Annotated in this window: 54 protein-coding genes (1 of these 54 only partly in view); 26 read left to right on the top strand and 28 right to left on the bottom strand. The window is 62.6% G+C overall.

Annotated features, from left to right (window positions below; translation table 11 throughout):
* The 6 genes from QYE47_RS16235 to mreB all read right to left on the bottom strand — a co-directional run.
* Positions 1-1,369: the 5' end (the start) of a YhdP family protein gene (locus tag QYE47_RS16235; protein WP_070383497.1), read on the bottom strand. It extends 2,453 nt beyond the left edge of the window; only the first 1,369 of its 3,822 coding nucleotides appear in the window; its start codon is at positions 1,367-1,369; its stop codon lies off the left edge, out of view.
* A gap of 82 nt (positions 1,370-1,451) precedes the next feature.
* Complete coding sequence (rng, locus tag QYE47_RS16230; protein WP_014589816.1) at positions 1,452-2,909, bottom strand: ribonuclease G; 1,458 nt, start codon at positions 2,907-2,909, stop codon at positions 1,452-1,454.
* 53 nt (positions 2,910-2,962) lie between these two features.
* Positions 2,963-3,574, bottom strand: coding sequence for a nucleoside triphosphate pyrophosphatase (locus tag QYE47_RS16225; protein WP_014589815.1), 612 nt, complete (start codon positions 3,572-3,574; stop codon positions 2,963-2,965).
* A 32-nt stretch (positions 3,575-3,606) separates the two neighbouring features.
* Complete coding sequence (gene mreD, locus QYE47_RS16220) at positions 3,607-4,095, bottom strand: rod shape-determining protein MreD (protein ID WP_003255161.1); 489 nt, start codon at positions 4,093-4,095, stop codon at positions 3,607-3,609.
* A complete protein-coding gene (gene mreC, locus QYE47_RS16215) occupies positions 4,095-5,165 on the bottom strand; it encodes a rod shape-determining protein MreC (protein WP_081343574.1) in 1,071 nt (356 codons plus the stop codon). The genes mreD and mreC overlap by 1 nt, the downstream gene beginning before the upstream one ends.
* Before the next feature lie 166 nt (positions 5,166-5,331).
* A complete protein-coding gene (gene mreB / locus QYE47_RS16210; RefSeq protein ID WP_003255163.1) occupies positions 5,332-6,369 on the bottom strand; it encodes a rod shape-determining protein MreB in 1,038 nt (345 codons plus the stop codon).
* A gap of 205 nt (positions 6,370-6,574) precedes the next feature.
* On the opposite strand from mreB, the gene gatC reads away from it, so the two are divergent.
* The 5 genes from gatC to QYE47_RS16185 all read left to right on the top strand — a co-directional run bounded on the left by gatC (position 6,575) and on the right by QYE47_RS16185 (position 11,391).
* Positions 6,575-6,862 (top strand): Asp-tRNA(Asn)/Glu-tRNA(Gln) amidotransferase subunit GatC, encoded by a 288-nt coding sequence (gatC, locus tag QYE47_RS16205; protein ID WP_003255165.1) that lies wholly within the window; start codon positions 6,575-6,577, stop codon positions 6,860-6,862.
* Between the two features lie 15 nt (positions 6,863-6,877).
* On the top strand, positions 6,878-8,329 hold the full coding sequence (gatA, locus tag QYE47_RS16200) for an Asp-tRNA(Asn)/Glu-tRNA(Gln) amidotransferase subunit GatA (protein WP_014589812.1): 1,452 nt from the start codon (positions 6,878-6,880) through the stop codon (positions 8,327-8,329).
* Between the two features lie 11 nt (positions 8,330-8,340).
* Positions 8,341-9,786 carry an Asp-tRNA(Asn)/Glu-tRNA(Gln) amidotransferase subunit GatB gene (gatB, locus tag QYE47_RS16195; RefSeq protein WP_010952130.1) on the top strand — a complete coding sequence of 482 codons (1,446 nt, stop codon included), beginning with the start codon at positions 8,341-8,343 and terminating at the stop codon, positions 9,784-9,786.
* Between the two features lie 126 nt (positions 9,787-9,912).
* Positions 9,913-10,287 (top strand): septal ring lytic transglycosylase RlpA family protein, encoded by a 375-nt coding sequence (locus QYE47_RS16190; RefSeq protein ID WP_003255170.1) that lies wholly within the window; start codon positions 9,913-9,915, stop codon positions 10,285-10,287.
* Between the two features lie 60 nt (positions 10,288-10,347).
* Positions 10,348-11,391: a calcium/sodium antiporter gene (locus QYE47_RS16185; RefSeq protein WP_064492408.1), complete on the top strand. Its 1,044-nt coding sequence runs from the start codon at positions 10,348-10,350 to the stop codon at positions 11,389-11,391.
* A 102-nt stretch (positions 11,392-11,493) separates the two neighbouring features.
* Here the strand turns inward: QYE47_RS16185 and QYE47_RS16180 are convergent, their stop codons facing one another.
* From QYE47_RS16180 to QYE47_RS16170, 3 genes are all read right to left on the bottom strand, one after another.
* Complete coding sequence (locus QYE47_RS16180; protein WP_014589809.1) at positions 11,494-12,855, bottom strand: amino acid permease; 1,362 nt, start codon at positions 12,853-12,855, stop codon at positions 11,494-11,496.
* 56 nt (positions 12,856-12,911) lie between these two features.
* Positions 12,912-13,853 (bottom strand): AEC family transporter, encoded by a 942-nt coding sequence (locus QYE47_RS16175; protein ID WP_014589808.1) that lies wholly within the window; start codon positions 13,851-13,853, stop codon positions 12,912-12,914.
* Positions 13,854-14,048: 195 nt separating this feature from the next.
* Positions 14,049-14,936 carry a hypothetical protein gene (locus QYE47_RS16170; RefSeq protein WP_014589807.1) on the bottom strand — a complete coding sequence of 296 codons (888 nt, stop codon included), beginning with the start codon at positions 14,934-14,936 and terminating at the stop codon, positions 14,049-14,051.
* Between the two features lie 160 nt (positions 14,937-15,096).
* Between QYE47_RS16170 and olsB the strand changes: the two genes are divergently transcribed.
* On the top strand, positions 15,097-15,852 hold the full coding sequence (gene olsB / locus QYE47_RS16165; RefSeq protein WP_003255175.1) for an L-ornithine N(alpha)-acyltransferase: 756 nt from the start codon (positions 15,097-15,099) through the stop codon (positions 15,850-15,852).
* A complete protein-coding gene (locus QYE47_RS16160; protein ID WP_019436963.1) occupies positions 15,852-16,640 on the top strand; it encodes a lysophospholipid acyltransferase family protein in 789 nt (262 codons plus the stop codon). Before olsB ends, QYE47_RS16160 begins: the two co-directional genes overlap by 1 nt.
* Before the next feature lie 112 nt (positions 16,641-16,752).
* On the opposite strand, the gene QYE47_RS16155 is transcribed toward QYE47_RS16160, so the two are convergent.
* Positions 16,753-17,337 (bottom strand): ACP phosphodiesterase, encoded by a 585-nt coding sequence (locus tag QYE47_RS16155; protein WP_070383495.1) that lies wholly within the window; start codon positions 17,335-17,337, stop codon positions 16,753-16,755.
* A gap of 150 nt (positions 17,338-17,487) precedes the next feature.
* Between QYE47_RS16155 and QYE47_RS16150 the strand changes: the two genes are divergently transcribed.
* Positions 17,488-17,790, top strand: a complete 303-nt coding sequence (locus QYE47_RS16150) for a helix-turn-helix transcriptional regulator (protein ID WP_003255178.1) — start codon at positions 17,488-17,490, stop codon at positions 17,788-17,790.
* A gap of 17 nt (positions 17,791-17,807) precedes the next feature.
* Positions 17,808-18,857 (top strand): alkene reductase, encoded by a 1,050-nt coding sequence (locus QYE47_RS16145; protein ID WP_070383494.1) that lies wholly within the window; start codon positions 17,808-17,810, stop codon positions 18,855-18,857.
* A 109-nt stretch (positions 18,858-18,966) separates the two neighbouring features.
* Here the strand turns inward: QYE47_RS16145 and QYE47_RS16140 are convergent, their stop codons facing one another.
* From QYE47_RS16140 to QYE47_RS16130, 3 genes are all read right to left on the bottom strand, one after another.
* A complete protein-coding gene (locus QYE47_RS16140; protein WP_070383493.1) occupies positions 18,967-19,836 on the bottom strand; it encodes an ATPase in 870 nt (289 codons plus the stop codon).
* Positions 19,837-19,909: 73 nt separating this feature from the next.
* The gene (locus tag QYE47_RS16135) at positions 19,910-20,902 is read right to left on the bottom strand and encodes an NAD(P)-dependent oxidoreductase (protein WP_064492402.1); all 993 of its coding nucleotides are present in this window, start codon (positions 20,900-20,902) and stop codon (positions 19,910-19,912) included.
* Between the two features lie 49 nt (positions 20,903-20,951).
* Positions 20,952-21,842 carry a LysR family transcriptional regulator ArgP gene (locus tag QYE47_RS16130; RefSeq protein ID WP_019439053.1) on the bottom strand — a complete coding sequence of 297 codons (891 nt, stop codon included), beginning with the start codon at positions 21,840-21,842 and terminating at the stop codon, positions 20,952-20,954.
* A gap of 101 nt (positions 21,843-21,943) precedes the next feature.
* On the opposite strand from QYE47_RS16130, the gene QYE47_RS16125 reads away from it, so the two are divergent.
* From QYE47_RS16125 to QYE47_RS16075, 11 genes are all read left to right on the top strand, one after another.
* Positions 21,944-22,543 carry a LysE/ArgO family amino acid transporter gene (locus QYE47_RS16125; RefSeq protein WP_003255185.1) on the top strand — a complete coding sequence of 200 codons (600 nt, stop codon included), beginning with the start codon at positions 21,944-21,946 and terminating at the stop codon, positions 22,541-22,543.
* Between the two features lie 266 nt (positions 22,544-22,809).
* The gene (locus QYE47_RS16120; protein WP_012312902.1) at positions 22,810-23,406 is read left to right on the top strand and encodes a superoxide dismutase; all 597 of its coding nucleotides are present in this window, start codon (positions 22,810-22,812) and stop codon (positions 23,404-23,406) included.
* A gap of 250 nt (positions 23,407-23,656) precedes the next feature.
* Positions 23,657-25,708 carry a bifunctional diguanylate cyclase/phosphodiesterase gene (locus QYE47_RS16115; RefSeq protein WP_014589800.1) on the top strand — a complete coding sequence of 684 codons (2,052 nt, stop codon included), beginning with the start codon at positions 23,657-23,659 and terminating at the stop codon, positions 25,706-25,708.
* 158 nt (positions 25,709-25,866) lie between these two features.
* Positions 25,867-27,201, top strand: a complete 1,335-nt coding sequence (locus tag QYE47_RS16110) for an imelysin family protein (RefSeq protein ID WP_014589799.1) — start codon at positions 25,867-25,869, stop codon at positions 27,199-27,201.
* Positions 27,202-27,342: 141 nt separating this feature from the next.
* Positions 27,343-27,825, top strand: a complete 483-nt coding sequence (locus QYE47_RS16105; protein ID WP_014589798.1) for a hypothetical protein — start codon at positions 27,343-27,345, stop codon at positions 27,823-27,825.
* 13 nt (positions 27,826-27,838) lie between these two features.
* Complete coding sequence (locus tag QYE47_RS16100; protein ID WP_014589797.1) at positions 27,839-28,225, top strand: hypothetical protein; 387 nt, start codon at positions 27,839-27,841, stop codon at positions 28,223-28,225.
* Positions 28,226-28,334: 109 nt separating this feature from the next.
* Entirely contained in the window at positions 28,335-29,762 is a 1,428-nt protein-coding gene (locus QYE47_RS16095; RefSeq protein ID WP_019439054.1) for a di-heme oxidoredictase family protein, read from the top strand.
* Between the two features lie 19 nt (positions 29,763-29,781).
* Positions 29,782-30,846, top strand: a complete 1,065-nt coding sequence (locus QYE47_RS16090) for an imelysin family protein (protein WP_070383492.1) — start codon at positions 29,782-29,784, stop codon at positions 30,844-30,846.
* 2 nt (positions 30,847-30,848) lie between these two features.
* Complete coding sequence (locus tag QYE47_RS16085; RefSeq protein ID WP_010952112.1) at positions 30,849-31,946, top strand: DUF1513 domain-containing protein; 1,098 nt, start codon at positions 30,849-30,851, stop codon at positions 31,944-31,946.
* A 218-nt stretch (positions 31,947-32,164) separates the two neighbouring features.
* Positions 32,165-33,313, top strand: a complete 1,149-nt coding sequence (locus QYE47_RS16080) for an efflux RND transporter periplasmic adaptor subunit (protein WP_014589794.1) — start codon at positions 32,165-32,167, stop codon at positions 33,311-33,313.
* A 12-nt stretch (positions 33,314-33,325) separates the two neighbouring features.
* A complete protein-coding gene (locus QYE47_RS16075) occupies positions 33,326-36,370 on the top strand; it encodes a multidrug efflux RND transporter permease subunit (RefSeq protein WP_070383491.1) in 3,045 nt (1,014 codons plus the stop codon).
* A 106-nt stretch (positions 36,371-36,476) separates the two neighbouring features.
* On the opposite strand, the gene QYE47_RS16070 is transcribed toward QYE47_RS16075, so the two are convergent.
* The 5 genes from QYE47_RS16070 to colR form a co-directional block, all read right to left on the bottom strand.
* Positions 36,477-36,710 carry a hypothetical protein gene (locus QYE47_RS16070; RefSeq protein WP_014589792.1) on the bottom strand — a complete coding sequence of 78 codons (234 nt, stop codon included), beginning with the start codon at positions 36,708-36,710 and terminating at the stop codon, positions 36,477-36,479.
* Positions 36,710-37,408, bottom strand: a complete 699-nt coding sequence (locus QYE47_RS16065) for a lipopolysaccharide kinase InaA family protein (RefSeq protein ID WP_014589791.1) — start codon at positions 37,406-37,408, stop codon at positions 36,710-36,712. Before QYE47_RS16065 ends, QYE47_RS16070 begins: the two co-directional genes overlap by 1 nt.
* Positions 37,409-37,414: 6 nt before the next feature.
* Positions 37,415-38,095, bottom strand: a complete 681-nt coding sequence (locus tag QYE47_RS16060) for a class I SAM-dependent methyltransferase (RefSeq protein WP_010952107.1) — start codon at positions 38,093-38,095, stop codon at positions 37,415-37,417.
* Positions 38,096-38,202: 107 nt separating this feature from the next.
* A complete protein-coding gene (locus tag QYE47_RS16055) occupies positions 38,203-39,513 on the bottom strand; it encodes a HAMP domain-containing sensor histidine kinase (protein WP_014589790.1) in 1,311 nt (436 codons plus the stop codon).
* Entirely contained in the window at positions 39,503-40,186 is a 684-nt protein-coding gene (gene colR, locus QYE47_RS16050) for a two-component system response regulator ColR (RefSeq protein WP_003255215.1), read from the bottom strand. The genes QYE47_RS16055 and colR overlap by 11 nt, the downstream gene beginning before the upstream one ends.
* A gap of 183 nt (positions 40,187-40,369) precedes the next feature.
* Between colR and QYE47_RS16045 the strand changes: the two genes are divergently transcribed.
* Positions 40,370-41,098: a phosphatase PAP2 family protein gene (locus QYE47_RS16045; RefSeq protein ID WP_014589789.1), complete on the top strand. Its 729-nt coding sequence runs from the start codon at positions 40,370-40,372 to the stop codon at positions 41,096-41,098.
* Between the two features lie 41 nt (positions 41,099-41,139).
* On the opposite strand, the gene QYE47_RS16040 is transcribed toward QYE47_RS16045, so the two are convergent.
* Positions 41,140-42,060 carry an iron-sulfur-binding ferredoxin reductase gene (locus QYE47_RS16040; RefSeq protein WP_070383490.1) on the bottom strand — a complete coding sequence of 307 codons (921 nt, stop codon included), beginning with the start codon at positions 42,058-42,060 and terminating at the stop codon, positions 41,140-41,142.
* Positions 42,061-42,309: 249 nt separating this feature from the next.
* Here QYE47_RS16040 and QYE47_RS16035 point away from each other — a divergent pair, with 249 nt between their 5' ends.
* Positions 42,310-43,833, top strand: a complete 1,524-nt coding sequence (locus tag QYE47_RS16035; RefSeq protein ID WP_003255232.1) for a fumarate hydratase — start codon at positions 42,310-42,312, stop codon at positions 43,831-43,833.
* A 119-nt stretch (positions 43,834-43,952) separates the two neighbouring features.
* On the opposite strand, the gene QYE47_RS16030 is transcribed toward QYE47_RS16035, so the two are convergent.
* The gene (locus tag QYE47_RS16030) at positions 43,953-44,825 is read right to left on the bottom strand and encodes a carbon-nitrogen hydrolase family protein (protein ID WP_014589786.1); all 873 of its coding nucleotides are present in this window, start codon (positions 44,823-44,825) and stop codon (positions 43,953-43,955) included.
* Complete coding sequence (locus tag QYE47_RS16025; protein WP_003255235.1) at positions 44,822-45,412, bottom strand: GNAT family N-acetyltransferase; 591 nt, start codon at positions 45,410-45,412, stop codon at positions 44,822-44,824. The genes QYE47_RS16030 and QYE47_RS16025 overlap by 4 nt, the downstream gene beginning before the upstream one ends.
* Before the next feature lie 115 nt (positions 45,413-45,527).
* Between QYE47_RS16025 and QYE47_RS16020 the strand changes: the two genes are divergently transcribed.
* The gene (locus QYE47_RS16020; protein ID WP_010952100.1) at positions 45,528-45,926 is read left to right on the top strand and encodes a nuclear transport factor 2 family protein; all 399 of its coding nucleotides are present in this window, start codon (positions 45,528-45,530) and stop codon (positions 45,924-45,926) included.
* A gap of 30 nt (positions 45,927-45,956) precedes the next feature.
* Here the strand turns inward: QYE47_RS16020 and QYE47_RS16015 are convergent, their stop codons facing one another.
* From QYE47_RS16015 to QYE47_RS15985, 7 genes are all read right to left on the bottom strand, one after another.
* Positions 45,957-46,535: a DJ-1/PfpI family protein gene (locus tag QYE47_RS16015; protein ID WP_014589785.1), complete on the bottom strand. Its 579-nt coding sequence runs from the start codon at positions 46,533-46,535 to the stop codon at positions 45,957-45,959.
* Between the two features lie 51 nt (positions 46,536-46,586).
* The gene (locus QYE47_RS16010; RefSeq protein WP_014589784.1) at positions 46,587-47,744 is read right to left on the bottom strand and encodes a phosphatidylserine/phosphatidylglycerophosphate/cardiolipin synthase family protein; all 1,158 of its coding nucleotides are present in this window, start codon (positions 47,742-47,744) and stop codon (positions 46,587-46,589) included.
* 1 nt (position 47,745) lies between these two features.
* Positions 47,746-48,327: a YceI family protein gene (locus QYE47_RS16005; RefSeq protein WP_003255241.1), complete on the bottom strand. Its 582-nt coding sequence runs from the start codon at positions 48,325-48,327 to the stop codon at positions 47,746-47,748.
* A gap of 44 nt (positions 48,328-48,371) precedes the next feature.
* A complete protein-coding gene (locus tag QYE47_RS16000; protein WP_014589783.1) occupies positions 48,372-48,668 on the bottom strand; it encodes a hypothetical protein in 297 nt (98 codons plus the stop codon).
* Positions 48,665-49,744, bottom strand: a complete 1,080-nt coding sequence (locus QYE47_RS15995) for a serine hydrolase (RefSeq protein WP_070383489.1) — start codon at positions 49,742-49,744, stop codon at positions 48,665-48,667. Before QYE47_RS15995 ends, QYE47_RS16000 begins: the two co-directional genes overlap by 4 nt.
* 108 nt (positions 49,745-49,852) lie before the next feature.
* Positions 49,853-50,413, bottom strand: coding sequence for a response regulator transcription factor (locus QYE47_RS15990; RefSeq protein WP_003255244.1), 561 nt, complete (start codon positions 50,411-50,413; stop codon positions 49,853-49,855).
* Positions 50,413-51,669, bottom strand: coding sequence for an ATP-binding protein (locus tag QYE47_RS15985; protein ID WP_014589781.1), 1,257 nt, complete (start codon positions 51,667-51,669; stop codon positions 50,413-50,415). The genes QYE47_RS15990 and QYE47_RS15985 overlap by 1 nt, the downstream gene beginning before the upstream one ends.
* 202 nt (positions 51,670-51,871) lie before the next feature.
* On the opposite strand from QYE47_RS15985, the gene QYE47_RS15980 reads away from it, so the two are divergent.
* The 3 genes from QYE47_RS15980 (at position 51,872) to QYE47_RS15970 (ending at position 56,335) form a co-directional block, all read left to right on the top strand.
* A complete protein-coding gene (locus QYE47_RS15980; RefSeq protein ID WP_003255248.1) occupies positions 51,872-52,588 on the top strand; it encodes an SIMPL domain-containing protein in 717 nt (238 codons plus the stop codon).
* A gap of 381 nt (positions 52,589-52,969) precedes the next feature.
* Positions 52,970-54,595, top strand: a complete 1,626-nt coding sequence (locus QYE47_RS15975) for an ABC transporter substrate-binding protein (protein ID WP_019439056.1) — start codon at positions 52,970-52,972, stop codon at positions 54,593-54,595.
* 147 nt (positions 54,596-54,742) lie between these two features.
* A complete protein-coding gene (locus tag QYE47_RS15970; protein ID WP_014589780.1) occupies positions 54,743-56,335 on the top strand; it encodes an ABC transporter substrate-binding protein in 1,593 nt (530 codons plus the stop codon).
* Positions 56,336-56,415 lie beyond the last annotated feature (80 nt).

The following is a 56,415-nucleotide window of genomic DNA, read 5'->3' as shown; positions in this document are numbered from 1 at the left end:
AATGCCAGGGCTTGGCGAAGATCGGGTACAGATGCAGCATGAACGCATCGGTATCCAGGCGCAGCTCGCCGTGGCCCAGGTCACCACTGATGCTGCCACTGACGTTACCGGCCGCCGGGGCGTTGTGATAAGCATCGAAGCCTACCTTCTCCAGGTTGGCTGCGAACTGCAGGCGCTGGTCACCCTCGGCCTTGGGCCTGGCCTCGAGGCGCACATTGCGCAGCGCACCGGTCACCTTCAAGCCATCGACCACATCCTTGACCTTGTCCGGCAGGGGGGCCAGGGCATCGATCAGCGGAGTCAGCGGGGTGAGGTCGAGGCGGTCGGCCTGTAACTGCCAGCTTTCATCGGCTGCGCTCTGGCCAGGGCGCTGCTGCAACTGCAGGTGAGACTCCCAGCGGGCCTTGCCGAGGTCCATGGCCAACGAGTCGACGACCACATCGAAGCCTTGCTCCCGGCGCTGGAACCAGGCGCCCAAAGCGAGGTTATTCAGGTTGGCAGCCTTGCGCCCGGCATAGGCCCCCTCCAGCCTGGGTGCATTGAGCCTTACGACGGCCCGTTGCAACTGCCCCTTGCCCCAGCCGATCCAGAACTCACCGCCCGCCCGCAGGGTGTCAGCATGCCACTGCCCCAACACCCTGGGCGGCAACCAATGTGCCCAGTCACTTTGCGGCAGGCTCACATAGGCTTCTACCTCGCCATCACGCCAGGCCTCGGCCGACATTCGGCTGTTCAGGCTCAACGCCAGGGGCTGGCCGTCAGGCAGGGTCGCACGCAAATCCAGGGCCTGGCGTTTAGCACCGGCCTGCAGGCCGGCACTCACATATGTCAGGGTCAGCGGGTCGCGCTGCCAAGGGTGCAGGGTGACCAGACTGTCGAACACATCGATGCGCCCCAGCTGGCGCAGGCGCTGCAGCAAGTCGGCAGGGTCCAGCGGCGCGTCGTCCTTCTTCGGCAGGCCTTCCAGGCTCCAGGCGCCCTGCTCGTTCTCGCGAAGGATCAGTTGCAGCCCGCCCAGCTGAATGCGCGCCAGGCGCACTTCGCGGGCGGTGAGGCTGGCCCAGATGTCGGGCACCACCATGACGTCATCCAGCCGGAGCGCCTTGGTGCCTTCGCCCAGTTGCAGGTCGCGCACCCGCAGCACAGGGGCCAGTCCGCTCCAGTGCCCTTCCAGGGCACCGACATGCACGGGCAGGCCAAGCGCCTGCTCGGCCTTGCTTTCTACGTCGGCACGGTACTCGGCTACCAGCGGCACCAGTTCACGACCAAGGCTGACATACAGCGCCACCAATACGGCCAGCAGGGCACATATGCCCAACCCCCAGCGGGTCAGAGCAACAAGAACGCGGTTCAGACGTCCCATGGCCATGGCCCTCCAAGTCGTTTATCCATGATGGCCCGTCGTGCCGGTTTTGCCAGCGCGACGATGCAGTGGCGTGTTTCAGAAGGCCTCAGAGCAGCACCACGTCGTATTGTTCCTGCGAATACATCGACTCGACCTGGAAGCGAATGGTTCGACCGATGAAGGCTTCCAGTTCCGCCACGTTGCCTGACTCTTCATCGAGCAGGCGGTCGACCACCTTCTGGTTGGCCAGCACACGGTAGCCTTCAGCCTGATAGGCACGGGCCTCACGCAGGATCTCGCGGAATATTTCGTAACAGATGGTCTCGGGCGTTTTCAGCTTGCCGCGGCCCTGACAGGCCAGACACGGCTCGCAAAGCACCTGTTCCAGGCTTTCCCGCGTGCGCTTGCGGGTCATCTGCACCAGGCCGAGCTCGGTGATGCCGATGATGTTGGTCTTGGCGTGATCGCGCTCCAGTTGTTTTTCCAGGGTACGCAGAACCTGGCGCTGGTGATCTTCGTCTTCCATGTCGATGAAGTCGATGATGATGATGCCGCCAATGTTGCGCAGACGCAGTTGTCGGGCGATGGCGGTAGCGGCCTCGAGGTTGGTCTTGAAGATGGTTTCTTCGAGGTTGCGATGGCCGACGAAAGCCCCGGTGTTGACGTCGATGGTGGTCATCGCTTCGGCCGGGTCGACCACCAGGTAACCGCCGGACTTCAACGGCACCTTGCGCTCCAGAGCCCGCTGAATCTCGTCTTCGACACCGTACAGGTCAAAGATTGGGCGCTCACCTGGGTAATGTTCGAGGCGGTCGGCAATTTCCGGCATCAACTCGCCGACAAACTGCGTGGTCTTCTGGAAGGTTTCCCGCGAGTCGATGCGGATCTTCTCGATCTTCGGATTGACCAGGTCGCGCAGGGTACGCAGGGCCAGGCCAAGGTCCTCGTAAATGACCGTGGGCGCGCCGCAGGTCTTGATCTGGGTGCCGATCTGCTCCCACAGGCGGCGCAGGTAACGGATGTCCTGCACGATCTCCTCGGCACGCGCGCCTTCGGCGGCGGTGCGCAAGATGAAGCCACCGGCATCCTTGATGTTTTCGCCATCCATGCAGTCGCTGACCACTTGCTTGAGGCGATCACGCTCGGCTTCGTCCTCGATTTTCAGCGAAATACCGACATGGCTGCTGCGTGGCATGTACACCAGGTAACGCGACGGAATCGATAGCTGGGTGGTCAGGCGCGCACCCTTGGTGCCGATAGGGTCCTTGGTCACCTGCACCACCAGGGCCTGGCCTTCATGTACCAGTGCGGTGATGTTCTCTACCGCCGAGCCTTCGCGCTGGGAGATTTCCGAGGCATGGATAAACGCTGCGCGTTCGAGGCCGATGTCGACGAAGGCCGCCTGCATGCCCGGCAGCACACGCACCACTTTGCCCTTGTAGATATTGCCGACGATGCCACGGCGCTGGGTGCGCTCGACATGCACTTCCTGCAGCACCCCGTTTTCCACCACCGCCACACGTGACTCCATCGGGGTGATGTTGATCAGGATCTCTTCACTCATGGCAGGCTCTCGTCAAAGTTTCTTCTAATGATGAATGGCGTATGCACTGCTGGCTACTGCGGGTTTGTTACCTCTGGCGTATGCGCGAGCGACTGCCAGCAGGCGATGCCGAACTGGCCAAGCAAATCGGCCGTTTCACAGAGTGGCAAGCCGACCACCGCCGAATAGCTGCCGGAAAGGCCGCTGACGAAGACCGCGCCCAGCCCCTGGATGGCATAGCCGCCAGCCTTGTCAGATGGCTCGCCGCTGGCCCAATAGCGTTGCGCTTCATCGGTGCTGATGGCGCGAAAGCGCACTGTGCTGGTCACGCAAAAACTGTGCACTCGCTGGCCATCGTCCAGGGCGACAGCGGTCAGCACCTGATGCTCGCGGCCTGACAGGTCAGCCAGCATGGCCAAGGCATCTTCACGGTTTTCCGGTTTGCCGAGAATACGACCATCGAGCACCACGGCAGTGTCTGCGCCGAGCACTACCGCCGGGCCGTCGACACGGGCCAGGCCGGCGGCGGCCTTTGCCCGGGCCAGGCGTTCGACGTAGGCAGGGGCGCTTTCGCTGGGTAGCGGAGATTCATCGATGGGGGCACTGATGACAATGAACGGCACGCCGATCTGCGTCAGCAGTTCACGACGCCGGGGCGAGCCTGAAGCCAGGTATAGCGGGGTCATGCAGACATCTCCCTGTCAGTGGCGCGTTGCCGTCAGTTGATGTGCAAGCGTCGACGCAGGTCGCGCAAGGCAAAGCTGATCCACGGCCAGAGCAAGGCGCTGATCACCGCCGACCAGACCAGCGCCAGGGTGGGCAGGCGGTTGCCGGTCAGTGCACTGAGCCACAGCTGGATCAACTGGGCGATACCAAAGATCACCAGAATGACCAGGCTTTGCTGCCACATGGGGAACATGCGCAGACGCTGCTGCAGGGACAGCACCAAGAAGGTGATGAGGGTTAGGACCAGCGCATTCTGCCCCAGCAGCGTGCCATACAGCACGTCCTCGGCAAGGCCCAGCACGAATGCCGTGGTCATGCCGACCTTGTTCGGCACGGCAAGGGTCCAGAACGACACCAGCAAGGCCAGCCACATGGGCCGGAACACTTCCATGAACTGCGGCATGGGGGAAACGCTGAGCAGCAGGCCGATGGCGAACGTAAGCCAGATGACCCAGCCGTTATTGCGGCGTGATGCAGCCATCATTGCCTCCGGGGTTGAGCGGGTGCGGCCGGCGTGGCAGGTGCAGCAGACGGGGCTGCTGGCTGCGCGACCGGAGTGGCCGGTGCTGCCGGTGCCGCCGGTGCTGCCGGCGTGACCGACGCGGCAGGCGTGCCAGCGGCGGGTGCGACCTGATCACGGGTAGCGGCCGGCTGGCCGGCAGGTGCAGCGCCCTTGCGGTCAGCCTCTTCCTGGGCAATGGCGGCATCGGTGGCGCGCTGCTCCGGGCTACGCCGGTCACTGAACACCAGCAACATATAGCGGCTGCGGTTGAGCGCGGCGGTGGGGATGGCACGGACGATGGCAAAGGGCTGGCCGGAATCGTGGATCACTTCGTTGACCGTGGCCACCGGATAGCCGGCAGGAAAGCGCTGCCCCATGCCGGAACTGACCAGCAGGTCGCCTTCCTTGATGTCGGCAGTGTCGGCCACATGGCGCAACTCCAGGCGCTCCGGGTTGCCAGTGCCGCTGGCGATGGCACGCAGACCGTTGCGGTTGACCTGCACCGGAATGCTGTGGGTGGTATCGGTCAGCAACAGCACCCGCGCGGTGTAGGGCATCAACTCTACGACCTGGCCCATCAGGCCGCGGGCATCGAGCACCGGCTGGCCCAGGAACACACCATCACGCTCACCCTTGTTGATCAGAATGCGGTGGGTAAACGGGTTGGGGTCGACACCGATCAGCTCGGCCACTTCAACCTTTTCGTTGACCAGCGCCGAAGAGTTGAGCAACTCGCGCAGCCGCACGTTCTGCTCGGTCAGGGCCGCCAGCTTCTGCAGGCGCCCCTGCAGCAGCAGGGCTTCGGTCTTGAGCTTCTCGTTTTCGGCAATCAGCTCGGTGCGGCTACCGAACTGGCCGGCCACACCTTGCCAGGCACGCTGTGGCAAATCGGTGATCCAGTACGACTCCATCAGCACCAGGCCCATCTGGCTGCGCACGGGTTTGAGCACATCGAAGCGCGCGTCGACAACCATCAACGCGACCGACATCACCACCAGAACGAGCAGGCGAACGCCCAGCGAAGGGCCCTTGGAGAAAAGCGGTTTAATGGGCCGTTCCTCGTGGACGACTCAGGAGGTCATTGGACATGGAACAACGCACCAGCCTGGTTGCAAGTTGACGGATACGGCGCCCTAAACGGGCGCCAGCCCAGCGCATACAGGTAGCACTGTACGTACTACCTGTAAACCGGGCGCTCGTGAACAGCGAGCGGGATCACTCGCTGGAGAGCAGGTCCATCGCGTGCTTGTCCATCATCTCCAGGGCGCGACCGCCGCCACGGGCGACGCAGGTCAGCGGGTCCTCGGCGACGATCACCGGCAGGCCGGTTTCCTGGGCCAGCAGTTTGTCGAGGTCACGCAGCAGCGCACCACCACCGGTCAGCACCAGGCCGCGCTCGGCGATGTCCGAGGCGAGTTCCGGCGGCGATTGCTCGAGGGCGCTCTTGACCGCCTGGACGATGGTCGCCAGCGATTCCTGCAGCGCTTCGAGCACTTCGTTGGAGTTCAGGGTGAAGGCACGCGGTACGCCTTCGGCCAGGTTACGACCACGCACGTCGACTTCACGTACTTCGCCACCTGGGTAGGCAGTACCGATTTCCTGCTTGATACGTTCGGCGGTGGATTCGCCGATCAAGCTGCCGTAGTTGCGGCGTACGTAGGTTACGATGGCTTCGTCGAAGCGGTCACCGCCAACGCGAACGGACTCGGCATAGACCACACCGTTCAGCGAGATCAGGGCGATTTCAGTGGTACCGCCACCGATATCGACGACCATCGAACCGCGGGCCTCTTCAACCGGCAGGCCGGCACCGATGGCAGCGGCCATTGGCTCTTCGATCAGGAACACTTCACGGGCACCCGCACCGAGGGCCGACTCGCGGATGGCGCGGCGCTCGACCTGGGTCGACTTGCACGGCACGCAGATCAGCACGCGCGGGCTCGGCTGCAGGAAGCTGTTCTCGTGAACCTTGTTGATAAAATATTGCAACATTTTTTCGCAGACGCTGAAGTCGGCAATGACGCCGTCCTTCATCGGACGAATGGCTGCAATGTTGCCAGGCGTACGGCCCAGCATGCGTTTGGCTTCGGTACCGACGGCGACGACGCTTTTCTGGTTGCCATGGGTACGGATGGCAACAACCGAGGGCTCATTCAGGACGATACCGCGCTCACGCACGTAAATAAGGGTGTTGGCAGTACCCAGGTCGATAGAAAGATCGCTGGAAAACATGCCACGCAGTTTCTTGAACATGGGAAAGTGACCCTGGGGAAAGCGTGGGTAAAAAAGTGCGGCAAACTCTAACAATGGCAGGGATTTTGGGCAAGGAGCCAATATGTTAAATTGGCTGTTTTTCCGAGCACGCCAGCAGAATTTCGCGGCCGTTAGACCGCCAGAAAGCTGACATGTTCCTCACCGCGGACCCAAATTCCGTTCTTTGTTTCCCTTGGAGATCCTCATGGCGCTTGAACGCTGCGACGTGGAAAAGATCGCCCATCTGGCCCGCCTGGGCCTGAATGATGGCGAACTGCCACGCATTACCGACGCCCTGAACAGCATTCTGGGCCTGGTCGACCAGATGCAAGCGGTCGATACCACTGGCATCGAGCCCCTGGCCCACCCGCTGGAGGCCAGCCAGCGCCTGCGTCCTGACCAAGTCACCGAAAGCAACCAGCGCGATGCCTACCAGGCCATCGCACCGTCGACCGAAAGCGGTCTGTACCTGGTTCCCAAAGTCATCGAGTAAGGGATAGAGCCTGCCATGCATCAATTGACCCTGGCCGAGATCGCCCGCGGACTCGCCGACAAATCGTTTTCTTCCGAAGAGCTGACCGGCACGCTGCTGGCGCGCATCAAGCAGCTCGACCCACAGATCAACAGCTTCATCAGCGTCACCGAAGACCTGGCCCTGGGCCAGGCGCGTGCCGCCGATGCCCGTCGCGCCGCTGGCGAAACCGGCGCGCTGCTGGGTGCACCGATAGCCCACAAAGACCTGTTCTGCACCAACGGCGTACGCACCAGTTGCGGCTCGAAGATGCTCGACAACTTCAAGGCGCCCTATGACGCCACCGTGGTCGCCAAGCTGGCCGAAGCCGGCATGGTTACCCTGGGCAAGACCAACATGGACGAATTCGCCATGGGTTCGGCCAACGAATCCAGCCATTACGGCTCGGTGAAGAACCCGTGGAACCTCGAGCACGTTCCGGGCGGATCGTCCGGTGGTTCGGCCGCTGCCGTGGCCGCGCGTCTGCTGCCCGCCACCACGGGCACCGACACCGGCGGCTCGATCCGCCAGCCAGCGGCACTGACCAACCTCACCGGCCTCAAGCCGACGTACGGTCGTGTGTCGCGCTGGGGCATGATCGCCTACGCCTCCAGCCTCGACCAGGGCGGCCCGCTGGCCCGCACCGCCGAGGACTGCGCGCTGCTGCTGCAAGGTATGGCCGGTTTCGACGCCAAGGACTCCACCAGTATCGAAGAACCGGTGCCGGACTACAGCGCCAGCCTGAACGCTTCGCTGCAGGGCCTGCGCATCGGCCTGCCGAAGGAGTATTTCGGTGCAGGCCTCGACCCACGCATCGCTGACCTGGTCCAGGCCAGCGTCAAAGAGCTGGAAAAGCTCGGTGCAGTGGTCAAGGAAATCAGCCTGCCGAACATGCAGCATGCCATTCCGGCCTACTACGTGATCGCTCCGGCTGAAGCCTCTTCCAACCTGTCGCGTTTCGACGGCGTACGCTTCGGCTACCGCTGTGAAGAGCCGAAAGACCTCACCGACCTGTACAAGCGCTCACGCGGCGAAGGGTTCGGCGTTGAAGTACAGCGCCGCATCATGGTCGGTACCTACGCCCTGTCGGCCGGCTACTACGACGCCTATTACGTGAAGGCGCAGCAAATCCGCCGCCTGATCAAGAACGACTTCATGGCCGCCTTCAACGATGTCGACCTGATTCTCGGCCCGACCACGCCAAACCCGGCCTGGAAGCTTGGCGCCAAGAGCAGCGACCCGGTTGCCGCCTATCTCGAAGACGTCTACACCATCACCGCCAACCTGGCGGGCCTGCCTGGCCTGTCGATGCCTGCGGGCTTCGTCGACGGCCTGCCGGTCGGCGTGCAACTGCTGGCGCCGTACTTCCAGGAAGGCCGCCTGCTCAACGTCGCGCACCGCTACCAACAGGTGACCGACTGGCATACCCGCGCCCCCAACGGCTTCTGAGGAATTCACACATGCAATGGGAAGTTGTGATCGGGCTGGAAATCCACACTCAGCTCGCCACCCAGTCGAAGATCTTCTCCGGCAGCGCTACCACCTTTGGCTCCGAGCCGAATACTCAGGCCAGCCTGGTTGACCTGGGCATGCCCGGTGTACTGCCGGTGCTGAACGAGCAAGCCGTGCGCATGGCGTGCATGTTCGGCCTGGCCATCGATGCCGAAATCGGCAAGCGCAACGTGTTCGCACGCAAGAACTACTTCTACCCCGACCTGCCCAAGGGCTACCAGATCAGCCAGATGGACCTGCCGATCGTCGGCAAGGGCCACCTGGACATCGCGCTGGAAGACGGCACCATCAAGCGCATCGGCGTAACCCGCGCGCACCTGGAAGAAGACGCCGGCAAGAGCCTGCACGAAGACTTCAGCGGTTCCACCGGCATCGACCTGAACCGTGCCGGCACTCCGCTGCTGGAAATCGTCTCCGAGCCTGACATGCGCAGTGCCAAGGAAGCCGTAGCTTACGTCAAGGCGATCCACGCGCTGGTGCGCTACCTGGGCATCTGCGACGGCAACATGGCCGAAGGTTCGCTGCGCTGCGACTGCAACGTATCGATCCGCCCGAAAGGCCAGACCGAGTTCGGCACTCGCTGCGAAATCAAGAACGTCAACTCGTTCCGTTTCATCGAGCGTGCGATCAACAGCGAAATCCAGCGCCAGATCGACCTGATCGAAGACGGTGGCAAAGTGGTGCAGGAAACCCGCCTGTACGACCCGAACAAGGACGAAACCCGCTCCATGCGCAGCAAAGAGGAAGCTAACGACTACCGTTACTTCCCCGACCCCGACCTGCTGCCGGTAGTCATCGAGGACAGCTTCCTCGAAACCATTCGCGCCGGCCTGCCGGAGCTGCCACCACAGAAGGTCGAGCGCTTCCAGACTCAGTACGGTCTGTCGGCCTACGACGCCAACGTGTTGGCTTCCAGCCGCGAACAGGCTGACTACTTCGAAGAAGTGGTGAAGATCGGTGGTGATGCCAAGCTGGCGGCCAACTGGGTCATGGTCGAACTGGGTAGCCTGCTGAACAAGCTGGGTGTCGAAATCGATCAGGCGCCGGTCAGCGCCGCGCAACTGGGCGGCATGCTGCTGCGCATTCGTGACAACACCATCAGCGGCAAGATTGCCAAAACCGTGTTCGAGGCCATGGCCGCCGGTGAAGGCGATGCCGACAGCATCATCGAGAGCAAGGGCCTGAAACAGGTTACCGACACGGGTGCGATCGACAAGATGCTCGACGAAATGCTGGCAGCCAATGCCGAGCAGGTCGAACAGTATCGCGCAGCCGATGAGGCCAAGCGCGGCAAGATGTTCGGCTTCTTCGTCGGCCAGGCCATGAAAGCCTCCAAAGGCAAGGCCAACCCGGGGCAGGTGAACCAATTGCTCAAAGCCAAGCTCGAAGGGTGATGGTTTTACCCCTGTAATGCTGCGAGGGCGTCGCCCTCGTTCGCGGCTGAAGCCGCTCCTACACAAGCCAGCGGTCCCTGTAGGAGCGGATTTACCCGCGAATGGTCGCACCGGAGAGCACCTGACTTGCTAAAACGTTCCCTCGGCACCCTCGCCCTGTTTTCTTTCCTGGCCGGCTGCGCCAGCCATGACATCGACCCGCGCGGCTACGACCAGACGGGCACCGCTTCCTACTACGGCTCGCGCCACCATGGCAAACGCACCGCCAGTGGCGAACCGTTCAACCAGCACGGCCTTACCGCCGCCCACCGCAGCCTGCCCTTCGGCACACGTGTACGGGTGACCAACATGGCCAACCAGCGCAGTGTGGTGGTACGCATCAACGACCGTGGCCCGCACACCCGCGGCCGCCTGATCGACCTGTCTCGCGCAGCAGCGGAAAAAATCGGCATGCTCCGTAGCGGAACAGCGCGCGTGCGAGTACAAGGGCTTAGCGACTGACGCGACAGGAGTCCGACCATTTTCGACCTGGCCACCCTTCCCACTTTTAGCCTGCTGCAAATGGGCGTTGCCCTGCTGTTGCTGGTCGGCGGCGCCGAGTTACTGGTGCGCTCCGCCTTGCGCCTGGCGCAGCGCCTGCACGTGCGCCCGCTGATCATAGGCCTGAGCCTGGTGGCCTTCGGCAGTACCGCGCCACAATTGACCGTAAGCCTGCAGGCCGCCTACCAGGGTGCGCCGGATGTGGCAGTAGGCAGCGTGATCGGCAGCAACATCTTCAACGTACTGGTCATTCTCGGCCTGGCCGCGCTGATCATCCCGCTGCGGGTGTCACGCCAGCTGGTGCGCCTGGACATTCCCTTGATGATCCTTGCCAGCGGGCTGGTGTATGCACTGTCCGCCAATGCCCACCTGGGCAGGGTTGAAGGGGCACTGCTATTGCTGGGGCTGGCCGGTTACCTGGCAATGCTCTGGCATCAGTCGCGCCATTACGCACGCACCTACCCTGCCCCGGACGCCGCCAGGTCCGGGGCCGGGCGCTTCTGGTCAGGTACGCTGCTGCAGATACTGGTCGGCCTTGGCCTGCTGAGCCTGGCGGGCCACTTGCTACTGGAAGCTGCCATCGAGGTGGCCACCGACCTGGGCCTGTCCGAGCGTATTATCGGCCTGACGGTCGTCGCCATCTGCACCTCCCTGCCGGAACTGGCCGCTGCGCTGATCGCCGCCTTGCGTGGCGAACGGGAGATCGCGGTGGGCACGGTGATCGGCAGCAACCTGTTCAACCTGCTGGCCGTACTGGGCCTGACCGCACTGATCACCCCGGAACCCCTGTCGATCTCGCCTAACGCGCTGTCTTTCGATCTGCCTGTAATGCTCGGCGTTGCCGTACTGAGCCTGCCAGTGTTCTATTCCGGTTACCGCATCACTCGCGCCGAAGGCCTGGTGTTTCTTTGCCTGTACCTGGCCTACGGCCTTCATGTGGCGGCTTTTACCATGGGTATGCCGCTGGCTGGCCGCCTGGAGCGATTGATGCTGTTCTATGTACTGCCGGTGCTCGCTACAGTGTTGCTGTACACCACCGTGCGTGCCTGGCGGAGGCAGCATTGAGGGGCATGCGTCAGGGCCGCCAGACGCATGCCTTTAGGCTTTCGTCGCCTGTGAGATCGAGCGCCGAAAACCTAACGGCATACCCCTTACGAACAAACCCGATCAGCCCTTGGCCTGGCGAGCCTTCTTCAACTTGAAGGCCACCCACAGCACAGCGATCCATACCGGGATCAGCATTACCGAGATGCGAATCGGCGGCGTCAGGTACATCACCACCAGGATCAGCACGATGAACGCCAGGCACAGGTAGTTGGTCAGTGGGTGACCCAGGCTTTTGTAGAAGGGGGTGATCCCGGCGGCCAGCTTGGCCTTGCGGAATTTCAGGTGGGTAATGCTGATGCTCGCCCAGTTGATCACCAACGCGGACACTGCCAACGCCATCAGCAAGCCAAAGGCCCCACCCGGCATCAGGTAGTTGATCAGCACGCACAGGCCGGTCGCAAAGGCCGACACGCCCAGCGCGGTCAGCGGCACGCCGCTACGGCTTACCTTCAGCAACTGACGCGGCGCATCGCCCTGGCTGGCGAGGCCGAACAGCATACGGCTATTGGCGTACACACAGCTGTTGTACACCGAGAGCGCAGCCGTCAGCACCACGATATTGAGGATGGTCGCCACCAGGTCGCTGTCCAGTTCGTGGAAGATCATCACGAACGGGCTGCCGCCTTGCACCACCTTCTGCCAAGGGTACAGCGACAACAGCACTGCCAAGGCACCGATGTAGAAAATCAGAATACGGTACACCACCTGGTTGGTGGCCTTGGGGATGCTCTGGCGCGGGTTGTCAGCCTCGGCAGCCGTGATGCCGACCAACTCCAGGCCACCGAACGAGAACATGATCACCGCCAGGGCCATTACCAGACCCGTGACGCCGTTAGGGAAGAAGCCGCCGTACTGCCACAGGTTGGCCACGCTGGCATCCGGGCCACCATGACCGCTGCCCAGCAACCAGGCACCAAAGCCGATCATGCTGACGATGGCTACTACCTTGACCAGGGCGAACCAGAACTCCATCTCGCCATAGACCTTTACCTGGGTCAGGTTGATCAGGTTGATCACCACGAAGAAGATCGCTGCCGTGGCCCAGGTGGGGAAGTCCGGCCACCAGTACTGCACGTAGATACCGACCGCCGTCAGCTCGGCCATGCCGACCAGCACGTACACCACCCAGTAATTCCAGCCTGAAACAAAACCGGCGAACTCGCTCCAGTATTGGTGGGCGAAGTGGCTGAAGCTGCCGGCGACCGGCTCTTCCACCACCATTTCGCCCAGCTGGCGCATGATCAGGAAGGCCATCAGGCCGGCGATGGCGTAGCCCAGCAACACGGAGGGGCCGGCCAACTGGATGGTCTGGGCAATGCCCAGGAACAACCCGGTACCGATGGCCCCGCCCAGCGCGATCAGCTGGATATGGCGATTCTTCAGCCCGCGCTGTAACCGCTCGGGCGTGCTCTGGTCTTGCATGAAGTGTCCTTTAGCTCAGTGAGGCAGTGTTGTTGCTGTTATTTGCAGTCAAGGATCTAGATCCATCCGCCCCACTGCAAGATGAAAATACCAATGTTGGTGGTGATCGCCGCCATTAGCGTGGTAATCACGATGATCGACGCGGCCAGTTCATGATTGCCGTTGGCCGCCCGCGCCATCACGTAGCTGGCCGCAGCGGTCGGGCTGCCTATGTACAGGAACAGGATGCCCAGCTCCGCCCCGCGAAACCCACACAACCAGGCCCCAAGGGTGCCGAGCAGCGGCAGCCAGAGCATTTTCACGAGGCTGGCATCGATGGCCAGCCGGCCACAGTTACGCAGCGCTGCCAGCGACAGCGTGCCACCGATACAGATCAGCGCCAGCGGCAGGGTCATCTGTGCCAGGTAGTCGCCCGAGGTCAGTAGCCAGTTGGGCAACGGCACTTGGCCGTAAGCCATCGGCGCGGCCACCAGCACGCTGATGATCAGCGGGTTGCTGAAAATGCTCTTGCAGATGCTCCACGGGTCGGACTTGAGGTCCGGGCTGTACACCGCCAGTACCACCGCTGACAGCGAGTTGTACATGAGGATGACCAGGCCTGCGAGTACCGCCCCCAGGGAAATGCCGTAGTCACCGTACAGGCTGGCGGCCAGGGCCAGGCCGATCACACCGTTGTTGCCGCGAAAGGCGCCCTGGGTATAGATGCCCCGGTCGGCCATCGGGCTACGCCAGATGGCCATGCCCCAGGCAATGGCGAAACCGGCCAGGGTGGCGACGATGAAATACAGGATGACACCGGGCTTGACCGCTGCGGCCAGGTCGGCGTGATAGATACCGAGGAAGAGCAGCGCCGGCATGCAGACGTTGAACACCAGCTGCGAGGCGACGCGGTTGAAGTTATCGTCGATCAAGTGAATGCGTTTGAGCAGGACGCCCATGAACAGCATGGCGAAAACCGGTGCCGTGATGTTCAGGGTCTGGATAAGAAGGGCGAGCATGCGCAAGCGATCCTGGAGGGGTTGCCGTCAGGCGGCCAATGATACGTCAACGGCTGGGATTTGCGGGGATCAAGCGCGATAAAAGGAAATGTCTTTCAGGTTTTCTGCTGCCAGTACCGGCCGCTTTGCACGTAACCCCGCCCTCCCACAGGTACCACGCCGCGACTCATCGGTTCACACAAACCTGTCAGCCATTCATGAAAAGCCCGCAGCAACCCACGCCTTGTTCAGCCGCTTCTCCCGCGCCGACGCCGCCAGCGCCATCACCCCTTGGTCACGCTGCCAGATTTGCGCCCACTGCACCGGCCCTGTCGCCAACGCCGCATCGATCTCCGCCCGCAACGACTGGAACTGCGCAAACAACCCGCCCAGCAACAAGTGACAACCCATGCTATCGGCACACTGCCGGCTACCCTCGGCACAGCCGGCCAACAGCCCAAGCAACTGCAGGCGCAGCCCCTGCGGCCAGGCGCACTCCTGCCCCACGCCATACAACCAGGCGGTCAGCGCCGCGAGCACATACAAATCCTCCAGCGAACGGAACGGCTTCACGTAGGCATCCCAGCCGTCACCGGCCAGCAACTCGCACGATGCCTGCTCCAGCAGCAGTCGGCCGTGCCCGACGTCCGGCATCAGCGGCAGGGTCGGCAATGGCTCCAGTGTCACCCCCGGCTCCCCGGGGTAGACCACCGCCAGGCTCAGTTGCGGCGCCGCGCCAGCCGCTTCGCTACGCGCCGCCACCAGCAACCACTCCGCCTCCAGGCCTGCGGTAACGAAGTCTTTGCAGCCCGACAGCCGCAGAGCGTCCAGCCGCGTGTGCATGTCTGCAGGCCGCACGCTGCGCCGCTCGGTGGCACACAAGGCGCCAAGGCTGTGCGGCGCACTGGGCCACAGCACGCGAAGGGCGGCCTGGTAACCCATCAGGAAGGCCAGGCCCGGGGTGGCCATTGCACGCCCACCCAGTACCGCCAGTTCGAAGGGGGTAACCGGGCCGAGGCGCTCAAGCAGCGCGGCGTAGGTTTCGCCCAGGGAGCCTGTCGGCGCGAGGCGAAGCGGATCGTTGAGTCGTTGCAACCAGGCCATGGAACAGCTCCTTGCTGGAGGGCTTTCAGTTAAGGCTCAGGGTGTGTCACGCAAGCATCACCAAACATTCACAGGGGTGACACCGGGTCTACCTAGGCTGACTTTGCACAACAAAGCCGACCGGCCGCAACCTTTCTTGGCTGGCTTATGGAGACTCGTAATGACTCGGATCGCTACCGCTGGCGACTACAGCACCGAACGCCGTCTGCAAGCCGAACGCCTGGTTGGCGCCGCGGCGCTGCAAGAAGCCCAGGCTCTGCGCTACACCGTATTCAGCGCAGAATTCAAGGCCAAGCTCAAAGGTGCCGAGCAGGGCCTGGACATGGACGACTACGACGTTCACTGCCGCCATATTGGTGTACGCGACCTGAGCACCGGCGAACTGGTTGCCACCACCCGCCTGCTCGATCACCAGGCTGCCAGCAGCCTGGGCCGTTTCTACAGCGAAGAAGAATTCAGCCTGCACGGCCTGTTGCAGTTGCAAGGCCCGATCCTCGAACTGGGCCGTACCTGCGTCGCCCCCGACTACCGCAACGGCGGTACCATCGCCGTGCTCTGGGGCGAACTGGCCGAGGTGCTCAACGAGGGCCGCTACAGCTATCTGATGGGCTGCGCCAGTATCCCCATGCAGGACGGCGGCGTGCAGGCCCATGCAGTGATGCAGCGCCTGCGTGAACGTTACCTGTGCACCGAACACCTGCGTGCCGAGCCGAAGAACCCACTGCCGAAACTGGCCCTGCCCAACAACGTCATTGCCGAAATGCCACCGCTGCTCAAGGCCTATATGCGCCTGGGCGCGAAGATTTGCGGCGAGCCATGCTGGGACGAAGACTTCCAGGTGGCAGACGTGTTCATCCTGCTCAAACGCGACGAGCTGTGCCCACGCTACGCCCGCCACTTCAAGGCGGCGGTCTGATGCCGAATTTGCGGGTACTGGCCCGCCTCATCCGACTGCTGCTGGTACTGGCGCAGGGCATGCTGATGGCCAGCATTATCGCCTTGGGCGAGCGCTTGGGCTTCAAGGCGCCGATCGAACGGCGCCAGCGCTGGACCTGCCTGTTCATGAAGCGCCTGGTCGCCGCCCTGCCCTTCGACGTCAAGGTAGTTGGCGAACTTCCACAGCGGCCGATGCTGTGGGTCAGCAACCATGTTTCCTGGACCGACATCCCCCTGCTTGGCATGCTCACGCCGCTGTCTTTCCTGTCCAAGGCCGAAGTGCGCCACTGGCCGGTGGCCGGCTGGCTGGCGGAAAAGGCCGGCACGCTGTTCATTCGCCGCGGTGGTGGCGACAGCCAGCGCCTGCGCGAACAGATCGCCGGGCAACTGGGGCTGGCCCGCCCGCTGCTGATCTTCCCCGAAGGCACCACTACCAGCGGCCGTACGTTGCGCACCTTTCATGGGCGCCTGCTGGCAGGTGCCATCGACCGTGGCGTGGCAGTGCAGCCAGTCGCTATCCAGTACCTGCGTGATGGCCAGATCGACCCGGTAGCACCGTTCATTGGTGAAGACGACCTGGTGTCGCACCTGATGCGCCTGTTTGCCCAGCCGCGGGGCGAGGTGTGCATCCACCTGCTGCAGCCAATAGGTAGCGTGGGCAAGGAACGTGCGGTGCTGGCGTTGCAGGCGCAACAGGCGATTCACCTGGCGCTGTTCGGGGTTGAAGACGTGGAGATGGCGCCACGTCGGCAGGCGCGGGCTGCCTGAATGCTTGCACTGCCTGTTCTGGCCCTTTCGCGGGTGAACCCGCTCCTACACCGAGCGCATTACCCGTAGGAGCGGGTTCACCCGCGAAGAGGCCAGTATCACTCACACACCTCTAACTGTCATACATCCGCCCTACCGCCGCAAACGCCTGCAGTTGCGGGTAGAACTCGCGAAAATCCGCCAGCAGCGGCTCATACAGCCGCTCCAGTTCCACCATCACCCCGGCCATCCCCTCAGGCCGCGACAAGCGCCGGGCAATGCCGTTGAACACCTGTTCCAGCGTGTCGAAGTCGCCATACGCCCCTAGCCAGTCATCCGCTGCCATGAACGGCGCAATCCGCGCCAGCCGCCCAGGCAGCTCGGGCTCTGCCAGCAAAACCCGATAGAACGCGCCAGTGAACTGCTCCAGCGGCTGATCGGCGTAGTTGCCCCAGTGCCGTGCCAGGCAATGGTCAAAAAACACATCCAGAACGATGCCGGCAAAACGCCGCCGCTCGCGCGGAAAACGTGCCAGAGCCGCCAGCACCACTGGGTGCCGGTCAGTGTAACTGTCGATTTGCCGGTGCAGCCGGATGGCCGCCTCCAGCGCAGGCGGAAAGCGCCCTTCCAAAGAGCCTTTGACAAAGTCGCCATACAGGCTGCCAAGCAGTTGTTGCGGCGCCGGGCCGCCCAGGTGCAAGTGTGCGAGGTAGTTCATGAGCGCAGTCTAGCATCGCCACCGAGCATATCGTTATAACGCGATATATCGATTCGTGCTCAGCTCAGAACGCCTTCGTATTTGTATATCGGAATTCAGCGAATTATATTTCGCCCTATCGCGATATACCGCTACAACGAGCCTCAAACCATGCCACTCGATCTCGACGAAATCATAAAAGCACTGGCCCACCCGGTCAGGCGAGAAATTCTCAGCTGGCTGAAAGACCCGGCAACCCAGTTTCCGGACCAGTACCACAGCACCGAAAACGGTGTGTGTGCGGGGCAAATCGACCAACGCTGCGGCCTGTCGCAGTCGACCGTCTCTGCCCACCTGGCCACGTTGCAGCGCGCCGGGCTTATCAGCAGCCAGAAGATCGGCCAATGGCACTTCTTCAAACGCGACGAAGCCACCATCCAGGCGTTCCTCGAACAACTGCGCCAAGCACTTTGACAAGACAGGTAACGACTATGACCACGCTTTTCGATCCGATCAAACTGGGCGACCTGCAATTGCCCAACCGTATCATCATGGCCCCGCTCACCCGCTGCCGCGCCGATGAAGGTCGCGTGCCCAATGCGCTGATGGCCGAATACTACGTACAACGTGCCAGCGCCGGGCTGATCCTCAGCGAGGCGACTTCGGTCAGTCCCATGGGCGTCGGCTACCCAGATACCCCCGGCATCTGGAACGATGAACAGGTACGTGGCTGGAACAACGTGACAAAGGCCGTGCATGCCGCAGGCGGTCGCATCTTCCTGCAGCTGTGGCACGTGGGCCGTATCTCCCACCCCAGCTATCTGAATGGCGAACTGCCTGTGGCCCCCAGCGCGATCCAGCCCAAGGGTCATGTGAGCCTGGTGCGCCCACTGAGTGACTACCCTACCCCACGGGCGCTGGAAACCGAAGAAATCAACGACATTGTCGAGGCCTACCGCAGTGGTGCCGAAAATGCCAAGGCTGCCGGTTTCGATGGTGTTGAGATCCATGGCGCCAACGGTTACCTGCTCGACCAGTTCCTGCAGAGCAGCACCAACCAGCGCACCGACTGTTATGGTGGCTCGCTGGAAAACCGCGCACGCCTGCTGCTGGAGGTGACCGATGCGGCCATTGAAGTGTGGGGCGCGAAGCGCGTAGGTGTGCACCTGGCACCGCGTGCCGACGCCCATGACATGGGCGACGCCGACCGCGCCGAGACCTTCACCTATGTGGCCCGAGAGCTGGGCAAGCGCGGCATCGCCTTCATCTGCTCACGGGAGCGGGAAGCCGACGACAGCATCGGGCCGCTGATCAAAGAGGCATTCGGTGGCCCGTACATCGTCAACGAGCGGTTCGACAAGGCCAGTGCCAATGCGGCCCTGGCCAGTGGCAAAGCGGATGCCGTGGCGTTTGGAGTGCCGTTCATCGCCAACCCCGACCTGCCGGCACGGCTGGCAGCGGATGCGCCGTTGAACGAGGCACATCCCGAAACCTTCTATGGCAAGGGGCCGGTGGGTTACATCGATTATCCGCGGTTGTGATCGAGGGCCATTCGCGGGCATGCCCGCTCCCACCGGTATAGCGACAGGCTTGAAAGCTGTGCTCGATCCTGTGGAAGCGGGCGTGCCCGCGAACAAGGCTCAGCTGATGTTACGGACGGGCGTTGATCTGTTGCTGCAGGTTCTGAATCTGGCTCTGCAGCGTATTCAGGTTACGCGTCATCTGCGCACGGAAGGCATCGAACTCCTGCACCGAAGCACTACCGGATGACGCCGCAGCCGGGCGGTTGTCGACCTGGCTCTTCAACACCAGCATGTCCTGCTGCAGGCTCTGAATGTCAGCGCTCGGGTTGCCCTGTTTCTTCAAGGCCGCCACCTCGCTACCCAAACTCTTGAGCTGGCCGTCCAACTGGCCGCCATCCACCTGTGAGGCTTTCAGCGCGGCAACCTGCTCGCTCAGGCTCTTCAACTGGGCATCCAGCTTGCCACCATCGACCTGGCCCGAACGCAGCGCCGCCAGCTCGCCATTCACCAGCTTCAGTTGCGCCTGCAACTGGCTTTGCAGCTCGGTCACAGCCTTCTGCTGTTCTCGGGTATCGGCCAGCACCTGCTCCAGACGTTTGCCCAGGTCGCCGGTCTGCCCGGCAACACCCTGCTGCAACTGGCGCAGCTGTAGCTTCAATGCCTCACTGCTGGTAGTGGCGCCAGACTCACTGGCCGCCACCTTGCCACTGATCGCCTGAAGGCGGCCAGCCGCCTCTTCACTGATGCGGGCAAAGCTTTCCTGGGTCGCCACCAGTTGCTGCTCCATCAGCGAGATCTGCTGAAAGCTCCACCAACCCAGGCCCGCCAACGCGATGAACGCGGCACCGATCAGCGCCCACAACGGCGCCGTGCTAGCCCCGCGGGCGGCTTTCTGGCGGCTGCGCATCACATGCGCCGGCATCAGTTCGTCATCATCAACGGTGCCCGCCCGCAAGGCAGGCACGTCATCAAAGTCATCGTGAGCATGGTTACGCATGGATACATTCAACCGCGGTAGTCACAAAGAGGCACGAGTATAAACCGCCAGCGCGGCGCATTGATGACCATTGTCAGCCGGGCGGCAAATGCTTCCACCAGCCGCAGAATTCATCCACCGCCGTCCACAGGCTGACCTTGGGCTGGTAGTCCAGGTACTGCCGGGCACGGCTGATATCCAGGGTGAAATCCCGGCTCATCACCTGCATTCCCAGGCGCGACAATGTCGGTTGCGGGCGCCCTGGCCATAACATGCAGGCCGCCTCGTTCAGCGCGGCCAGGCTGTAGGCAAGGCCATAGGAACGGTAGCGGGTCACCTGGGGAAGCTGCATCTGGCGCATCACGTAGTTGACCACGTCCCACAGCGGCAGTGGCTGGCCGTTGCTTATGTTGTAAGCCTGGCCCAGCGCCCGGTCATCAGCGAACAATGCACTCAGCAGCGCCTCGTTGAGGTTGTGCACACTGGTGAAATCGACCTTGTTCAGGCCGTTGCCGATGATCGCCACACGCCCTTTGCGTTGCATCTGCATCAGCCGCGGGAAGATACTGGCATCGCCCGCGCCGGTGACGAAGCGCGGGCGCAGCGCCAGCACTTCCAGGCCGAACTCCTGGGCGCCGAACACTTTCTGCTCGGCCAGGTACTTGGTTTGCCCATAGTGATCGTGGAAGCGACGCGGTACCTGGTCTTCACGGACGTCCAGACGCGAACGGCCATTGAAGTAGATCGACGGAGAAGACAGGTGCACCAGGCGCCGTACGTGCTCTTTCAGGCAGCCCTCGACCACGTTCTCGGTCACCACCACGTTGCCTTGGTAGAAATCCTGATAGCGCCCCCAGTTACCCACTGCGCCAGCGCAGTGCACCACGGCTTCGACACCCTGGCACAAACGCCGGGCCAGCTCGGCGTCACCCAGGTCGCCCGGGATGAACTGTGCGCCACGCTTGACCAGATGCTCGACCCCTTCGGCACGGCGGCCGCTGACGCGCACGTCCAGGCCTTGCTCCAGGGCGAAACGCGCAAAGCGCCCGCCAATGAAGCCACTCGCGCCGGTGACCAGAATTCGCATGTAACACTCCGTCTTGCCAGATTTCAGATGCAACTGACGTCAGCCATGGCTACAAGGGCACCAGCCAATGCTGTGCGGTGTGCCGCAGGTGGTCGGTCAGTTGCGCGAGCAATTGCCCGCCATTGCGCCAATGATGCCAGTACAGCGGCACATCGATAGGGGTATCGCGGCAGATTTCCACCAATTGCCCACTGCCCAGTTGCTCCCGGGCCTGCAGTTCGGGCACCAGGCCCCACCCCAACCCGGCCTCGGTCATGCGCAGGAAGCCTTCGGATGAAGGGCACAGGTGGTGCAGGAAACCACCCTCAATGCCCAGCGATGCCAGGTAGCGATGCTGCAGGAAATCGTCCGGGCCGTACACGATCGCTGGAGTACGGGCCAAACGGCTGGCGACAAAACCTTGGGGGAAGTGCCGCGCCATGAACACGGGACTGGCCAATGCCCGGTAGCGCATGGCCCCCAGTGGCAAACTGCGTGCGCCGGCGACCGGCCGCTCACTCCCACACAGGCAGGCCGCCACTTCGCCGGCACGCATGCGTTTCAGGCCCACTTCCTGGTCCTCAACCACCAGGTCGGTCAGCACGTTCTGTTGTGCGCAGAAGTTGCCCACCGCGCCGGCCCACCAGGTGGCCAGGCTATCGGCGTTGAGAGCGATGCGCAGGCGCTCCGGCATGCCCTCTTCGTCCAGCGCCGGTACCTGGCGCTGCAGGTCGCGTTCAAGCAGGCGCACCTGCTGCACGTGGTTGAGTAGCTGCCGGCCGACTTCGGTCGTGCCAGGCGGCGAGGCACGTACCAGCACGGGCTGACCGACCCGCGCCTCGAGCAACTTGATGCGCTGGGAAATGGCCGATTGCGACAAGCCCAGCACCTGCGCCGCACGCTCGAAACCGCCTTGTTCGATCACGGCCGCGAGGGCAGCCAGCAGTTTGTAGTCGAACATCGATTTTCCTAATGGGTTATGAGCTTTATTTGTTTTTCTTATACAGCGCCGAACATCACAATGGCCAGCATCTTTCGTGACCCTTTTTGGAGAGCCCTGCCATGTGGCAAAGCTATCTCAATGGCATGCTGGTGGCCTTCGGCCTGATCATGGCCATTGGCGCCCAGAACGCCTTCGTCCTCGCCCAGAGCCTGCGCCGTGAGCATCACCTGCCGGTGGCAGCGCTGTGCATCGTCTGTGACGCCATCCTCGTGGCCGCCGGGGTATTCGGCCTGGCCACCGTGCTGGCACACAACCCGACCTTGCTGGCGATTGCCCGCTGGGGCGGCGCAGTGTTCCTGATCTGGTACGGCGCCAAGGCGCTGCGCAGCGCCTGCTCCAAGCAGAGCCTGCAGCACCAGCAAGGCCAAGGCGTTCGCTCACGTCGCGCCGTACTGCTCAGCGCCTTGGCGGTGACCCTGCTGAACCCGCACGTGTACCTCGACACGGTGTTGCTGATCGGCTCGCTGGGCGCCCAACAGTCCGCCCCTGGCGCCTACGTGGCCGGTGCGGCCAGCGCTTCGCTGCTGTGGTTCTCGACCCTGGCCATTGGCGCGGCGTGGCTGGCACCGTGGCTGGCGCGGCCGGCGACCTGGCGCATGCTCGACCTGATGGTGGCGGTGATGATGTTCGCGGTGGCGGCGCAATTGATCTTCAACTGACCCCGGGGCGCGGCATATTCATCAACGGCAAGATCGAGCGGCACGCGGTCTTGCAGGCAACACCCGCGCAACGCCGAGCCGCCGGTCGGCACAGCCCAACCCCTGCGGAACCTCTATTCCCTATGTTTGTTGCGTGGTTATGCGCCGGGCCCGGTGCTATGATCCAGCCCTTGCGTCGCAAAGAGTACAGACTCGCCGACGCTTATCGGGCCGCCCGTGATCGGCCTTGCGCAAACCGCAAACAGACCTGAATCAGGAGATCCACCATGGCTTTTGAATTGCCGCCGCTGCCGTACGCCCATGATGCTCTGCAGCCGCACATCTCCAAGGAAACCCTGGAGTATCACCACGACAAGCACCACAACACCTATGTCGTGAACCTGAACAACCTGGTCCCAGGCACCGAATTCGAAGGCAAGACCCTGGAAGAGATCGTCAAGAGCTCTTCGGGCGGCATCTTCAACAACGCCGCTCAAGTCTGGAACCACACCTTCTACTGGAACTGCCTGTCGCCAAACGGCGGCGGCCAGCCTACCGGTGCACTGGCTGAAGCCATCAACGCCGCTTTCGGTTCCTTCGACAAGTTCAAGGAAGAGTTCACCAAGACTTCGGTTGGCACCTTCGGTTCCGGCTGGGGCTGGCTGGTGAAGAAAGCTGACGGTTCCCTGGCCCTGGCCAGCACCATCGGCGCCGGCTGCCCACTGACCAGCGGCGACACCCCGCTGCTGACCTGCGACGTCTGGGAACACGCCTACTACATCGACTACCGCAACCTGCGTCCGAAGTATGTCGAAGCGTTCTGGAACCTGGTCAACTGGGCCTTCGTTGCCGAGCAGTTCGAAGGCAAGACCTTCAAGGCCTGAGTCATTCGGCCTTGAACGAGAAACCCGGCCATGTGCCGGGTTTTTTTGTGCCTGTGTTGCCCGCAAAAAGGCTGGCACGGTTTTGCTTGCTCAGCCCGCATAGCGCGCTAACATCAAACCTCTGGAAGATTGATACAGCGCATTCAAGTTGCGGGGTCAGGCAACCGATACACTGCTCATGATCGGCCGGTAGTGTATCGTCATCGTTGATGGCAAAATGATGCCATGCGCATGGATTAAGGAAACCCCATTGAAGCTGGAATTGCGGAACAGCTTGTCGGTCAAGTTGCTCAGGGTCGTGCTGCTGTCGGCGTTGGCGGTTGGCGTCGTGCTCAGCTGTGCGCAAATCATCTATGACACCTACAAGACCCGCCAGGCCGTGGACAACGATGCCCAGCGCATCCTCGACATGTTCCGCGATCCCTCGACCCAGGCGGTTTACAGCCTCGACCGTGAAATGGGCATGCAGGTCATGGAAGGCCTGTTCCAGGACGAATCAGTGCGCATGGCCTCCATTGGCCACCCCAACGAAACCATGCTGGCAGAAAAGTCCCGCCCGCTGCAGGACATGTCCATGCGCTGGCTCACCGACCTCATCCTCGGCCAGGAGCGCACCTACACCACGCAACTGGTCGGCCGTGGCCCTTACAGCGAATACTACGGCGACCTCAGCATTACCCTCGATACCTCCTCCTACGGCAAAGATTTCCTGATCAACGCGGTGATCATCTTCATATCCGGCGTGCTGCGGGCCATGGCCATGGGCCTGGTGCTCTACCTGGTCTACCACTGGCTGCTGACAAAACCGCTGTCGAAGATCATCGAGCACCTCACCCAGATCAACCCTGACCGCCCCAGCCAGCACCAGATACCGCTGCTCAAGGGCCACGAGAAAAACGAACTGGGCCTGTGGGTGAACACCGCCAACCAGTTGCTGGCCTCGATCGAGCGCAACACCCATCTGCGTCACGAGGCGGAAAACAGCCTGCAGCGCATGGCCCAGTACGACTTCCTCACCGGCCTGCCCAACCGCCAGCAACTGCAGCAGCAACTGGACAAGATCCTCGTCGACGGCGGCCGCCTGCAGCACCGTGTGGCAGTGCTGTGCGTTGGCCTGGACGACTTCAAGGGTATCAACGAACAATTCAGCTACCAGGTCGGTGACCAGTTGCTGCTGGCCCTGGCCGATCGACTACGCGCCCACAGCGGCCGCCTGGGCGCTCTGGCGCGGCTGGGCGGCGACCAGTTCGCCCTGGTACAGGCCAATATCGAACAGCCCTACGAGGCTGCCGAACTGGCGCAAAGCATCCTTGATGACCTGGAAGTACCGTTCGACCTCGACCACGAGCAAATCCGCCTGCGTGCGACCATCGGCATCACCCTGTTCCCCGAAGACGGTGACAGCACCGAAAAACTGCTGCAGAAAGCCGAACAGACCATGACCCTGGCCAAGGCCCGCTCGCGAAACCGCTACCAGTTCTATATCGCCAGCGTCGACAGCGAGATGCGTCGCCGTCGCGAACTGGAAAAGGACCTGCGTGAAGCCCTGCCTCGCAACCAGCTGTACCTGGTGTATCAGCCACAGATCAGCTACCGCGACCACCGAGTGGTTGGCGTAGAGGCCCTGCTGCGCTGGCAGCACCCGGAACTGGGCATGGTGCCACCCGACCAGTTCATCCCCTTGGCCGAGCAGAATGGCAGCATCATCAGCATCGGCGAATGGGTGCTTGACCAGGCCTGCCGGCAACTGCGCGAATGGCACGACCAAGGCTTCAGCGACCTGCGCATGGCGGTCAACCTGTCTACCGTGCAACTGCACCACAGCGAGTTGCCACGGGTGGTCAACAACCTGCTGCAAGCCTATCGCCTACCACCGCGCAGCCTGGAACTGGAAGTCACCGAAACCGGCCTGATGGAAGACATCAGCACCGCCGCCCAGCACCTGTTGAGCCTGCGCCGCTCCGGGGCGCTGATTGCCATCGACGACTTCGGCACCGGCTACTCGTCACTCAGCTATCTGAAGTCGCTGCCACTGGACAAGATCAAGATCGACAAGAGTTTCGTGCAGGACCTGCTCGACGACGATGACGACGCCACCATCGTTCGCGCCATCATCCAGCTGGGCAAGAGCCTGGGGATGCAGGTGATCGCCGAGGGCGTGGAAACGGCCGAGCAGGAAACCTACATCGTGGCCCAGGGTTGCCACGAGGGCCAGGGCTACCACTACAGCAAGCCCCTTTCGGCCCGTGAACTGACCCATTTCCTCAAACAAGCGCAACGCAACCGGGTTTCGGTGTCCTGAGGCACCTGCCCGGTTACAGGCCGAGCCCCTGATTTTCATGAATTGCGCGCCCGCCCCTTTACAGCAAATGCAAATCTTTCGCATGATGTTGTAGTTTTGCGTGCCACGGCGCACGGTCCACCCCTTTGGTCCAACCACACGATGCAGGAAAACCAATAATGATTCGAATGCCTCTGGCCTCCGCCAGTCTGCTGGCCATTGCCATCGCCCTCGCCGGTTGCGGTGAAGGCAAGGACGAAAAAGCCGCCGCGCCGCAAGCACAGGCACCTGCTGCCGCCACCACCGCTGTTGCGTCAGGGGCTGTCGACGAAGCAGCCGGCAAAGCCGTGGTCAAGCATTACACCGACATGGTCTACGCCGTGTACAGCGACTCGCTGAGCACTGCCAAGACGCTGCAGACCGCAGTCGACGCGTTCCTGGCCAAGCCCAACGACGAAACCCTGAAAGCCGCCAAGGAAGCCTGGTTCGCCGCGCGCGTACCGTACCTGCAGAGCGAAACCTTCCGCTTTGGCAACACCATCATCGACGACTGGGAAGGCCAGGTGAACGCCTGGCCCTTGGACGAAGGCCTGATCGACTACGTCGACAAGAGCTACGAGCACGCCTTGGGCAACCCGGGGGCCAGCGCCAACATCATCGCCAACACCGAGATCCAGGTGGGCGAAGAGAAGGTCGACGTCAAGGACATTACCCCCGAAAAACTGGCTAGCCTGAACGAGCTGGCTGGCTCCGAGGCCAACGTCGCCACGGGCTATCACGCCATCGAATTCCTGCTCTGGGGCCAGGACCTGAACGGCACCGGCCCTGGCGCTGGCAACCGCCCGGCATCCGACTACCTGGAAGGCCAGGGCGCTACCGGCGGCCACAATGACCGCCGCCGCGCCTACCTGAAAGCGGTTACCGACCTGCTGGTCACCGACCTCGAAGAGATGGTCGGCAACTGGGCACCGAACGTCGCCGACAACTACCGCGCCAAGCTGGAAGCCGAGCCTGTCAACGACGGCCTGCGCAAGATGCTGTTCGGCATGGGCAGCCTGTCGCTGGGCGAACTGGCTGGCGAGCGCATGAAAGTTTCGCTGGAAGCCAACTCGCCGGAAGACGAGCAAGACTGCTTCAGCGACAACACCCACTACTCGCACTTCTACGACGCCAAGGGCATCCGCAACGTCTACCTGGGCGAGTACACCCGCCCGGACGGCACCAAGTTGACCGGCCCTAGCCTGTCGTCGCTGGTCGCCAAGGTTGACCCGGCCGCCGATGCAACCCTCAAGGCCGATCTGGAAGCCACCGAGGCCAAGCTTCAGGTGATCGTCGACCATGCCCTCAAAGGCGAGCACTACGACCAACTGATCGCCGCCGACAACGCTGCCGGCAACCAGGTTGTACGGGACGCCATCGCCGCCCTGGTCAAGCAGACCGGGTCGATCGAGCAGGCCGCGGGCAAGCTGGGCATTGCCAACCTGAACCCGGACACTGCGGATCACGAGTTCTGATCCTGCTGTAGCGCTTCATCGCGAACGCCCGGCCTTGTGCCGGGCGTTTTCGTTTGCTGCCGGGTAAAACGCTTCCCGCTGCCTGGCGTGCGCGCAGATGCTCATCCTGTAGGCCTTCGATCAAACCTAACAGGAGGCACAGTGCTGCAGATTCTTGATGTCTGGGGCGAAGGCCGAATCGTCCAGCGCATGAATGGGGAAGACCTCATCACCGGATTCAACGATGCGTACAACCTGAACAAGGCTGGCCAGCTCATCTCCAACGGGCCGTTCGCTGGCGGGCACATTCCCAACCTCATCGTCGTATGGGAATACGATGCTCCGGATTTTCCCCTCGACGACCATGCAGTCCCTCACGTGACGCTGATGGGCGCTCCGATCACCCGGCATGTGGCCGAGGAAATGTGCCGGGTAGTTGCCCGCCACGGCAAGATCTACCTGTACGACCCCAACGAAACTGACCGCCGTATGTTCGAGGCAGTCGCCATCGACCAAGGGATGCAGCTGCTCGGACGCTTTCATCCAGCCGAGCTCGACCCTCCGTTCAACGAAATCACCTTGCTCGCGGCCTATGTCTATCGCGCCCCGACCAGCCCGTTACCACGCCCGAAAACTGAACATTGAAAGGAACCACTACATGGCCAACGTCACCTACTTGCGCTCCATCGCCAATAACACGCCTTATACCCTGACCCTGATCGACGGTGAAAACCGCAGCAACAGCCTGGCAGTCGGCGCCCAGCACGTCTGGAATGGCTCGCTGGCCATCCCGTGGATCGGCAGATCCACTGAGAACCACAAGGCCTTGCGCCTGATCCTCGGCCCGTCTGCCGACACCAGCATCTGGATATTCCAGGATTACTGGCAACCTGCGCACATGGACGCAATCAAGTGCATTACCGCCTCCTCCATGGAATACACCAGCGAAGAAGTGATCGAAGTCACCGGCGATAATCGCGGTGGCGGCAACAAGAACCTGATCGTCAACCTGGTCAACCGACACTTCATGCTCTATTTGGCCTGACCAACCGCGCTCGCAGCGATTTCATCAAGCAAACGCAAATTGCTCTTATTCAATGATCCTGGGCCTGCTAAGCTGCACGCCGGTTTTTCGCTCACGCCCAGGATTCTAGATGTCCTTGTCGCTGTCCCGACTCCCCCCCCTGCTGCTGACCCTGGCCTTGGCCGCCTGTGACGACGCCCCGCGTTTTACCCACGCCGAGCCCGGCGAAGCGTTGTCGGGTGGCCAGGCGACCGTGCAGCGCAGCGACCGCAATGCCTATTCCCTGCCCTCGGCCAACCTCTCGCCAGAGCAGCGCCTGGACTTCGCCGTGGGTAACAGCTTCTTTCGCAACCCCTGGGTGATCGCACCGTCAACCACCACCGCGCGTGATGGTCTGGGCCCGTTGTTCAATACCAACGCCTGTCAGAACTGCCACGTGCGCGACGGCCGTGGCCACCCGCCAGAGCCGGGCGACAGCAACGCCGTGGGTATGCTGGTGCGCCTGTCGCTCCCCGACCAACCCTACCTGGCCAAAGTGATCGAGCGCCTTGGCGTGGTGCCAGAGCCCGTCTACGGCACCCAGTTACAGGACATGGCCGTCCCCGGCGTGGCGCCCGAAGGCAAGGTGCGGGTGAGCTACGCCCGCGAAACCGTGTCATTCAAGGACGGCCACCAGGTCGAGCTGCGCAAGCCGGCCCTGCAAATCACCCAGCTCGGCTATGGAGTGATGCACCCCGACACGCGCTTTTCTGCGCGGGTGGCACCACCGATGATCGGCCTGGGCCTGCTTGAAGCGATCCCCGAAGCCGACCTGCTGGCCAACGAAGACCCGGACGACCGTAACCGCGATGGTATCCGCGGGCGGGCCAACCGTGTGTGGGACGACGCCCAGGGCAAAACAGTGATCGGCCGCTTCGGCTGGAAAGCCGGGCAGCCCAACGTCAACCAGCAGAACGTGCACGCCTTTGCCGGCGACATGGGCCTGACCAGCACCCTGCTGCCCAACGACGATTGCACCCCGGCACAAACCGGCTGCCTGGCTGCGCCCAACGGCGACGGTGCCGATGGCGAGAAAGAAGTCAGCGACAACATCCTGCGCCTGGTCACGTTCTACACCCGCAACCTGGCTGTGCCGGCCCGCCGCGACGTCGGCTCGCCACAGGTACTGGCGGGCAAGAACCTGTTCTACCAGGCGGGTTGCCAAGGTTGCCACACACCGCAGTTCACCACCGCCGCCGACGCCACCGAACCCGCGTTGGCCAACCAGGTCATCCGCCCCTACAGCGACCTGCTGCTGCATGACATGGGCCCGGGGCTGGCCGACGAGCGCACCGAATTCGCCGCCAACGGCCAGGACTGGCGTACGCCGCCACTGTGGGGCATCGGCCTGAGCGAAACGGTCAGTGGCCATAGCCAGTTCCTGCATGACGGCCGCGCCCGCAACCTGCTTGAGGCCGTGCTGTGGCACGGTGGCGAAGCCGAGGCGGCACGCAATTTCGTACTCACTTTCGATGCCGAGCAGCGCGCTGCGTTGCTCGCGTTCCTGAACTCACTTTAAACGCGCAAAGGAGCCGGGCATGTTCCGACCCAAACTGTTGTTCACCAGCCTCGCCGCACTCGCCCTCGGTGCCTGCTCGCCACAAGACCCGCAAGCAGTGACCTCCGCCGCCATCGCCAACCAGGTGATCCTCCCTACCTACAGCCGCTGGGTCGAAGCCGACCGTACGCTGGCTGCCAGCGCCCTGGCCTACTGCGAAGGCAAGGAAAGCCTGGAAAAAGCCCGCGCCGACTTCCTCAACGCACAAAAAGCCTGGGCCGAGCTGCAACCGCTGCTGGTCGGTCCGTTGGCCGAAGGCAACCGCGCCTGGCAGGTACAATTCTGGCCCGACAAGAAAAACCTGGTCGGCCGTCAGGTCGAGCAACTGGTCAACGGCGACAAGCCAGTTGATGCTGAGGTTTTGGGCAAGTCCAGCGTAGTGGTGCGTGGCTTGTCGGCCTATGAGTACATCCTGTTCGACAGCAAGCCGGACATCGCCACTGCCGAACAGAAAGCCCGCTACTGCCCGCTGCTGGTGGCCATCGGCGCACACCAGAAAGCCCTGGCAGAGGAGATTCTCAAAGGCTGGAACAGCACCGATGGCATGCTTTCGCAGATGACCAAGTTCCCCAACCAGCGCTATGCCGACTCCCACGAGGCTATCGCCGATCTGCTGCGCGCCCAGGTTACCGCCCTGGACACCCTGAAGAAGAAGCTCGGCGCACCGATGGGCCGTCAGAGCAAGGGCATCCCGCAGCCGCTGCAGGCCGAGGCCTGGCGCAGCCACAACTCGATGAACAGCCTGCAGGCCAGCCTCAAGGCCGCCGAAGCCGTCTGGGTCGGGGTAGACAACCAAGGCCTGCGCGGCTTGTTGCCCAGCGATCAGAAAGCGCTGGCGGACAAGATCGACGCCGCCTACGCTACCTCGCTCAAGTTACTGGCCGACAACCAGAAAACGCTCGGTGAGCTGCTGGCCGACGACGCCGGCCAGCAAACCCTCAACCAGATCTACGACAGCTTGAACGTCGTCCACCGCCTGCACGAAGGCGATCTGGCCAAGGCGCTGAACATCCAGCTGGGCTTCAATGCCAACGACGGTGACTGATCATGCTGCGACGCCAGGCACTCAAACTCGGTAGCGTATTGCTCAGTGCCCTCACCTTGGGCGGCTGGAGCCTGTTCCGCAGCAAAGGCAGCGAACCCCTGCTGCTCTCGGCGCGTGACAACGGCGACGGCCAGCACTATGCCGTAGGTTTTCGCCTGGACGGTACACAGGTGTTCAGCACACAGGTCGCTCAGCGTTGCCATGCCATCATCCACCACCCCGAGCAACCAATCGCCCTGTTCGTCGCCCGCCGCCCAGGTACCGAAAGCTACCTGATCGACCTGCGTGACGGGCGCCTGCTGCAAACGGTAGCCTCGCAACCGAACCGGCACTTCTATGGCCACGCCGTCGTGCACAAAGGCGGCGAATGGCTGTATGCCACCGAGAACGACACCACCGACCCAGGCCGCGGCGTGCTTGGCGTGTACCGTTTCGAAGGCGAACGCCTGGTGCACACCGGTGAGATCCCGACCCACGGTATCGGCCCGCACGAGGTTGCCTGGCTGCCTGACGGCGAAACGCTGGTCGTGGCCAACGGCGGTATCCGTACCGAAGCCGAAAGCCGTGTCGAGATGAACCTCGACGCCATGCAACCGAGCCTGGTGCTGATGCAGCGCGACGGCACCCTGTTGAGCAAGGAAACCCTGGCCCAGCAGATGAACAGCGTGCGACACCTGGCAGTGGCCAGCGATGGCACCATCGCCGCCTGCCAGCAGTTCATGGGCGATGCCGATGAAACTGCCGAGCTGCTGGCGATCAAGCGCCCGGGCGAGCCCTTCAAGGCCTTCCCGGTGCCGGAGCGGCAACTGCAAGCCATGGCCCAATACACCGCGAGCGTTGCCATCCACAGCGAGCTGCGGCTGGTGGCGCTGACTGCACCGCGGGCCAACCGCCTGTTCGTCTGGGACCTGGACAGCGGCGCGGTGCGGCTGGATGCCCCGATGCCCGACTGCGCAGGCGTTGGCGCGGTGAAGGACGGCTTTGTCGTCACCTCCGGGCAGGGCCGCTGCCGGTTCTACGATTGCCGCAAGGCCGAACTGGTCGGGCAACCGATGAACCTGCCGTCCGGCTTCTGGGACAACCACCTGCATCTCGTCTGATTTTTCTGTTGCACTCACTGGCCTTCTCGCAGCTAAAGCCGATCCCACAGGGTTCTACACGGTCCCTGTAGGAGCGGCTTTAGCCGCGAAAAGGCCGGCACAGGCATTTCACACCCCTCCTCCCGAAAAACAGTCAATACTTCCCCCATTCACACGTGGGCAGGATCGCCCGTTGTCGTGTAGAAGCGAATAACAACTGCATCCAAGGAACCGGACCTATGCTGCGCCGCCGCATGCTCATCATGTTGGCCGTGGTTCTGCTGATCGTGCTGGCCCTGGGGGGTTACAAAGCCTTCTCGATCTACCAGCAGATCCAGATGTTCACTGCCCCCAAGCCACCCATCACCGTGGCAGCTGCCATGGCCGAACAGCGCCCGTGGCAAGAGCGCCTGCCCGCTGTCGGCAGCCTCAAGGCGCTGCAGGGCGTGGATCTGAGCCTGGAGGTGGAAGGCATCGTCAAATCCCTGCACTTCGACTCAGGCCAGCAGGTCAAGGCCGGGCAACTGCTCTTGCAGCTCAACGACGATCAGGAAACAGCCCTGCTCGGTACCGCCCTGGCCGACCTGGGCCTGGCCAAGGTCGACTTCGGCCGTGGCAGCCAGCTGGTGGGCGATTCGGCCATCTCCCGCGGCGAGTTCGACCGCCTTTCCTCCCAGTACCGGCGCAACCAGGCAGTGGTCGAGCAGCTTAAGGCGCAGAAGATCAAGAAACGCATCAATGCACCTTTCAGCGGCACCATCGGCATCCGCCAGGTGGACATCGGCCAGTACCTGGCCGCCGGCACTGTGATCGCAACCCTGCAAGACACGTCCAGCCTGTACGTAGACTTCAACGTGCCGGAACAGGCGCTGCCACAACTAAGCCTGGGCCAGCAGGTGCTGGTGCAAGTGGCCGCCTACCCGGGTCAGCGCTTCCCCGGCAGCCTCAGCGCCATCAACCCCAAGGTCGAGGAAACCACGCGCAACCTGCTGATACGCGCCACCATGGCCAACCCCGACGGCAAACTGCTGCCAGGCATGTTCGCCAGCCTGTTGATCCTGCTGCCCAACCCGCAACCGCAAGTGGTGGTGCCGGAAAGCGCCATTACCTACACCCTGTATGGCAACTCGGTGTATGTCGCCTCACCGAAAAAGGACAAGGACGGCAAACCGGAATACGACGACAAGGGCCAACCCCAACTGATCGCCGAACAGCGCACGGTAAAAACTGGCGAGCGCCGAGACGGCGTGGTTGTGATCCGCGAAGGGCTGCAGGCCGGGGAACAGGTGGTCACCGCCGGGCAGCTGAAACTCACACCCGGTGCCGCGATACGCATTGGCCAGGACAACGCCCTCATGCCCGAACCGGGCGCAGCGGCCAAGGACTGACAGGAGGCTGACATGGCGTTCACCGACCCGTTCATCCGCCGCCCGGTGCTGGCCAGCGTGGTCAGCCTGCTGATTCTGCTGCTCGGCTTCCAGGCCTGGAACAAGCTGCAGATCCGCCAGTACCCGCAAATGGAAAACGCCCTGATTACGGTCACCACCGCCTACCCCGGGGCCAACGCCGAAACCATTCAGGGCTATATCACCCAGCCATTGCAGCAAAGCCTGGCCAGCGCCGAAGGCATTGACTACATGACCTCGGTGAGCCGGCAGAACTTCTCGATCATTTCCATTTACGCGCGCATTGGCGCCGACAGCGACCGGCTGTTCACCGAGCTGCTGGCCAAGGCCAATGAGGTGCGTAACAAGCTTCCCCAGGACTCCGAAGACCCGGTACTGAGCAAGGAAGCTGCCGACGCCTCGGCGCTGATGTACGTCAGCTTCTACAGCAAGGAAATGAGCAACCCGCAGATCACCGACTACCTGTCACGGGTTATCCAGCCCAAGCTGGCCACTTTGCCGGGCATGGCCGAGGCGGAGATCCTCGGCAACCAGGTGTTCGCGATGCGCCTTTGGCTGAACCCGGTGAAGCTGGCCGGTTTCGGCCTTTCGGCTACCGACGTGACCAATGCCGTACGCCGCTATAACTTCCTTTCCGCTGCTGGCGAGGTGAAAGGCGAATACGTGGTCACCAGCGTCAACGCCAGCACCGAGCTGAAGTCGGCCGAGGCGTTCGCCGCCCTGCCGCTCAAGACCAGCGGTGACAGCCGCGTGCTGCTGGGCGATGTGGCGCGGGTCGAGATGGGCGCAGAAAACTACGACACGGTCAGCTCGTTCGACGGCACCCCGTCGGTCTATATCGGCATCAAAGCCACCCCGGCCGCCAACCCACTGGATGTCATCAAGGAAGTGCGGCGCATCATGCCTGAGCTGGAAAGCCAGCTGCCCTCGGCACTGAAAGTGTCGATTGCCTACGACGCCACGCGGTTCATCCAGGCCTCGATCGACGAAGTGATCAAGACCCTGGGCGAAGCGGTGCTGATCGTCATCGTGGTGGTGTTCCTGTTCCTCGGTGCCCTGCGCTCGGTACTGATTCCGGTGGTGACCATACCGCTGTCGATGATCGGTGTACTGTTCTTCATGCAGATGATGGGCTACTCGCTCAACCTGCTGACCCTGCTCGCCATGGTGCTGGCCATCGGCCTGGTGGTGGACGATGCCATTGTGGTGGTGGAGAACATTCACCGGCACATGGAAGAAGGCAAGTCGCCGTTCGACGCAGCCCTGGAAGGCGCGCGCGAAATTGCCATGCCAGTGGTGTCCATGACCATCACCCTTGCCGCCGTGTATGCACCGATCGGCTTCCTCACCGGGCTCACCGGCGCGCTGTTCAAGGAGTTTGCCCTGACGCTGGCCGGGGCGGTGATCATTTCCGGTATCGTTGCCCTGACCCTGTCACCGATGATGTGCGCCCTGCTGCTGCGCCGGGAGCAGAACCCGAGCGGCCTGGCCCACCGCCTCGACCAGCTGTTCGAACGCCTGAAAGGGCGCTACCAGCGTGTGCTGCACGCCACCCTCGACAGCCGGCCGGTGGTGCTGGTGTTTGCCGTGATCATCCTGTGCCTGATCCCGGTGCTGCTCAAATTCACCCAGAACGAACTGGCGCCCAACGAGGACCAGGGGGTGATTTTCATGATGAGCAGCTCGCCTCAACCGGCCAACCTCGACTACCTCAACGCCTACACCGACCAGTTCACACCGCTGTTCAAGGCCTTCCCCGAGTATTACTCGTCGTTTCAGATCAACGGCTTCAACGGCGTGCAGACCGGTATCGGTGGTTTTTTGCTCAAGCCTTGGAACGAGCGCGAACGCACACAGATGGAGCTACTGCCGCTGGTGCAGGCCAAACTCGAGGAAATCAGCGGGCTGCAGATCTTCGGCTTCAACCTGCCGTCGTTGCCCGGCACTGGCGAGGGCTTGCCATTCCAGTTTGTAATCAATACCGCTGGCGACTACCCGGCACTGCTGGACGTGGCCCAGCGCATCAAGACGCGCGCTCAGGAATCGGGCAAGTTCGCCTTCCTCGATATCGATCTTGCCTTCGACAAGCCCGAAGTGGTGGTGGACATCGACCGGGCAAAGGCGGCGCAGATGGGGGTATCGATGGACACCCTCGGCGGCACCCTGGCGACCCTGCTGGGCGAGGCGGAAATCAACCGTTTCACCCTTGAAGGCCGCAGTTACAAGGTGATCGCCCAGGTTGAACGGTCTTACCGCGACAACCCCGGCTGGCTGAACAACTACTACGTGAAGAACGACCAGGGCCAGTTGCTGCCGCTGTCCACCCTGATCACCCTCACCGACCGCGCTCGCCCACGCCAGCTCAACCAGTTCCAGCAACTGAACGCTGCGATCATCCAGGGCGTGCCCATGGTCAGCCTGGGCGAGGCGCTGAAGACCGTGCAGGACATCGCTCGCGAAGAGGCCCCGGAAGGCTTTGCCTTCGACTACGCCGGCGCGGCCCGCCAGTATGTACAGGAAGGCAGCGCATTGTGGGTCACCTTCGGCCTGGCGCTGGCGATCATTTTCCTCGTGCTGGCTGCACAGTTCGAAAGCTTCCGCGACCCGTTGGTGATTCTGGTGACAGTGCCGTTGTCCATCTGTGGCGCGCTTTTGCCGCTGTTCCTGGGTGTGTCGAGCATGAACATCTACACCCAGGTCGGGCTGGTGACATTGATCGGGCTTATCAGCAAGCACGGTATCCTGATCGTCGAGTTCGCCAATCAGCTACGCGATGAGCGCGGCCTGAGTGTGCGCGAAGCGATCGAGGAAGCTGCGGCCATTCGCCTGCGGCCGGTGCTGATGACCACTGCGGCTATGGTGTTCGGCATGGTGCCGCTGATTCTGGCAAGCGGGGCGGGAGCGGTCAGCCGGTTCGACATCGGTATGGTGATTGCCACCGGGATGTCGATTGGCACGCTGTTTACCTTGTTTGTGTTGCCGTGCATCTACACCCTGCTGGCGCACAAGGCGAGCGCCAAGGCACCTGCAATCGCTTGAACCGACCTTGGGGCGGGCTTGCCCGCGAAGAGGCCGGCAAGGCAGACGCAAAAAACCAAAGGCTCCGCAATCGCGAGGCCTCTGGCTTTTCCAGCTAACGCAGGGTTCATCCCTGTGACCGCAACCCTTGACGCAGGCCAAACAGGAACAGCAAAAGGTCCTGGTCCGGCTCGCTCCGGGCCTGCTGCTGCGGTTTTGCATCCCGCGGCAACGCGCACTGCTCTGCCATCTCAGCCTTGCTGAACACGGTTGGCCTCGGCTCTTCCCAGGCAGCCACCGCCACGGTGGTCACCGCCAGGCCAGCTACCAGGAACAAAGCTCGAGCAATTTCTAGTTTCATTACTCTAACCCTTTGACAGCGCTGCCAAACGCCATCTTGTAAAAGTAGAGCAGCGTCCGCCATTCCGCGTCATTGAGCGACGAATGGCGGCGCAGCTGACGCAAGTCATTGCCGGCCGCCCGCTGGCAGCTGATACGCCGCCTGCACTTTTCCAGGTCCAGCAGCGCCACTTCGACCCGGGCCTGCTCGCCCTCGCCGATTACCTTGATGAATACGTGCTTGCCATACAGGCAGCCGTGCTGCCAGTGCCCCAGGTGCATCCGCGCCAGGTTGTCCGCCAGGTCCTTGAGCATGCGCTCATGCACCACCTGCGGGTAACGCTCGCGGGCACCTTCGGCATGCCAGGTGTCGAGTTCGACAAAACCGTCCAGCGCTTCGCTGACCAGCAGCGCGCGCCACTGGTGCTCGGCATCGCGCTGCGCACCACAGAAGACGATGCGCGGTACACGCACGCCCAACTGCTCGAAACTGTTCAGCGCATCGAGTTCACGCAACACGGTCGGCCGACCAAAAGGGTGCAACAGGCTGCGGTAGATATGCCCAACCTGGCGTTTGGCATACAACAGCTTGCCATCGACATCGTTGAGGCGTTGCACGCCACTCTCGCCGCCGCGGCGCTGGTTAGGCTCCTCGACCCACTCGCCTTGCTGGCGCCAGTAAAAATCGAACTGCGCTTCCCCTTTATGGGCTACAGCCATCAAACACTACCCCTTACGCAATACATAGACCCGCCACATGGCATAGAACGGCAGGAAGTCGAGGCGTTCCTGGATTCTGAAGCCGGCGGCCCTGAATTCTTCTTCGACCGTTTCGGCAGGTAACACGAAACGGTTCTGGTAATTGTCCTGTTCGGCCTTGGCGCTACGGCGTTGCTCAAGCTTTTTCCGCCGCCAGGCCTTGAAGTTGCCATCCACCCACAGGGAAAGGATCACACTATCACGGCTAACCCGTTGAAATTCCGAAAGAATGGTCTTTCTGTGCGCCGACTCGCCAATGTGATGGAACAGGCGCATGCAGAAAATGCTGTCCACGGCGTTGTCTGGCAGGTCGATGGCAAATGCAGAAGTCTGCAAAGGCCGTACCCGTGCCACCACTTCTGGCGGTTGCGCCGCACAGGCTGTCTCGATCATGGCCTCGGAGTTGTCGGCACCGATGATTACCCGATTGGGCTTTTCCGCCAACAGCGGCCAGAAACGGCCCGCTCCGCATGGCAGGTCGAGTACCAGGCCAGGCTCGCCCGCCAATGCCAAGGCGCGGCGCGCCAACTGCTCATCTCGCTTGTGGGAAAGGCGTCGCGCCAGGCCGTCCTGGTGCTTGAGAAAGTACTCGCGCGCATGGTCTTTGTCGTACTTCTCGGAAAATTCAAGCTTGATGGGGCTACGCATTGGGCATCTCCTGACTCCATTGCGCCCACACTAGTCATGCAAGCGTTGGAATCAGGTCATGCCAATGTGAAAAAAACGTTGAGCACTATTTGACCTGATACAAGAAATTACTCGACCAAGGTGTCCGGGTCGCCTTTGGCCACTGTGTTGCTCAGGTCCACCTGGAAGCGGCAGCCATGCGGCAAGGTGGATGTCAGGGTGACACGCCAACCTTGGTCGTCGCAGATCCGCTGCACCAGCGAAAGCCCCAGCCCAAGCCCCTCGCCACGCCGTTCATCGCCACGCACGAACGGCCTGAACATGGCCTCGCGCTGCTCTTCGGGGATACCCACGCCGCTGTCCTCTACGCTGAAACCGTTGGCTTCCAGGCTCAGGCGGATATACCCACTGTCGGTGTAGTGCGCCGCATTGCGCAGCAGGTTGCCCATCACCGACTGCAGGAAGGTGGCGTTGTACAGCACAGGGCTAGCGCTCACGCGGCCATCGAAATACAGGGTGAGGCCTTTCTGTTCGATGGTGTCGCGCCACACCCCGATGAGCTCGTCGGCCACTTCGCGCAGGGTCGCCCGTGACGCCACTGCCCCCTCATCACGCTGCGCGCGGGCCAACATGAGGAAGGTCTTGACCAGCTCGCGCATTTCTTCGGTGGCCCGCGCCACGCGCTCCACCTGGCTACGCGCACGGGCATCGAGGCCGGGGTTTTCCATCAGAAGCTCACACGAGGTAGCCAACACCATCAACGGCGTGCGCAGCTCGTGGCTGACGTCGCTGGTGAACAGCCGCTCGCGGGTCAGCGCATCACGCAGGCGCCCCAGGGTGTCGTCGAAAGCCACTGCAAGCTGGCCGACTTCGTCTGCCGCATAATCCGGAGCCAGCGGCGGGGCCAGGCCCAATAGTTGATCGCGGTGGCGCACCTGACGCGCCAGGCGGATGACCGGTGCCATTACCCGACGTGCAACCAGCCAGCCAAGGATGACGGCCAACACCAGGCTGAGCACGAAGCCCACCACAACCACGGCAAACAGTACGCGCTCGCGCTCCTCGAAGTCGCTCTGGTCCTGCAGCAGTACATAACGGCGACCATCGACGATCTCGACCATGGCATGGTAGGACAGCTGGTCTCGGAACACCTCGTGGAAACCGCGGTCGAGGTGCCGCAGGTCCTTGGGCAGCTCGAAGTCGTCACGCCCGCCGCTGAAATAGAACAGCTGGTCTGGGCGAGGCCGATGACTCCAGTCACTGACGCTGTCCATACGCAACAGGCGCTGCAGATCACCGCCCAGTACCGAGGAAATCAGTCGCTCTTCGACCAGGTGCACTGTGCCGACGATACCGAATGCGAAGGCTCCGGCCACCAGCGCGCTCATCAGGGCAAAGGCGATGATGATGCGCTGGGCAAGGCTTTGCTTAAACTCCATCGCGGCCCTCGGCGAGGCGATAGCCGACGCCATGGACGGTATGCAGCAACGGTTTTTCAAACGGTTTGTCGATCACCTGGCGCAGCTGATGCACATGGCTGCGCAGGCTGTCGCTATCGGGGCAGTCGTCGCCCCACAAGGCTTCTTCCAGCACCTCGCGGCGCAGTACGTGCGGGCTTTTCTGCATCAGTACCGCCAGCAGCTTGAGGCCGACCGGGTTGAGCTTCAGCAGGCGCCCCTGGCGGGTCACCTCGAGGGTGTCGAGGTCGTAGCTCAGGTCAGCCACCTGCAGGGTGCGCCGCCCACCGCCCTGGGCACGGCGCAGCACCGCTTCGATGCGCGCAGCCAGCTCCGACAGGGCAAATGGCTTGAGCAGGTAATCGTCAGCACCCGAGCGGAAACCTTGCAGGCGGTCGTCCAGCTGGTCGCGGGCAGTGAGCATGATCACCGGCGTGTCACGGCGGGCATCTTCGCGCAGGCGCTTGCACAGGGTGTAGCCATCGATGCCTGGCAGCATGATGTCGAGTACGATCAGGTCGTAATGTTCGGTGGCAGCCAGATGCAGCCCGGACAGGCCATCCTGGGCACAGTCGACGGTGTAGCCTTTCATGCCCAGGTAATCGGCCAGGTTGGCCAGGATATCGCGGTTGTCTTCAACCAAAAGAATGCGCATCGGTTTCTCCTGTGCGGCGCTTCTCGCTGTGGTGCGCGGCAGGCGCAGCTTAAGGCCTATGCCTGCACGGTGCCAGCCCTGGGGAAAATTCACCGCACTTGACGGTTTTTTCACTGATCCTTCACGGACACAGGATAGCGGGCGGCCGACAATACCCGTTCTTTTTCGCGCCCTGGAGCTGTCATGCAGCAACGCACCCGCCCTCGCCCGATCAACTACTGGCTGTACCTGGGGATTCCCCTGGCGACTGCGGTGGCCTTGATCCTGCTGGAGCTGACTTCAGTCGACATGGATGTCGCCAACCTGTTCTTCGACCCCGCTGCCGGGCAGTTCATTGGCCGCCACAGTTACCTGTTGGAAAACATCCTGCATGACCGGGTCAAGCAAGTGGTGATCCTGTTGGGGGTGATATCGCTGCTGACCTTTGCCGCGAGCTTTTTCTGGAAGCGCCTGTTTGGCTGGCGCCGTGAACTGGGCTGCCTGGCGCTGGCACTGGGCTTGTCCACGGCGTTTGTCACGCCGTTGAAAAAAGTCACCCAGGTGCAGTGCCCTTGGAGCCTGACCCAGTTTGGCGGCACCGAAACCTACAGCAAGCTGCTGGAACCACGGCCACCTACCGACAAGCCTGGGCTGTGCTGGCCGGGCGGGCATGCAGCGACCGGGTTCTGCCTGTTCGCCTTGTTCTTCATGCTGCGTGATCGCAAGCCGCGCGTGGCGCGGGTGGCGTTTGTAGTGGCCTTGACAGCAGGGTCGATACTGTCGGTGGGCAGGATGATGCAGGGGGCGCACTTCCTGTCGCACAATGTGTGGACGGCAGTGTTCTGCTGGTTGATCGGATTTGGGTCGTATTACCTGGTTCTCTATCGGCGGGGGCAGGCCGAGGTGCCCGTCGCCGAGCGCAGCGCCGCATGAAAGAGGGGCCGCTTTGCGGCCCTTCGCACTTCAAATGCTACTCAGGCATGCTCGACGAACACATCAGCAAACACCTGTCCCCGCGGTACCCCTGCCATGAACATGCGCCGGGCAAACCGCTCGACATTCCCCGGTGCCCCACACAGCAGCGCCACCGTCTGGCGCGACAACAGCCGCATCTCGGCCAGCGCTTCATCCACATGCTCCACCAGCACCAGCTCGACACTCACCCCGGGCAGCTTCAGCAGCTTCTCCGCCAGATAGTGCCCTGCCGGATCCCGCGCCACATGCAACACCCGGATTTCGCCCCGATGCCCCCGGCGCAACGCTTCGCGCAAGATACCCCAGAGTGGCGCCAGCCCGGTTCCCGCAGCCAGCAACCACAGCGGCCGCTCCTGCCAATCAGGGTCGTAATGAAGGGCTCCGCCTCTGAACTCCCCCAAACGCATCTCATCGCCGACCTGCAGACCACGCACCTTGTCGCAAAAGGCACCAGGCCGCTGGCAATCGATATGAAACTCGAGAAAATCGTCCTCACCCGGCAGACTGGCCAAGGAATAAGGCCGAGCAACCGCGCCTAGCCACAGCACCACGTGCTGCCCCGCCTGGTAACGCACCACCCGATCGGGGCGCAACCGCAGGCGCAATACATCGCCAAACCAGTCCAACGCACAGATCTGCGCCGGGACACCACCCAGCAAGGGGTCGTATAGCGCCACACGCAGGTCCTCGACCACCCGGCACTGGCAGGCCAGGCGCCAGCCCTGGGCGTGTTTCTCCAACGCCAACGCCTCGGGCAAAGCGTCTGCCGGTTGCCCGTCCAGGCAGTGCACCAGGCAGGCGTGGCAACTGCCGGCGCGGCAACTGTAAGGCACATTCAGCCCTGCCTCGTTGAGGGCATCGAGCAGGTTGCTGCCAATGGGCACCACCCAGCGGCGCTCGCCCACGCAAATTTCGGGCATGTTCGGTACATCTCCTGCTGTCCAAGACTCACTGTAAGCCAAGCAGCGCACACCAGCAAAATAGATGCCTGCACGCTGCCGACCATGGTCCAGACCGGCCGCAGGTGTGCCGGGCACCGATGCGCGCTATACTGCCGCGCCTTTTTCCGTCGGCCTGACCTGCCGGCGCCTTGCAAGGCGCTTCGACGTGCTGGTCGGCTATGTCGAGCGTCTTTTTGAATGTTCCCGTCTTTAAGAGGAGCGCGCTGCATGACCGTGATCAAGCAAGACGACCTGATTCAGAGCGTCGCCGACGCCCTGCAATTCATCTCGTACTACCACCCCGTCGATTTCATCCAGGCCATGCACGAGGCCTATCTGCGTGAGGAATCGCCTGCTGCACGCGATTCCATCGCCCAGATCCTGATCAACTCGCGCATGTGCGCCACCGGCCATCGTCCAATCTGCCAGGACACCGGTATCGTCACCGTGTTCATCCGCGTGGGCATGGACGTGCGCTGGGATGGCGCCACCATGAGCGTCGACGACATGATCAACGAAGGTGTGCGTCGCGCCTACAACCTGCCTGAAAACGTCCTGCGCGCTTCGATCCTGGCCGACCCGGCCGGTGCCCGCAAGAACACCAAGGACAACACCCCGGCAGTGATCCACTATTCCATCGTCCCCGGCGACAAGGTGGAAGTCGATGTCGCAGCCAAAGGCGGCGGCTCGGAAAACAAGTCGAAGATGGCCATGCTCAACCCGTCCGACTCGATCGTCGACTGGGTACTGAAGACCGTGCCGACCATGGGTGCTGGCTGGTGCCCACCTGGCATGCTCGGCATCGGCATCGGCGGTACCGCCGAGAAGGCCGCGGTCATGGCCAAGGAAGTGTTGATGGAGTCCATCGACATCCACGAACTGAAGGCCCGTGGCCCACAGAACCGCCTGGAAGAAATCCGCCTGGAGCTGTTCGACAAGGTCAACCAGCTGGGCATCGGCGCCCAGGGCCTGGGTGGCCTGACCACCGTGCTCGACGTCAAGATCATGGACTACCCGACCCACGCCGCGTCCTTGCCGGTGTGCATGATCCCCAACTGCGCCGCCACCCGCCACGCCCACTTCGTGCTCGATGGCACCGGCCCGGCAGAACTGGAAGCGCCGTCGCTGGACGCCTACCCGGAAATCGTCTGGGAAGCCGGCCCGAGCGCCCGTCGCGTCAACCTCGACGACATCACCCCGGAAGAAGTGGCCAGCTGGAAGCCGGGTGAAACCATCCTGCTCAATGGCAAGATGCTGACCGGCCGCGATGCCGCGCACAAGCGCATGGTTGAAATGCTCAACCGTGGCGAAGAGTTGCCGGTAGACCTGAAAGGCCGCTTCATCTACTACGTCGGCCCGGTCGACCCGGTGGGTGACGAAGTGGTAGGCCCAGCCGGCCCGACCACTGCTACCCGTATGGACAAGTTCACTCGCCAGATCCTTGAGCAGACTGGTCTGCTGGGCATGATCGGCAAGTCCGAGCGTGGCCCGACCGCCATCGAGGCGATCAAGGACAACAAGGCCGTGTACCTGATGGCCGTTGGCGGCGCTGCCTACCTGGTCGCCCAGGCCATCCGCAAGTCGAAGGTACTGGCCTTCGCCGAACTGGGCATGGAAGCGATCTACGAGTTCGAAGTCAAGGACATGCCGGTGACCGTCGCCGTGGACAGCAACGGTGAGTCGGTACACATCACTGGCCCTGCCCTGTGGCAGAGCAAGATTGCCGAAAGCCTGGCCGTCGAAGTGAAGTAACCTGATGTAACTGCGGCGGCTGCTTCGCGGGCAAGCCCGCTCCCACACGTACAGCGCAAGCCAGAAGGCTACGCGTTACCTGTGGGGGCAGCCTTGCCCGCGAAGAGGCCGCACTGTCATCACAGGACTCTCTCGAACTGCTCCGGCCAGTCCCGCCAGGTAAATACCTGCCCTTCCCGCCTCACCCGCCGCACTTCCTGCAGATCTACCTCACACACCAGCCACTGGCTGCAGTCCGGGTTCAACTGCTTACTCAACGCCACCACCCCATCCCCCGGCATCCCGTGATCCGGCGGTACGAACAAGCCTGCCCGGCCGATATTCTCGTCCAATGCCGGCGACCAGGGCGCCACCCCCACCGTAGGGCTCTGCAACACGGCAATCTGGTTCTCCAGGGCGCGCGCCTGGGCGCCAATACGCACCCGGTGGTAACCGGCTTCGGTATCGGTACAACTTGGCGCCAGGATCAGGTCGGCACCACACTCGGCCAGGCGGCGGGCCAGCATCGGGAACTCGTTGTCGTAGCAGATCAGGATGCCCAAGCGCCCCAGTTCGGTTTCGAACACCTGCAGCCCCTGGCCTGCCGCGATGTCCCACTGCTCGCGCTCAAAGCGGGTCATCATCAGTTTGTCCTGATAACCCAGCACACCTTGGGGGCCGAACAGCCAGGCACGGTTGCGGTAGCGCCCATCGTTGTCCAGCACCGGCACACTGCCCGGTTGCAGGTAGATCCCCCAGCGGCGGGCAAGGCTCTCGCACAACGCTTTCCAAGGTTCGATCAGCGGCTGGATGCCGGCAATCGAAGCCTTCAGGTCTTCCCGCTGCCCGGCATTCAGCTGGCCGCTCAACACCAGCCCGGCGTACTCCGGCAGTAGCAGCAAGCGTGCACCCGCCTCCACCGCTTCGGCGCACAGGCCTTGCAGGTGGTCGGCGTAGGCGTCCCAGGTTTCGTGCAGCTCGATGGCGTACTGGCAGGCTGCCAGGCGGATCATATCGGCAGTGCCTTGAGCCAGAACGACATCAGCTTGTCGGAGCTTTCCTGCTCGTCCAGGTCGCGCCAGGCGTAGGTGGTACGCAGCGATGGGTCGTGCAGGAAGCCGCGGTTGCGCCAGAAGCCATGCAGGGGTTTGTACTCGGCTGGCCGTCGCGGGTGCGCACCAGGTCGCTCGACCGCGCAGAACGCGCAGTAATCGAACTCGGCCAGTTTGTGTGCGTAGGACTCGCGCTCGATGAAGAAGCGAACCCCCAGGCCCTGACCGCGGTATGCCGGCAACACCAGCGACTCACCGAAGTAGTACACACTGGCCGGGTCGCGCCCCTGGGCCAGGAATGGCTGCTGGAATTCGGGCGCGACATCCACCAGCGGCAGGCCGGTAGAGGCGCCGACCACCTTGCCGTCGTCCAGCGCCAGCACAACCAGGCTGCGCCCGGAGCGGGCATAGTTGGCCAGGTAGTCGGCCTCGTACTCTGGGGTGCCGTCGTAAAGGTAGGGGAACTCGCGGAACACAGTAAGGCGCAGGCGAGCGAGGTCATCGATGTAAGGCGCGATAGCGGCACCGTGCAACAGGCGTATTTCCATGTTTGGCGGTCGTTTTGTCGATGTGGATGACGCGCTCGGCTAAGCCGGGCTTGAGGGGAAACCCTATCATCCGAGTTAACGACCCGCCTTTTCCCTACACGACAGGAAATGTTCCATGACCGCAACCGAACTGGTAAATGCTTACTACGCCGCCTTCAACGCGGGTGACATGCCGGCGTTTCTGGCGCTGCTCAGCGAAGACGTGATCCACGACATCAACCAGGGCGAGCGTCAGATGGGCAAGGCCAGGTTCGCCGCGTTCATGGAAAAGATGAACCGCTGCTACCGCGAGCGCCTGGCCGACATCGTGGTGATGCAGAACGCCGATGGCAGCCGCGCGGCGGCGGAGTTCACCGTGCATGGCCAATACCTGGCCGATGACGAAGGGTTGCCGACAGCAAACGGCCAGACCTATGTGCTGCCGGCGGGGGCGTTCTTCTATATTCACTGTGGCAAGATTGCCCGGGTGACCAACTACTACAACCTCAATGACTGGGTGGAGCAGGTTGCCTGAAGCAACCCGCTGCCAACTCAACCAAGCCTGTCAGGCAATACGCGTGCCCAGCACTTTAAGGAACGCCGCCAGCCAGGCCGGGTGCGCGGGCCATGCCGGTGCGGTCACCAGGTTGCCATCCACATGCGCCTGGTCCACCGCGATGTCGATGAACGTGCCACCCGCCAGGCGCACTTCTGGCGCACATGCCGGGTACGCGCTGCACTCACGCCCCTCCAGCACCCCTGCCGCTGCCAGCAGCTGGGCCCCATGGCAGACCGCCGCAATCGGCTTGCCGGCCTGGTCGAACGCCCGGACCAGGTCCAACACCTTTTCATTCAGGCGCAGGTACTCCGGCGCCCGGCCACCCGGGATCAGCAGCGCGTCATAACTCTCGGGCCGCACCCGCACGAAATCATAATTCAGGGCAAAATTGTGCCCAGGCTTTTCGCTGTAGGTCTGTTCACCCTCAAAGTCATGAATCGCGGTACGCACGGTCTGCCCCGCCAGCTTTTCCGGGCACACCGCATGCACCGTGTGGCCCACCATGCTCAAAGCCTGGAACGGCACCATCGCTTCGTAATCTTCGACGTAGTCGCCCACCAGCATGAGAATTTTCTTCGCCGTCATCTCGCCCACTCCTTCGGTTAGCTTTGAATAATCACTGCACGATAGCCGCTGTCAGTCACGGCGGTCGAGGAAGTTGACCACCAACCGATCGAGCCAGCCCCAGATCCGTTGCTTCACCCTGCGCCACAAAGGGCGAGCATGCCAGTGGGCGAGGTCGACTTCTTCGCTCTGGGCGAAGTCGCGCTCGAAGCTGGCCACCACCGCCGCTGTCAACGGCGGGTCCAGCGCTTCGATGTTGGCTTCAAGGTTGAAGCGCAGGTTCCAGTGGTCGAAGTTGCACGAACCGACGCTGACCCAGTCGTCTACCACAGCCATCTTCAGGTGCAGGAAGCACGGCTGGTACTCGAAAATCCGCACGCCCGCACGCAACAGGCGCGGGTAGTAACGATGCCCGGCGTAGCGTACCGAGGGGTGATCGGTGCGCGGACCGGTCAACAACAGACGCACGTCCAGGCCCTTGCTGGCAGCCCGGCGCAACGAACGGCGCACGCTCCAGGTCGGCAAGAAGTACGGCGTGGCCAGCCACACCCGTTTCTTGCCGCTGTTCAGCGCCCGTACCAGCGCGTGAAGGATGTCCTGGTGCTGGCGGGCGTCGGCATAAGCAACCCGGCCCATGCCCTGCCCCTGCGCAGGCACCTTGGGCAGACGCGGCAGGCCAAAGCCTTCAGCAGGGCGCCAGGCGGTGCGGCGGTTGTTGGCTTGCCACTGACGGTCGAACAGCAACTGCCAGTCGCTCACCACCGGCCCCTGCATCTGCACCATCACTTCGTGCCATTCGCTGGTCGCCTCACCCGGCGTCCAGAACTCGTCGGTAACGCCCGTCCCCCCCACCACGGCCCAACGTTCGTCAACCAGCAGCAATTTGCGATGATCACGGTAGAGGTTACGCAGGCCACGCTTCCAGCGCAGACGGTTATACCAGCGCAAGTACACGCCAGCGTCCAGCAGGCGCTGACGCAACGCGCTGTTGAAAGCCAATGACCCGTAGTCATCGAACAGGCACCGCACCCGCACGCCACGCCGGGCAGCCTGCTCCAGCGCGTCGACCACCGCCTCGGCACAGGCACCGGCCTCGACCAGGTACAGCTCCAGGTCAACCTGGAACTCGGCACGCATGATCGCCAGGAGCATGCGCGGAAAGAACGCAGGGCCGTCGATAAGCAGTTCGAACTGATTGCCATCCCGCCAGGGGAAGACCGGCCCCGCCATGTCAGCGCGCAGTGAAGATCAGCACCGCGCTAACCGGTACCGACGGGTTGATGGACTTCAACCTGGCGAACTTGCGCAGGCTTTCCAGCCCCGGCAGCAAGCCAAAATCTTCGGCGCGCAGCACCAGAGGCTCAAGGGTCACCACCTGGAAACGCCGCGCATCCAGGCGGGTGGCCAGCAACAGGACATTGTAGCTGTGCGACTGGCCATGCAAGGTGACCGTCAGCGGCAGGCGCAATTCGATCTGAGCACCGTCGGCCAGGTCATTGATCGGCTGCAGGTCGATCTGCGCCTTCACTGTGGCCTCGGCGAAGCGCTCGACCTCGAACAGGTTGTCGCGCATTTGCTCGTCACGCAGCGGAATACCGCTGCTCACCGAGTCCATCTCGATCCTCAACCCGGCCATACCCTTGCGATCGACCGTGCCATGCAACACCAGAAAGCGATGCACTTCGGCGGTGTCGCCGTTCTTGCCGGTGATGAACGACAGCCGTGAAGATTCGCCATCCAGGTGCCAATTGGCATGAGCGGGCAGGCACAGAGCCAGCAATAAGGCAGGCAGCAGACGGGGCAACTTGAACATGACAGATCTCGTGAAACCAGGCCGCCAACCTTACCCGCCTGCATTCATGGCAGCAAGCGGCAGCCCTCACGCATGCTTTGCCAAGCCGCCTGGCTGCGCCGCCCCAGGCCTTCAGCGGTGACTCGCTGCTGCTGGCTGTTTTCCTCCAGCAGGCTCAGTGGCAGCCACTGCTTCACGTACCCTTGGCAGTACACCTTGTCGAAGCCCATGACAAAGCGGCAGGAACAGTATTCCTTGGCCGAGTAGGCCGAGAGTATGCCGGGGAAATCCGCCAGCGCCTGGCGTTCCTGCCAGGCCCAGTACAGGAGCCCTGCCAGCGCCAGCAGCAATAACCGCTTCATGCCCCCTCCCCGGCCAGTACCGCCAGCACCCGCTTGAGCAATTCGTCATGTCGATAGCTGCTGTCGCGGTCATCGGCGTAGCGCACGATCACCAGCTTTTGCTCAGGCAACACATATAACGCCTGCCCCCAGTGGCCAAGGGCGGCGAAGGTGTCTGCGGGTGCACTGGGCCAAGGCCGTTCGGCGCCAGCCAGCGGCTGGTTGAGCCACCAGTGGCCACCCGGGATGGCCTCGCCGGGCAGCGCTTGGGCCTGGGCAAACGGGGTGCGGTTGAAGGCCACCCAGGCTTTGGGCAGCAATTGTCGGCCCTGCCAGCGCCCGTCGCGCAACATCAGCAGGCCAATACGGGCCAAATCACGGGCACTGAGGTAGAGATAGGAAGAGCCTACGTAGGTGCCTGCCCGGTCACGCTCCCACACCGCACTGCCGATACCCAACGGGGTGAACAGTGCGTGCCAGGGGTAGTCGGGGTACTGCCCGGCATCGAGCATGCCGCGCAGCGCGGCGGCCAGCAGGTTGCTGTCGCCGCTGGAGTAGAGGAACCGCTGACCGGGGCTGGCGGCGGCACCCCGCGCCGCCGCGTAGGCGGCCATGTCTGCGCGGCCACGGGTATACAGCATGGCCACCACCGACGACTTCAGCGGCGCGTATTCGTAGTCTTCCTGCCACTCGAGGCCACTGGCCCAGTGCAGCAGGTCGGCCACGCGCACGCCGGGGTGGGCGCGCATGGGTGGATAGAAGCGGCTGACCGGGTCTTGCAGCTGGAAGCGGCCTTCGCCCTGGGCCACGCCCATTACCGTGGCCAGTACGCTCTTGCTTACCGACCAGGTCAGGTGCGCGGTGGCGGCGCGGGTGGGCGCGGTGTAGCGCTCGTGGAGGATACGCCCGTCGCGGATGATCAGCAGAGCGTCCGTGCGGATGCCGTTGCGCTCTGAGGGGGAGCGTGCAGGAAAGGCGTAAGCGTCGACGGCCTGCCAGTCGAGGGTGGCAGGGTCGTTCTGCCACTGCGGGTCAGGCCAGTCCTCCGCCTTGGCGCTACCTGCAACCAGCGCAAGGATGACCAACAGTACCTTCATCGAGCTCGCCTTGATGGGGGCTGCTTTGCAGCCCTTCGCGGGCAAGCCCGCGCTCACTGTTGCAGGAGCGGACTCCCCCGCGAACAGGCCAACATCATCGATAAGGAATCAGCGCCGAACCGGTCGCTTCTGCAGCTTGCGCTGCAACGTCCGTCGGTGCATGCCCAGCGCCCGCGCGGTGGCCGAGATATTGCCTTCATGCTCGTTCAGCACGCGCTGGATGTGTTCCCACTGCAGGCGATCGACCGACATCGGGTTTTCCGGCACCAGGGTATCCAGGTCGGTGTGCTCCGACAGCAGTGCTGCCAACACGTCATCGGCGTCAGCCGGCTTGCACAGGTAGTTGCAGGCACCGCGCTTGACCGCCTCCACTGCGGTGGCAATGCTCGAGTACCCAGTCAGGATCACCACGCGCATTTCCGGGTCCAGTTCCAGCAGCTTGGGCAGCAGCACCAGGCCGGAGTCGCCATCCATCTTCAGGTCCAGCGTGGCGTAGTCCGGCAGGTCCTGCTGGGCCAGAATCAAGCCTTCTTCGGCAGAACTGGCAGTGCTCACACGGAAACCGCGACGGCTCATGGCCCGGGCCATGACCCGGGTGAAGGTGGCATCGTCATCCACCAGCAGCAGGTGCGGCAGCTCTTCGCTTTCGACCTGGTTTTCTTCGCTCATCATTCATCTCCTCGCTTGCCATAGGGCAGGCGCAGTTCGGTCAGGGTGCCACCCTGTTCATGACTATAGAGTTTCACCGAGCCGCCCGCACGGGTCACGCTGGCCTTGCTCAAGAACAGGCCCAGGCCGAAGCCTTTGCCCTTGGTGGTAATAAAAGGTTTGCCAATGGCTTCGGCAATGGCTGGCGGTACACCAGGACCATGGTCGTGGATACTGATGACGATGTCCTGGGCGTCCCAGTCCAGGCGAACCTCCAGATCATCAGGGCAGGCATCGGCGGCATTGTTCAACAGATTCAGTAACGCCTGGGTCAGGTCTGGCGGCGGCGCCAGACGCGGCACCTTGCCGTCGCGCAGGCGCTGGAAGCGGTAGCTGGCTTCCGGGCGCATCAGGTGCCAGCGGTTGAGCGCCTCGTCCAGCCAGGCGGTCACATCCTGCTCCACGATGGCCAGGCGCCGGTTGGCTTCGGCTGCGCGCACCAGCTGTTGCAAGGTCTCTTTGCACAGCTTTACCTGGTCCTGGAGGATCTGCAGGTCTTCCTGCAACAGCGGGTCGGTATGGTCCTGGCGCATTTCGTTGATCAGCACGCTCATGGTCGCCAGCGGCGTGCCCAGCTCATGGGCGGCACCGGCGGCCTGGGTAGCCACAGCCAGCAATTGCTCGTCGCGCAGGCTTTCTTCACGCCGCTCTGAACGCAGCTGCTCCTGTCGGCGCAGTTCTTCGGCCATGCGCGCGGCAAAAAAGGTGATCACAGCCGCCGCAAGGGCAATGCTCAGCCACATGCCGTAGACCTGCATCTTGTCCCGCGCCATCGGCAGCCCTTCGAGCGGGTAGAACTGCACCAGCAGCAAACTGTAGGCCGTCAGCGCAATGCCCGACAGGATCAGCGAATACAGCCACGGCAAGGTCACCGCAGCGATCGCCAGCGGCACCAGGTAATACGACACGAACGGGTTGGTCGAGCCGCCGGAGTAATACAGCAAGGCACTGTGGATCAGCAGGTCACAGGCCAGCTGCAGGGCGTACTCCATTTCGGTGACGGGCAGCGACAGCCGCAGGCGCAGGGCCGTGAAGGCACACAGCAACGAAGACAAGGCCAAGGTGCCGGCCAGTGACAGCCAGGGCAACGGCAGCAGTTCGGTCCAGTAGGCAACGCCCACCGAGCCGGCCTGGGCAGCCAGGACCAGGACCCGAATGACGGTCAGGCGCCAGAGGTTCTGGCGGGTAGCGGACAATGGTTGTACGGCGGCGAGCATGAGCTCTCCTGATGAGTGCTCCAGAAAAATCGGCTGGAGTATACCGAAGCCAGGCGCCTCGCTGCAGCGATGCGGCAAAGCGCCACACTTTGTCACAGGTTCATGATGGCACTTTTGAACCCACTACACTGTTGCCGGTCCTATGGGCCATGCGTGGAATGGATGACCAGCCCCCACGCCTTCAAATGCCAAGGAGTACCACATGCAAATCCCACGTCGCGGCGCTGCCCTGATCATGTCTTGCGGCCTGCTCGCCAGCCTGCCGGCACTGGCTGCCGATGAACCGCGTTTCAACCAGGTATCGCTGCGTGCCGAAGTCAGCAAGGAAGTGGCGCGCGACCTGATGGTCGTGACCCTGTACAGCGAAGCGCAGAACAGCGACCCGGGCAAGCTCGCCAAGCAGATTACCGAAACCATGAACAAGGCCGTGCAGCAGTCGCGCCAGGTCAAGGACGTGAAGATCAGCCAAGGCAGCCGCAACAGCTACCCGGTGTATGACAGCAAGGGCCAGAAAATTACCGGCTGGCGCGAGCGCGCCGAACTGCGCCTTGAAAGCGCCAACTTCCCGGCCTTGTCCCAGCTTACCGCCGATTTGTTGCAAGAGCTGAAAATGGCTGGCATGGATTTCTCCATCGCCCCGGCCACGCGCAAGGCCAGCGAGGATGCTCTGCTCAAGGATGCGGTCGATGCCTTCAAGGCACGCGCGCAACTGGCGACCGAAGCGCTGGGTGGCAAAGGCTACAAAGTGGTGAGCCTGAACCTCAACAGCAGCGGCTACCCGCGCCCGTACTTGCGTAGCGCGCCGATGGCGATGAAGGCCATGGGGGCTGATGAAGCAGCACCGGCGCCAGATATCGAGGCGGGCACCAGTGAAGTGAGCATGAATGCCGATGGCCTGATCGAAGTGCAGATGCCATAAGGCGTCCACGCATCACCTGTGGGAGCCCGCGAGCAAGACACGGCGGTGGATGGCACGGGCTTTGCCCGTGTTCGCGGGTAAACCCGCTCCTACGGGTGACTGCGTCATTTTCACGATTTTCAGACATTTCTTACGCACCAACAGGGTGCGTCCTACGCTTTCCCCTGCCTAGAAACATCGCGCAAAACGCCATCATTTTGCCTACGCAAACGTTTAACTTCGCCAAAAGTTATACCAATGCGACATCCATGTACGTTCGTGCCACTTTCCCGGCGCCAACTATCCTTGTACCTGTTGCATTGGGAACGCCCCCTGCATACAGTATCCGCAGGTCGGCTCACGAGGCCACCTCATCCAAAAAATGACAACAATGAGGCCACCATGCTCAAACACGCAGTCATTCCGTTCCTGCTGGGTGCAGGCTTGCTTAGCGGCGCACCGTCGGCCGTTGCCGCATCCAACCTGGTGTTCTGCTCCGAAGGCAGCCCAGCCGGCTTCGATCCGGGGCAGTACACCACCGGGACCGACTTCGATGCCTCGGCAGAGACCGTGTTCAACCGCCTGACCCAGTTCGAGCGCGGCGGCACTGCTGTCATCCCGGGCCTGGCGACCAAATGGGAAGTGTCCGACGACGGCAAGACCTACACCTTCCACCTACGCGAAGGGGTCAAGTTCCACACCACCGACTACTTCAAGCCCAGTCGCCCGTTCAACGCCGACGACGTGCTGTTCACCTTCAACCGCATGCTCGACAAGGACAACCCGTTCCGCAAGGCGTACCCCACCGAGTTTCCATACTTCACCGACATGGGCATGGACAAGAACATTGCCAAGGTGGAGAAGCTTGACGAGCACACGGTGAAGTTCACCCTCAACGAGGTGGACGCCGCGTTCATCCAGAACCTGGCCATGAGCTTTGCCTCGATCCAGTCCGCCGAATACGCCGACCAGTTGCTCAAGAGTGGCAAGGCCGCCGACATCAACCAGAAGCCGATCGGCACCGGCCCGTTCGTGTTCAGCAAGTACCAGAAGGACGCGCAGATCCGCTTCAAGGGCAACAAGGACTACTGGAAGCCCGAGGACGTGAAGATCGACAACCTGATCTTTGCCATCACCACCGACGCCTCGGTGCGCATGCAGAAGCTCAAGAAGAACGAGTGCCAGGTCACCCTGTTCCCACGCCCGGCCGACATCGAGCCGCTAAAAGCCGACAAGAACCTGCAAATGCCGCAGCAGGCCGGCTTCAACCTCGGCTATATCGCCTACAACGTGATGGACAAGATCAAGGGCAGCAACGAGGCCAACCCCATGGCCCAGCTGAAAGTCCGACAGGCGCTGGACATGGCCGTGGACAAGAAAAAAATCATCGAGTCGGTGTACCAGGGCGCCGGCCAGCTGGCGGTCAACGCCATGCCGCCCACGCAGTGGTCCTATGACGACAGCATCAAGGACGCCGCTTTCGACCCCGAGAAAGCCAAGCAACTGCTCAAGGAAGCCGGCATCAAGGAAGGCACCGAAATCACCCTATGGGCCATGCCCGTGCAACGCCCGTACAACCCCAATGCCAAACTGATGGCCGAAATGCTCCAGTCCGACTGGGCCAAGATCGGCATCAAGGCAAAGATCGTCAGCTATGAATGGGGCGAATACATCAAGCGCTCCAAAGGCGGCGAACAGGGCGCCATGCTGATCGGCTGGAGCGGCGACAACGGTGATCCGGACAACTGGCTGGGTACCCTGTACGGCTGCGATGCCATCGACGGCAACAACTTCTCCAAGTGGTGCTACAAGCCCTACGACGACCTGATCAAGCAGGCCAAGGCCACTTCCGACCAGGCCAAACGTACCGAGCTGTACCAGAAGGCGCAGCATATCCTCAAGGAGCAGGTACCGATCACCCCGATCGCCCACTCCACCGTCTACCAGCCCATGAGCGCCAAGGTGAAGGACTTCAAGATCAGCCCATTCGCGCTGAACGCCTTCTACGGCGTCAGCGTGGACAAATAGGCTGACCGAGGCACCCGCTGAGCGGCGGGTGCCCCTCCCTCCTTGCCACCCTTTCATGTCGTCCTGCGGCTATCCGCTGCGGGGTCGGCTAACTGTTGCCGCCATTCGCACCCCAAGGCGGCGCAAACAGATGAAAAAGGAATTGCCATGCGCCACGCCAAACGCCTTTCGACCCTGCTGGCCCTGGGCCTGATCAGCCAATCCCCGGTCCTGCTCGCCAACAACCTGGTGTTCTGCTCTGAAGGTAGCCCCGCCGGTTTCGACACCGCCCAGTACACCAGCGCCACCGACAACGACGCCGCCGAACCCATCTACAACCGCCTGGTCGAGTTCGAACGTGGCGGCACCGCCGTGCACCCGGCCCTGGCGACGCGCTGGGAGGTGTCCGACGACGGCCTGCGCTACACCTTCCACCTGCGTGAAGGGGTCAAGTTCCACAGCAACAAGGCCTTCAGCCCGAGCCGCACGTTCAATGCCGACGATGTGCTGTTCACCTTCAACCGCATGCTCGACAAGGGTCATCGGTTCCGTCAGGCCTACCCTACCGAGTTTCCCTATTTCAACGGCATGGGCCTGGACAAGAACATCGCCCGCGTCGAGAAGACCGACCCATTGACCGTGGTGTTCACCCTGAACACCGTCGATGCCGCGTTCATCCAGAACCTGGCCATGAGCTTCGCCTCCATCCTCTCCGCTGAATACGCCGAGCAGCTACTGGCCAGTGGACGCCCCAGCGACATCAATCAGCAGCCTATCGGTACCGGGCCATTCGTGTTCCAGCGCTACCAGAAGGATTCGCAGATCCGCTACAAGGGCAACAAGGACTATTGGGCAGCGAACGAGGTGAAGATCGACAACCTGGTGTTCTCGATCAATACCGACCCCTCGGTGCGCATCCAGAAGCTGCGCCGCAACGAATGCCAGGTCACCCTGCACCCACGCCCGGCCGACCTGCCGGCGCTCAAGGCCGACAGCACGCTGCAGGTGCTCCAGCAACCAGGCTTCAACCTCGGCTACATCGCCTACAACACCCAGCACCCGCCATTCGACCGCCTGGAAGTGCGCCAGGCAATGGACATGGCGGTCAACAAGGAAGCCATCCTCCAGGCGGTGTACCAGGACGCCGGCCAACGGGCGGTCAACGCCATGCCACCGACCCAGTGGTCCTATGACGACAGCATCAAGGACGCCCCGTACGCGCCGGAAAAGGCCAGACAGCTGCTTCAGCAGGCGGGTGTCAAACCTGGCACCGAGATCACCCTGTGGGCCATGCCGGTGCAACGCCCGTACAACCCCAATGCCAAGCTGATGGCCGAAATGCTCCAGGCCGACTGGAGCAAGCTCGGTTTCAAGGTGCGCATCGTCAGCTACGAATGGGGCGAATACCTCAAGCGCATGAAAAACGGTGAGCACGACATCGCCCTGATCGGCTGGACCGGTGACAACGGCGACCCGGACAACTGGCTCGGCACCCTCTACAGCTGCGATGCCATCGGCAGCAACAACTACTCGCAGTGGTGCGATCCGCAGTACGACAGCCTGGTCAAGCAGGCCAAGCAAGTGACCGACCGTACGCAACGCACCGCCCTGTACCAGCAGGCCCAGCAGCGGCTAAAGCAGCAGGTACCGATTACGCCGGTGGCGCATTCCACCGTGAGCCAGCCGCTTAGCGTCAAGGTTTCCCAGTTCAAGGTCAGCCCGTTTGGGCGCAATGATTTTTCCGGTGTGAGTGTTGATTAAGCGTTAGCCAGTACCGGCCTCTTCGCGGGCAAGCCCGCCCCCACAGGATCTCAACAGGTTCGGACACTGCGCCCTACCTG

Source organism: Pseudomonas sp. 2,4-D (assembly GCF_030418155.1).
Taxonomy (GTDB): Bacteria; Pseudomonadota; Gammaproteobacteria; order Pseudomonadales; family Pseudomonadaceae; genus Aquipseudomonas; species Aquipseudomonas alloputida.
The sequence above is the reverse complement of the archived record's forward strand: the minus strand, read 5'-3'. Positions and strand labels throughout refer to the sequence as shown.

What these genes read in the sequence shown, in the direction of transcription:
- QYE47_RS16070 (WP_014589792.1), bottom strand. Translation starts at nt 36,710, where the DNA reads ATGAAACTAGAAATTGCTCGAGCTTTGTTCCTGGTAGCTGGCCTGGCG.
- QYE47_RS16045 (WP_014589789.1), top strand. Translation starts at nt 40,370, where the DNA reads ATGCAGCAACGCACCCGCCCTCGCCCGATCAACTACTGGCTGTACCTG.
- gatC (WP_003255165.1), top strand. Translation starts at nt 6,575, where the DNA reads ATGGCGCTTGAACGCTGCGACGTGGAAAAGATCGCCCATCTGGCCCGC.
- QYE47_RS16025 (WP_003255235.1), bottom strand. Translation starts at nt 45,412, where the DNA reads ATGGAAATACGCCTGTTGCACGGTGCCGCTATCGCGCCTTACATCGAT.
- QYE47_RS16150 (WP_003255178.1), top strand. Translation starts at nt 17,488, where the DNA reads ATGCCACTCGATCTCGACGAAATCATAAAAGCACTGGCCCACCCGGTC.
- QYE47_RS16125 (WP_003255185.1), top strand. Translation starts at nt 21,944, where the DNA reads ATGTGGCAAAGCTATCTCAATGGCATGCTGGTGGCCTTCGGCCTGATC.
- QYE47_RS16005 (WP_003255241.1), bottom strand. Translation starts at nt 48,327, where the DNA reads ATGTTCAAGTTGCCCCGTCTGCTGCCTGCCTTATTGCTGGCTCTGTGC.
- QYE47_RS16110 (WP_014589799.1), top strand. Translation starts at nt 25,867, where the DNA reads ATGATTCGAATGCCTCTGGCCTCCGCCAGTCTGCTGGCCATTGCCATC.
- QYE47_RS16000 (WP_014589783.1), bottom strand. Translation starts at nt 48,668, where the DNA reads ATGAAGCGGTTATTGCTGCTGGCGCTGGCAGGGCTCCTGTACTGGGCC.
- mreB (WP_003255163.1), bottom strand. Translation starts at nt 6,369, where the DNA reads ATGTTCAAGAAACTGCGTGGCATGTTTTCCAGCGATCTTTCTATCGAC.
- QYE47_RS16020 (WP_010952100.1), top strand. Translation starts at nt 45,528, where the DNA reads ATGACCGCAACCGAACTGGTAAATGCTTACTACGCCGCCTTCAACGCG.
- QYE47_RS16060 (WP_010952107.1), bottom strand. Translation starts at nt 38,095, where the DNA reads ATGCGTAGCCCCATCAAGCTTGAATTTTCCGAGAAGTACGACAAAGAC.
- QYE47_RS15995 (WP_070383489.1), bottom strand. Translation starts at nt 49,744, where the DNA reads ATGAAGGTACTGTTGGTCATCCTTGCGCTGGTTGCAGGTAGCGCCAAG.
- QYE47_RS16130 (WP_019439053.1), bottom strand. Translation starts at nt 21,842, where the DNA reads ATGTTCGACTACAAACTGCTGGCTGCCCTCGCGGCCGTGATCGAACAA.
- QYE47_RS16140 (WP_070383493.1), bottom strand. Translation starts at nt 19,836, where the DNA reads ATGCGTAACCATGCTCACGATGACTTTGATGACGTGCCTGCCTTGCGG.
- QYE47_RS16175 (WP_014589808.1), bottom strand. Translation starts at nt 13,853, where the DNA reads ATGCTCGCCCTTCTTATCCAGACCCTGAACATCACGGCACCGGTTTTC.
- QYE47_RS16180 (WP_014589809.1), bottom strand. Translation starts at nt 12,855, where the DNA reads ATGCAAGACCAGAGCACGCCCGAGCGGTTACAGCGCGGGCTGAAGAAT.
- QYE47_RS15975 (WP_019439056.1), top strand. Translation starts at nt 52,970, where the DNA reads ATGCTCAAACACGCAGTCATTCCGTTCCTGCTGGGTGCAGGCTTGCTT.
- QYE47_RS15985 (WP_014589781.1), bottom strand. Translation starts at nt 51,669, where the DNA reads ATGCTCGCCGCCGTACAACCATTGTCCGCTACCCGCCAGAACCTCTGG.
- QYE47_RS16010 (WP_014589784.1), bottom strand. Translation starts at nt 47,744, where the DNA reads ATGGCGGGGCCGGTCTTCCCCTGGCGGGATGGCAATCAGTTCGAACTG.
- olsB (WP_003255175.1), top strand. Translation starts at nt 15,097, where the DNA reads ATGACTCGGATCGCTACCGCTGGCGACTACAGCACCGAACGCCGTCTG.
- QYE47_RS16120 (WP_012312902.1), top strand. Translation starts at nt 22,810, where the DNA reads ATGGCTTTTGAATTGCCGCCGCTGCCGTACGCCCATGATGCTCTGCAG.
- QYE47_RS16145 (WP_070383494.1), top strand. Translation starts at nt 17,808, where the DNA reads ATGACCACGCTTTTCGATCCGATCAAACTGGGCGACCTGCAATTGCCC.
- gatB (WP_010952130.1), top strand. Translation starts at nt 8,341, where the DNA reads ATGCAATGGGAAGTTGTGATCGGGCTGGAAATCCACACTCAGCTCGCC.
- QYE47_RS15990 (WP_003255244.1), bottom strand. Translation starts at nt 50,413, where the DNA reads ATGAGCGAAGAAAACCAGGTCGAAAGCGAAGAGCTGCCGCACCTGCTG.
- QYE47_RS16100 (WP_014589797.1), top strand. Translation starts at nt 27,839, where the DNA reads ATGGCCAACGTCACCTACTTGCGCTCCATCGCCAATAACACGCCTTAT.
- QYE47_RS15980 (WP_003255248.1), top strand. Translation starts at nt 51,872, where the DNA reads ATGCAAATCCCACGTCGCGGCGCTGCCCTGATCATGTCTTGCGGCCTG.
- QYE47_RS16170 (WP_014589807.1), bottom strand. Translation starts at nt 14,936, where the DNA reads ATGGCCTGGTTGCAACGACTCAACGATCCGCTTCGCCTCGCGCCGACA.
- QYE47_RS16085 (WP_010952112.1), top strand. Translation starts at nt 30,849, where the DNA reads ATGCTGCGACGCCAGGCACTCAAACTCGGTAGCGTATTGCTCAGTGCC.
- QYE47_RS16080 (WP_014589794.1), top strand. Translation starts at nt 32,165, where the DNA reads ATGCTGCGCCGCCGCATGCTCATCATGTTGGCCGTGGTTCTGCTGATC.
- QYE47_RS16155 (WP_070383495.1), bottom strand. Translation starts at nt 17,337, where the DNA reads ATGAACTACCTCGCACACTTGCACCTGGGCGGCCCGGCGCCGCAACAA.
- QYE47_RS16135 (WP_064492402.1), bottom strand. Translation starts at nt 20,902, where the DNA reads ATGCGAATTCTGGTCACCGGCGCGAGTGGCTTCATTGGCGGGCGCTTT.
- QYE47_RS16095 (WP_019439054.1), top strand. Translation starts at nt 28,335, where the DNA reads ATGTCCTTGTCGCTGTCCCGACTCCCCCCCCTGCTGCTGACCCTGGCC.
- QYE47_RS16040 (WP_070383490.1), bottom strand. Translation starts at nt 42,060, where the DNA reads ATGCCCGAAATTTGCGTGGGCGAGCGCCGCTGGGTGGTGCCCATTGGC.
- mreD (WP_003255161.1), bottom strand. Translation starts at nt 4,095, where the DNA reads ATGGCTGCATCACGCCGCAATAACGGCTGGGTCATCTGGCTTACGTTC.
- QYE47_RS16075 (WP_070383491.1), top strand. Translation starts at nt 33,326, where the DNA reads ATGGCGTTCACCGACCCGTTCATCCGCCGCCCGGTGCTGGCCAGCGTG.
- QYE47_RS15970 (WP_014589780.1), top strand. Translation starts at nt 54,743, where the DNA reads ATGCGCCACGCCAAACGCCTTTCGACCCTGCTGGCCCTGGGCCTGATC.
- QYE47_RS16225 (WP_014589815.1), bottom strand. Translation starts at nt 3,574, where the DNA reads ATGACCCCGCTATACCTGGCTTCAGGCTCGCCCCGGCGTCGTGAACTG.
- QYE47_RS16185 (WP_064492408.1), top strand. Translation starts at nt 10,348, where the DNA reads ATGGGCGTTGCCCTGCTGTTGCTGGTCGGCGGCGCCGAGTTACTGGTG.
- QYE47_RS16160 (WP_019436963.1), top strand. Translation starts at nt 15,852, where the DNA reads ATGCCGAATTTGCGGGTACTGGCCCGCCTCATCCGACTGCTGCTGGTA.
- rng (WP_014589816.1), bottom strand. Translation starts at nt 2,909, where the DNA reads ATGAGTGAAGAGATCCTGATCAACATCACCCCGATGGAGTCACGTGTG.
- QYE47_RS16055 (WP_014589790.1), bottom strand. Translation starts at nt 39,513, where the DNA reads ATGGAGTTTAAGCAAAGCCTTGCCCAGCGCATCATCATCGCCTTTGCC.
- colR (WP_003255215.1), bottom strand. Translation starts at nt 40,186, where the DNA reads ATGCGCATTCTTTTGGTTGAAGACAACCGCGATATCCTGGCCAACCTG.
- gatA (WP_014589812.1), top strand. Translation starts at nt 6,878, where the DNA reads ATGCATCAATTGACCCTGGCCGAGATCGCCCGCGGACTCGCCGACAAA.
- QYE47_RS16015 (WP_014589785.1), bottom strand. Translation starts at nt 46,535, where the DNA reads ATGACGGCGAAGAAAATTCTCATGCTGGTGGGCGACTACGTCGAAGAT.
- QYE47_RS16065 (WP_014589791.1), bottom strand. Translation starts at nt 37,408, where the DNA reads ATGGCTGTAGCCCATAAAGGGGAAGCGCAGTTCGATTTTTACTGGCGC.
- QYE47_RS16035 (WP_003255232.1), top strand. Translation starts at nt 42,310, where the DNA reads ATGACCGTGATCAAGCAAGACGACCTGATTCAGAGCGTCGCCGACGCC.
- QYE47_RS16030 (WP_014589786.1), bottom strand. Translation starts at nt 44,825, where the DNA reads ATGATCCGCCTGGCAGCCTGCCAGTACGCCATCGAGCTGCACGAAACC.
- QYE47_RS16090 (WP_070383492.1), top strand. Translation starts at nt 29,782, where the DNA reads ATGTTCCGACCCAAACTGTTGTTCACCAGCCTCGCCGCACTCGCCCTC.